The sequence below is a fragment of the Deltaproteobacteria bacterium genome, from assembly GCA_016874735.1.
Classification (GTDB): domain Bacteria; phylum Bdellovibrionota_B; class Oligoflexia; order Oligoflexales; family CAIYRB01; genus CAIYRB01.
Genome location: VGTI01000015.1, coordinates 1 through 57,671, shown reverse-complemented (window position 1 = coordinate 57,671; position 57,671 = coordinate 1). Strand labels below are relative to the sequence as shown.

49 protein-coding genes (1 of these 49 running past the window's edge) are annotated in these 57,671 nt (G+C 55.0%); 34 read left to right on the top strand and 15 right to left on the bottom strand.

Annotated features, from left to right (window positions below):
* The 3 genes from FJ146_08990 to FJ146_08980 all read left to right on the top strand — a co-directional run.
* Positions 1 to 635, top strand: partial view of a hypothetical protein gene (locus FJ146_08990; GenBank protein ID MBM4252093.1) — the 3' portion only. It extends 616 nt beyond the left edge of the window; 635 of the gene's 1,251 nt are visible here — the last part of the coding sequence; its start codon lies beyond the left edge, outside the window; it ends in the stop codon at positions 633 to 635.
* Positions 636 to 649: 14 nt separating this feature from the next.
* On the top strand, positions 650 to 2,680 hold the full coding sequence (locus tag FJ146_08985) for a hypothetical protein (GenBank protein MBM4252092.1): 2,031 nt from the start codon (positions 650 to 652) through the stop codon (positions 2,678 to 2,680).
* A gap of 78 nt (positions 2,681 to 2,758) precedes the next feature.
* On the top strand, positions 2,759 to 3,076 hold the full coding sequence (locus FJ146_08980; protein ID MBM4252091.1) for a winged helix-turn-helix transcriptional regulator: 318 nt from the start codon (positions 2,759 to 2,761) through the stop codon (positions 3,074 to 3,076).
* Between the two features lie 7 nt (positions 3,077 to 3,083).
* On the opposite strand, the gene FJ146_08975 is transcribed toward FJ146_08980, so the two are convergent.
* Positions 3,084 to 4,520, bottom strand: a complete 1,437-nt coding sequence (locus tag FJ146_08975; protein MBM4252090.1) for a Si-specific NAD(P)(+) transhydrogenase — start codon at positions 4,518 to 4,520, stop codon at positions 3,084 to 3,086.
* A 263-nt stretch (positions 4,521 to 4,783) separates the two neighbouring features.
* On the opposite strand from FJ146_08975, the gene FJ146_08970 reads away from it, so the two are divergent.
* The 7 genes from FJ146_08970 to FJ146_08940 all read left to right on the top strand — a co-directional run bounded on the left by FJ146_08970 (position 4,784) and on the right by FJ146_08940 (position 12,973).
* A complete protein-coding gene (locus FJ146_08970) occupies positions 4,784 to 5,878 on the top strand; it encodes a MinD/ParA family protein (GenBank protein MBM4252089.1) in 1,095 nt (364 codons plus the stop codon).
* 15 nt (positions 5,879 to 5,893) lie between these two features.
* A complete protein-coding gene (locus FJ146_08965; GenBank protein ID MBM4252088.1) occupies positions 5,894 to 6,721 on the top strand; it encodes a helix-turn-helix domain-containing protein in 828 nt (275 codons plus the stop codon).
* Positions 6,697 to 7,740 carry an RluA family pseudouridine synthase gene (locus tag FJ146_08960; protein ID MBM4252087.1) on the top strand — a complete coding sequence of 348 codons (1,044 nt, stop codon included), beginning with the start codon at positions 6,697 to 6,699 and terminating at the stop codon, positions 7,738 to 7,740. Before FJ146_08965 ends, FJ146_08960 begins: the two co-directional genes overlap by 25 nt.
* 66 nt (positions 7,741 to 7,806) lie before the next feature.
* Positions 7,807 to 8,853: a hypothetical protein gene (locus tag FJ146_08955; protein ID MBM4252086.1), complete on the top strand. Its 1,047-nt coding sequence runs from the start codon at positions 7,807 to 7,809 to the stop codon at positions 8,851 to 8,853.
* Positions 8,854 to 8,870: 17 nt separating this feature from the next.
* Positions 8,871 to 9,890 (top strand): hypothetical protein, encoded by a 1,020-nt coding sequence (locus FJ146_08950; GenBank protein MBM4252085.1) that lies wholly within the window; start codon positions 8,871 to 8,873, stop codon positions 9,888 to 9,890.
* Between the two features lie 75 nt (positions 9,891 to 9,965).
* Positions 9,966 to 12,470, top strand: a complete 2,505-nt coding sequence (locus FJ146_08945) for a hypothetical protein (protein ID MBM4252084.1) — start codon at positions 9,966 to 9,968, stop codon at positions 12,468 to 12,470.
* On the top strand, positions 12,467 to 12,973 hold the full coding sequence (locus FJ146_08940) for a cyclic nucleotide-binding domain-containing protein (protein ID MBM4252083.1): 507 nt from the start codon (positions 12,467 to 12,469) through the stop codon (positions 12,971 to 12,973). The genes FJ146_08945 and FJ146_08940 overlap by 4 nt, the downstream gene beginning before the upstream one ends.
* 7 nt (positions 12,974 to 12,980) lie before the next feature.
* Here the strand turns inward: FJ146_08940 and FJ146_08935 are convergent, their stop codons facing one another.
* On the bottom strand, positions 12,981 to 14,336 hold the full coding sequence (locus tag FJ146_08935; protein MBM4252082.1) for a cystathionine beta-synthase: 1,356 nt from the start codon (positions 14,334 to 14,336) through the stop codon (positions 12,981 to 12,983).
* 218 nt (positions 14,337 to 14,554) lie between these two features.
* Here FJ146_08935 and FJ146_08930 point away from each other — a divergent pair, with 218 nt between their 5' ends.
* From FJ146_08930 to FJ146_08890, 9 genes are all read left to right on the top strand, one after another.
* The gene (locus tag FJ146_08930; GenBank protein MBM4252081.1) at positions 14,555 to 14,863 is read left to right on the top strand and encodes a hypothetical protein; all 309 of its coding nucleotides are present in this window, start codon (positions 14,555 to 14,557) and stop codon (positions 14,861 to 14,863) included.
* A gap of 204 nt (positions 14,864 to 15,067) precedes the next feature.
* Positions 15,068 to 16,123, top strand: coding sequence for a type IV pilus assembly protein PilM (gene pilM, locus FJ146_08925; protein MBM4252080.1), 1,056 nt, complete (start codon positions 15,068 to 15,070; stop codon positions 16,121 to 16,123).
* A gap of 1 nt (position 16,124) precedes the next feature.
* Positions 16,125 to 16,922, top strand: coding sequence for a hypothetical protein (locus FJ146_08920; GenBank protein ID MBM4252079.1), 798 nt, complete (start codon positions 16,125 to 16,127; stop codon positions 16,920 to 16,922).
* 12 nt (positions 16,923 to 16,934) lie between these two features.
* Positions 16,935 to 17,789, top strand: a complete 855-nt coding sequence (locus FJ146_08915; GenBank protein MBM4252078.1) for a hypothetical protein — start codon at positions 16,935 to 16,937, stop codon at positions 17,787 to 17,789.
* 21 nt (positions 17,790 to 17,810) lie between these two features.
* Positions 17,811 to 18,764 (top strand): pilus assembly protein PilP, encoded by a 954-nt coding sequence (locus tag FJ146_08910; protein MBM4252077.1) that lies wholly within the window; start codon positions 17,811 to 17,813, stop codon positions 18,762 to 18,764.
* Positions 18,761 to 22,294, top strand: a complete 3,534-nt coding sequence (locus FJ146_08905; protein MBM4252076.1) for a hypothetical protein — start codon at positions 18,761 to 18,763, stop codon at positions 22,292 to 22,294. The genes FJ146_08910 and FJ146_08905 overlap by 4 nt, the downstream gene beginning before the upstream one ends.
* Positions 22,287 to 22,910 carry a hypothetical protein gene (locus FJ146_08900; GenBank protein MBM4252075.1) on the top strand — a complete coding sequence of 208 codons (624 nt, stop codon included), beginning with the start codon at positions 22,287 to 22,289 and terminating at the stop codon, positions 22,908 to 22,910. The genes FJ146_08905 and FJ146_08900 overlap by 8 nt, the downstream gene beginning before the upstream one ends.
* A 26-nt stretch (positions 22,911 to 22,936) precedes the next feature.
* The gene (locus tag FJ146_08895) at positions 22,937 to 23,917 is read left to right on the top strand and encodes a hypothetical protein (protein ID MBM4252074.1); all 981 of its coding nucleotides are present in this window, start codon (positions 22,937 to 22,939) and stop codon (positions 23,915 to 23,917) included.
* Positions 23,914 to 24,399, top strand: coding sequence for a 3-dehydroquinate dehydratase (locus tag FJ146_08890; protein MBM4252073.1), 486 nt, complete (start codon positions 23,914 to 23,916; stop codon positions 24,397 to 24,399). Before FJ146_08895 ends, FJ146_08890 begins: the two co-directional genes overlap by 4 nt.
* A gap of 4 nt (positions 24,400 to 24,403) precedes the next feature.
* On the opposite strand, the gene FJ146_08885 is transcribed toward FJ146_08890, so the two are convergent.
* Complete coding sequence (locus tag FJ146_08885; GenBank protein MBM4252072.1) at positions 24,404 to 25,111, bottom strand: polyphenol oxidase family protein; 708 nt, start codon at positions 25,109 to 25,111, stop codon at positions 24,404 to 24,406.
* 173 nt (positions 25,112 to 25,284) lie between these two features.
* Here FJ146_08885 and FJ146_08880 point away from each other — a divergent pair, with 173 nt between their 5' ends.
* Positions 25,285 to 25,659, top strand: coding sequence for a hypothetical protein (locus FJ146_08880; protein MBM4252071.1), 375 nt, complete (start codon positions 25,285 to 25,287; stop codon positions 25,657 to 25,659).
* Between the two features lie 21 nt (positions 25,660 to 25,680).
* Here FJ146_08880 and FJ146_08875 read toward each other — a convergent pair whose 3' ends face one another.
* Positions 25,681 to 26,955 (bottom strand): argininosuccinate synthase, encoded by a 1,275-nt coding sequence (locus FJ146_08875; protein ID MBM4252070.1) that lies wholly within the window; start codon positions 26,953 to 26,955, stop codon positions 25,681 to 25,683.
* A complete protein-coding gene (argH, locus tag FJ146_08870; protein ID MBM4252069.1) occupies positions 26,952 to 28,373 on the bottom strand; it encodes an argininosuccinate lyase in 1,422 nt (473 codons plus the stop codon). The genes FJ146_08875 and argH overlap by 4 nt, the downstream gene beginning before the upstream one ends.
* A 198-nt stretch (positions 28,374 to 28,571) precedes the next feature.
* Between argH and FJ146_08865 the strand changes: the two genes are divergently transcribed.
* The 6 genes from FJ146_08865 to argB are packed head-to-tail and all read left to right on the top strand — an operon-like array spanning position 28,572 to position 34,218.
* Positions 28,572 to 28,994, top strand: a complete 423-nt coding sequence (locus FJ146_08865; GenBank protein MBM4252068.1) for an ArgR family transcriptional regulator — start codon at positions 28,572 to 28,574, stop codon at positions 28,992 to 28,994.
* A 9-nt stretch (positions 28,995 to 29,003) separates the two neighbouring features.
* The gene (locus tag FJ146_08860; protein MBM4252067.1) at positions 29,004 to 30,122 is read left to right on the top strand and encodes a hypothetical protein; all 1,119 of its coding nucleotides are present in this window, start codon (positions 29,004 to 29,006) and stop codon (positions 30,120 to 30,122) included.
* The gene (gene argC / locus FJ146_08855; GenBank protein MBM4252066.1) at positions 30,119 to 31,159 is read left to right on the top strand and encodes an N-acetyl-gamma-glutamyl-phosphate reductase; all 1,041 of its coding nucleotides are present in this window, start codon (positions 30,119 to 30,121) and stop codon (positions 31,157 to 31,159) included. Before FJ146_08860 ends, argC begins: the two co-directional genes overlap by 4 nt.
* Positions 31,156 to 32,325 carry an aspartate aminotransferase family protein gene (locus tag FJ146_08850; GenBank protein MBM4252065.1) on the top strand — a complete coding sequence of 390 codons (1,170 nt, stop codon included), beginning with the start codon at positions 31,156 to 31,158 and terminating at the stop codon, positions 32,323 to 32,325. The genes argC and FJ146_08850 overlap by 4 nt, the downstream gene beginning before the upstream one ends.
* Positions 32,255 to 33,367, top strand: coding sequence for an N-acetylornithine carbamoyltransferase (locus tag FJ146_08845; GenBank protein ID MBM4252064.1), 1,113 nt, complete (start codon positions 32,255 to 32,257; stop codon positions 33,365 to 33,367). Before FJ146_08850 ends, FJ146_08845 begins: the two co-directional genes overlap by 71 nt.
* Positions 33,364 to 34,218 (top strand): acetylglutamate kinase, encoded by an 855-nt coding sequence (gene argB, locus FJ146_08840; GenBank protein ID MBM4252063.1) that lies wholly within the window; start codon positions 33,364 to 33,366, stop codon positions 34,216 to 34,218. The genes FJ146_08845 and argB overlap by 4 nt, the downstream gene beginning before the upstream one ends.
* 12 nt (positions 34,219 to 34,230) lie before the next feature.
* On the opposite strand, the gene FJ146_08835 is transcribed toward argB, so the two are convergent.
* From FJ146_08835 to FJ146_08820, 4 genes are all read right to left on the bottom strand, one after another.
* Positions 34,231 to 36,027, bottom strand: coding sequence for a hypothetical protein (locus tag FJ146_08835; protein MBM4252062.1), 1,797 nt, complete (start codon positions 36,025 to 36,027; stop codon positions 34,231 to 34,233).
* A 173-nt stretch (positions 36,028 to 36,200) separates the two neighbouring features.
* Complete coding sequence (locus tag FJ146_08830; GenBank protein MBM4252061.1) at positions 36,201 to 37,574, bottom strand: MATE family efflux transporter; 1,374 nt, start codon at positions 37,572 to 37,574, stop codon at positions 36,201 to 36,203.
* A gap of 97 nt (positions 37,575 to 37,671) precedes the next feature.
* Positions 37,672 to 38,160, bottom strand: a complete 489-nt coding sequence (locus tag FJ146_08825; GenBank protein MBM4252060.1) for a hypothetical protein — start codon at positions 38,158 to 38,160, stop codon at positions 37,672 to 37,674.
* Between the two features lie 26 nt (positions 38,161 to 38,186).
* Positions 38,187 to 41,435, bottom strand: coding sequence for a hypothetical protein (locus FJ146_08820; GenBank protein MBM4252059.1), 3,249 nt, complete (start codon positions 41,433 to 41,435; stop codon positions 38,187 to 38,189).
* Positions 41,436 to 41,579: 144 nt separating this feature from the next.
* On the opposite strand from FJ146_08820, the gene FJ146_08815 reads away from it, so the two are divergent.
* The gene (locus FJ146_08815; GenBank protein ID MBM4252058.1) at positions 41,580 to 42,131 is read left to right on the top strand and encodes a DJ-1/PfpI family protein; all 552 of its coding nucleotides are present in this window, start codon (positions 41,580 to 41,582) and stop codon (positions 42,129 to 42,131) included.
* A 15-nt stretch (positions 42,132 to 42,146) separates the two neighbouring features.
* Here FJ146_08815 and FJ146_08810 read toward each other — a convergent pair whose 3' ends face one another.
* Positions 42,147 to 43,214, bottom strand: coding sequence for an alpha/beta hydrolase (locus tag FJ146_08810; GenBank protein ID MBM4252057.1), 1,068 nt, complete (start codon positions 43,212 to 43,214; stop codon positions 42,147 to 42,149).
* Between the two features lie 116 nt (positions 43,215 to 43,330).
* On the opposite strand from FJ146_08810, the gene crtY reads away from it, so the two are divergent.
* Genes crtY through FJ146_08785 form a run of 5 tightly spaced genes read left to right on the top strand, consistent with a single transcriptional unit; the run spans position 43,331 to position 48,668 of the window.
* A complete protein-coding gene (gene crtY / locus FJ146_08805; protein MBM4252056.1) occupies positions 43,331 to 44,512 on the top strand; it encodes a lycopene beta-cyclase CrtY in 1,182 nt (393 codons plus the stop codon).
* Positions 44,513 to 45,517: a hypothetical protein gene (locus FJ146_08800; protein ID MBM4252055.1), complete on the top strand. Its 1,005-nt coding sequence runs from the start codon at positions 44,513 to 44,515 to the stop codon at positions 45,515 to 45,517.
* Complete coding sequence (locus tag FJ146_08795; protein ID MBM4252054.1) at positions 45,507 to 47,066, top strand: phytoene desaturase; 1,560 nt, start codon at positions 45,507 to 45,509, stop codon at positions 47,064 to 47,066. Before FJ146_08800 ends, FJ146_08795 begins: the two co-directional genes overlap by 11 nt.
* Position 47,067: 1 nt before the next feature.
* Positions 47,068 to 48,042, top strand: a complete 975-nt coding sequence (locus FJ146_08790; GenBank protein ID MBM4252053.1) for a phytoene/squalene synthase family protein — start codon at positions 47,068 to 47,070, stop codon at positions 48,040 to 48,042.
* Entirely contained in the window at positions 48,039 to 48,668 is a 630-nt protein-coding gene (locus tag FJ146_08785) for a hypothetical protein (GenBank protein ID MBM4252052.1), read from the top strand. Before FJ146_08790 ends, FJ146_08785 begins: the two co-directional genes overlap by 4 nt.
* A 357-nt stretch (positions 48,669 to 49,025) precedes the next feature.
* Here FJ146_08785 and FJ146_08780 read toward each other — a convergent pair whose 3' ends face one another.
* Both FJ146_08780 and FJ146_08775 read right to left on the bottom strand, forming a co-directional pair.
* The gene (locus FJ146_08780; GenBank protein ID MBM4252051.1) at positions 49,026 to 49,886 is read right to left on the bottom strand and encodes a nucleotidyl transferase AbiEii/AbiGii toxin family protein; all 861 of its coding nucleotides are present in this window, start codon (positions 49,884 to 49,886) and stop codon (positions 49,026 to 49,028) included.
* A 1-nt stretch (position 49,887) separates the two neighbouring features.
* Entirely contained in the window at positions 49,888 to 50,511 is a 624-nt protein-coding gene (locus FJ146_08775; protein MBM4252050.1) for a hypothetical protein, read from the bottom strand.
* Between the two features lie 292 nt (positions 50,512 to 50,803).
* On the opposite strand from FJ146_08775, the gene FJ146_08770 reads away from it, so the two are divergent.
* Positions 50,804 to 53,950 carry a hypothetical protein gene (locus FJ146_08770; GenBank protein MBM4252049.1) on the top strand — a complete coding sequence of 1,049 codons (3,147 nt, stop codon included), beginning with the start codon at positions 50,804 to 50,806 and terminating at the stop codon, positions 53,948 to 53,950.
* A gap of 16 nt (positions 53,951 to 53,966) precedes the next feature.
* Positions 53,967 to 54,923, top strand: coding sequence for a hypothetical protein (locus FJ146_08765; protein ID MBM4252048.1), 957 nt, complete (start codon positions 53,967 to 53,969; stop codon positions 54,921 to 54,923).
* A gap of 40 nt (positions 54,924 to 54,963) precedes the next feature.
* Here FJ146_08765 and FJ146_08760 read toward each other — a convergent pair whose 3' ends face one another.
* The 3 genes from FJ146_08760 to FJ146_08750 form a co-directional block, all read right to left on the bottom strand.
* Complete coding sequence (locus tag FJ146_08760) at positions 54,964 to 55,221, bottom strand: hypothetical protein (GenBank protein ID MBM4252047.1); 258 nt, start codon at positions 55,219 to 55,221, stop codon at positions 54,964 to 54,966.
* 90 nt (positions 55,222 to 55,311) lie between these two features.
* Positions 55,312 to 56,886, bottom strand: a complete 1,575-nt coding sequence (locus tag FJ146_08755; protein ID MBM4252046.1) for a hypothetical protein — start codon at positions 56,884 to 56,886, stop codon at positions 55,312 to 55,314.
* A 396-nt stretch (positions 56,887 to 57,282) separates the two neighbouring features.
* A partial coding sequence (locus tag FJ146_08750; GenBank protein ID MBM4252045.1) for a transposase occupies positions 57,283 to 57,671 on the bottom strand: 389 nt, incomplete at its 5' end.

Here is a 57,671-nt window from a genome sequence, read left to right as displayed (position 1 = left end):
GCTTTGGTGATACGACCATCGCTCTCAAATATCGTGGGATCGACAATAGCCGCATGGGCCTTGCCACTACCACTGGTGTTGTCGCGCCAACTGGACGTAAAAAAGATCCGAACATTTTAAATGACGTGCCGTTTGGCGAAGGCGTCTGGGCGCCCTTTGCCCAGGTTGCCGTCGATCAAAAGTTACCCCAGCAGTTCTATACCAACCAATACGTGAAATACACCGAGTCTTTGCCGACGCAGCGGACGGTGCGAGCCATCACGAATGAGGAGCGTGTCGAGGTGCCGCTGGTGACAGTTGACTACAACATGGGTAACAGGTTTGACGTAGGCACCTCGCTCCGATACACGCCTAACTATGGTCTACTCGCTGGTGTGGGCTATACGTATCTGCGCAAATTCGGCGATGTTTACAGTGGCAATCTGAATGCGGCAAACATAGGCGCGATGCAGCAGTGGACCGATCAGCAGGCTCACAATGCCGAGTTTTTGATTGGCTACAGCACGGTCCCTCTGTACCAAGCTGGTCGTGCTGCCATTCCGTTTTCCATCAATGTCGCTTACACGAAGCAACTCGCCAGTCGCAATTTACCAATCTCCGACTTAGCGCAGTTCAATGTTGATCTGTTTTTTTAAAGGAGCGCTGACGCATGCAAGTTAGTACCTTAAAACGTTTAGTTTCTCCTGGAATCAGCCTTGTAGCGGCATCGATACTCTGGTCCTGCGGTAGTGCCAAACCGGCTACACCACAACCACGAGGTGTCCTGCCAGTGCCGACGTTTCCGTCCGATCCGGCACATCCATTTTTGCTCACCGATGGCGAGAACACAGTCAACTTTAATGCCTCGCTGATTTTTTGGGATAAGACGCCATCACCCGAGCAGGTTAAGGCTATCCTCGAGCATACGCATGGCGCGCGCGTCATAAAGTCACAGGCTTTGGTCGAGCTGAGCGACCAAGTTATTGCCGACAAAGAGTCGGTTGTCCAGTCGCGTTCTAACTACGATGCCTTCAATCCTAGGATTCGCGAGGCATCCGGCGATGTCGATAAGGCTGCGGTTCGCGATTTTGTTGGTAAGGTCGCCGATGGGCTTTTCGCCACGCGTCTTGGTGAGCTGGCCACGCAGGGGCTTGTTGACTCCAACGACATCGCCCGGGCGGAGGCTTTGTGGCCCGCATATTGCGAGGCTAAACTCTGGGAACTCGCTGTGAATACTCAGCTGGGGCGTGATTTTTTGGCGCGCCCTACGCCACTGCAAATGTGTGAACCTTACTATGCTGCGCGTCAATACTTCAGTAATGCGGAACTCTGCGGTCCCAGTACGGACGGCGCTGGCAAAAACTACTTCATGTGTATTTGGAGTGACGGCCTCCTAAAGTCTGCGCTATTTGCTGAGAATTACAAGACTGCGAAATGCACCCCGGCGACTTCGCCCATGGCCAGCCGTTATGCGGCGCTCGAGTCGTGGTTGGGTAGTGACGGCGGAATTCTCAGAGCGACTCTGACTGGTAGCGATCCTGTCGCAGCTGCTGGACTAGAACGGACGATTTTGCTCGGTGACCTGATCGATCGCAAAGCGACGGCATTTAAGGATTGCCGTGGCGCGTTCACCCGCAAGGAACCGACGATCGCAAGTCTGGCGGAAATTCCGGACTGGACTCAATTTAAACCCGAGACCCTGCTACAGATTGGCGAGATGGGCGAGACGAGTTCGGCTGAGGTTTGGCGTCTCATCCCGCTGTCCTCAAGTGACGAGCGCAACAAACAGGTGTACAGCCAGCTGGTCAGGGTCATCAAAGCGTTCGCTGAGCGTCCCAGTACCAGCGCTGACCTCAGAGGGCAGAATACCAATGGCCCCATGGATACAAGTGCAGAGACTGGCATCGAGCCTAAAACTGCTGACGTGGCCTCGATGCATCCAGTCCCCAGTTACAGCGACGCCGTGTTCAACCAAGTCGTTGGTCAGTCACTAGCGGCCAAACCGGCGGACGTAAATGTCGTGGAGTCTGATGCTGCATTTGCCGGACTGGTCGCCTTTGAGTCACCGGCAGTGAAAAAGCTAAAGCTGGAGCAGGCACAGGCCTATGACGTGTGGTCAGCTGCTGTGGTGAAATATCAGACAGCCAAGACGCACTACGACGGTGTGAGTAAACCAGCGATTGATAATAACCGCCTGTCCACCGTCGATGTCGTCAAGGATCCTGGGGCTGCGGTGTTTCTCAATAACTACTTTCTCAACGTTACCAAAATGGGCGGTGAGCTGCGCGTTCAGTTGGGCTTTGATCTTGCTAGTAAAAATCTGTTTGGCTGCGTCAACAGTGCTGATGGTTCTCAGTGTGCCGTTGCAACTGAGCAGCTTGGAACTAGCGGCGAGCAGTTGCAGGTTGCCTTTGACAGTGCGGCCAACTTGATCACAGTAAAGTTCTCATTAGCTGATGCGGCGGCCCTTGGTTTTGCCGATTTACCGCGCACACCGGGAGGTGTTCAGTTTAATGAGATGCTGGAGCTTAGAGACCGTTTCGTGCAAATCGAAAACTACGGTAATCAGTTACCCGGCGAGCTAAGGATCATCACCGGCAACGCCTACGTCCTTGATGCCGCGGGTAACAAGCTCTATACGGGGTCTATAACGGGAGACAACTTTGCGCAACGGGAGCAGGCGCTGTCGTCCAACTTCTAAACTAAAATCCATGCTATCGTAGTGAGAGGTCCCAGCGCCGCGCGGCGGTCGGGGCCTCTTATGCCATAGGAGCCCCGCATGGATGCTACGCGCTTTCGTGGAGCAGTGACGCAAATACCGGTGACTGTCGATCTGGAGGATGACCTTAGCGGTCTATGTAAGGCCCTCGGCCACCCAGTGCGGATCCGTCTGATCGGGATCTTGCTCGAGGTGGGTGGCTCCGGTTCTGGGGAGCTTGCTGAGGAGTTTGCACTCGCTCATTCCACCGTATCGGAACATTTGCGTATTTTGCGTGAGGTCGGTTTACTTGACGTAACGGCTACCGCCAGCCGGAGACAATACAAGGTAAATCAAAATCGCTTGACTTACCTTAAGTCTCTGATAGCAGTGCTGTGAGCGGCGCTTAGTTACTTTCTGGTGGGTCGCAGATTTCACCGTCTGGGAATAGCTTATTGAGCGCATTGAAAGCAGCGATCCCGTAAGCTTCTGCCAATGTCGGATAATTAAACACCATATTGACGAGATCCTGCGCGTGGCCGCCCTTTTGCATGATGATCAGACCTATGTGGACTAGGTTGCATGCGTCGGGCATTAGGATATGGATGCCGAGGATTTTATGGGTCTTAGCGCAGACAAGTAGCTTGAGTAGGCCGTGATCGTCGCCGCGAATATACCCGCGAGCCACTTCGTAACAGTGGGCTCGTCCTACGACGTAGTCGACACCGTTTTCCTTCAAGTCCTGCTCGGTGCGACCCACACTCGACAACTCCGGAATGGTATAGACCCCGATGGGATATACCTTAGGGTAGGCGACAGATTTCTTGCCAAACATATGGCGCGCCGCGTAGCGGCCCTGCACCGCTGAGGTCGCAGCAAGGGCAGGCGAACCGATATTGTCTCCGGCTGCATAAACGTTGGGGACTGAGGTTTGGAAGTTCTGATTGACGACGATTTCGCCTTTTTCCGATAACTTGATGCCGAGTTTATCGAGACCCAGTTTGTCGGTGTTGGGTACGCGACCGGCTGCATAGAACAGCACTTCAGCCTCTAGCGTATGGCCATTTTCGAGAGTCAGTTGTACGCCGGGACCGCCAACTTTGGCGCTCGCCATTTTTGAGCCGAGTACGAATTTGACGCCGGACTCGTCCTCCAGCGTTTTCTTTAACGCCGCGGCAATCTCGTGATCAGCGTATTGCATGATGGTGTTGCGGCCATCGATAATCGTCGTCTCAGTGCCCAACGCAGCGAATATCGACGCATACTCGCAACCAATGACGCCGGCCCCGTAAATGAGCACACTCTTTGGCACGCATTCGAGTCGGAGTACTTCGTCACCGTCGACGATACGCCAACCATCGAATGGCACCTCGGCCGGACGGCGGGGGCGAGAGCCTGTGGCAACGAGAAAAAAACGCCCGCGGACCGTAAAGGTCTCGCCTGCCTCGTTGCGCACGTTGACGCTGTTTTGATCGGCAAAGCTCGCAAAACCCTCGATGATCTCAACACCGTAGCGGTCGCAGTAGCGCCGGACGATGCTCTCTTCGTACTGCGACACCTTGTGGGCGCGACCCATGAGCTTGGCGGCAGGAAGATCGCGAATGATGCGTTCAACCCATTTGCCACCCGCATGAAAGCTGATGTTGTGGATGGCGTCCATCGATTCGCGTAGCGCCTTAGATGGCACTGTTCCCGTATGGATCCATGTGCCACCTAGGCGCCCCGGTGTGGCTTCAACGATGGCAACGCTCCGTTTCATCTTAGCTGCTTGCATGGCAGCTCGGTAGCCTGCTGGGCCACTGCCGATGACCACAAGGTCGTATATCTTGTTGGGCTCTGCCATTTATCCACTCCTTGGACGCATACTAAGTGAGGCTTTCATCGGCAGGAATCATCGTGGTCATTAGTCGGATGCACTGCAGAGGGTGGCTAAGCAATATTCCATTGCTTAAGCTTAGTCATCTGTTAAGCTATATCAAAATATGTCAGGATTCTCTTGTTGTTCTCAGCTTAACCCAGGGCCAAATTGGCATAGCCCGCTTCCTCTAGCAACTAGTTGTAGAGGGATAACGAGCTCTGCGCTCCGTAGTTATCAGGAGCAATTGCATGATGACCAATCCAACTGATCGCGTGAGCGAGCCCTCTAGTGGCACGGGGGTGGTCGGCCTTCGGGGCTCTAAACCCGATCCTACTATAATTTCGCGGCGGATGGCAGCGCGGCAGCGTGGGTGGGAACTCGGCCTGCCAGCTTATGCCGACGTCGCTGGGCGACGTCCGCCACCGATCATCGCTGTTGGTGGTGGTAAGGGCGGTGTGGGCAAGAGTTTGGTCAGCGCCAACCTGGCGGTTAAGTTAGCATCGATGGGCTGGCGTGTTTTGACGATCGATCTCGACATCGGCGGCGCCAATTTGCACACCTACTTCGGGCTCAACACCCCCGGACGCGGGGTGGCTGACCTCCTGGTGTACGGGCGCGACTCGATAGCCGACGTTATAGTCCCAACGGCTGCGACCGGCGTCAGTATCATCGCTGGGGGTAACGAGGAGACCTGGGGGGGCGCGGCAGCGATGGACCAGGCCGCCATGGCCCGGATGTTTGAGTCTCTTGTCGAAGTCGAAGAAAAGCGCCTCGCGGATATCGTGATCCTTGACCTCGGCGCCGGTACCCATGGCCTCACCTTGGATTTTTATCTGGCAGCTCACCTCGGTATTCTGACCGTGTTGCCGGAGCCGACTTCCATCGAAAATGCTTACTTGTTTCTCAAGACAGCCTTATTTCGCTTAGTGCGTAATGTTGGTGATCAACTGAAACAGGAAGAGAGCGCCAGCATGGTGCGGGATTTCCTGATCCAGCCTGAGCCAGGGCGCAAAGGTGGCTACGCTGATCATCTGCGTTATTTGTCGGGGCGCGCTCCAGAGCTAGTTGCGGGGTTGCGCAGTGCGTTACAGGCGCGTACCTTAGGGATTGCTGTCAATCAGGTACGCAGTCAAAAAGACATCGACGTTGGTAAGTCTATGGAGCTTATTGCCGAGCGTTATTTTGGTTTCAACTGTCGCAGTTGCGGCTACCTGAACTACGACGAAGCCGCGTGGAAGTCGCTTCGCAATCGCCGCCTGTTGGTGGTAGATTTTCCGCACTCAGTGTTGTCAAAGCGCTTTGCTGAATTAGCTAAGCAAGTCCTAGGTAATTTGGGATTCTGACGAAGGGGAGAGATTGTGCAGTACACCGAACCGAATGCCTTTGGCAGCCAGTCGTCGGCCTCACATGAGCAAGGCGACGGGGCGGACGTCAATTACTACCGCGTGCTGGATGTCGATCCTAATGCCTCACGCATGACAATCCGCGAGGCCTATTTACGCCTCAAGAATGCCTACGGTTCGGGCAGTGCGGCGCTTTATTCACTGTTGTCTGAAGACGAGGCCACCGCTCAGCTCGCCCAAATTGAGGCTGCCTTCCGCGTTTTGAGTGATGATGTGGCGCGTCGCGCTTATGACAAAGAGTACGGGATCAAACGCACACCGCAAGCCCGTCAGGGGGCTGTGAATCAGGTGCCTACTGGGTTTTCGCAGGATGACCTTGTGGCAGCAACTCTGGGTGGTTCGGTGGGCGGTGATTTAGCCGCATCGGTTCCCTTTGGGACGCCGACGGATGACGAGAGTGACACGAGGATCGAGGCCGTCATTCGGACCACACGTTCTATGCTTCCGATCGTCAAGCTCAAGGCGCCGGGTACTGATTCTCCCCAGTTGAAGGAGAAACTATTCGAGATCTTGCAGTCGGGCGATCCCGGTGACGGCGATGTGCTTAGGCGGTTGCGGGAAGCTTGTGGTGTCAGCGAGGAGGAGATTTCCGAGCGTACCAAGGTGAGTATAGGCTACATCCAGGCCATGGAAGCCAACCGCTTTGACCGTCTGCCGCAGGCCGTATTTGTCAAAGGCTTCCTCCGTAGTTATTGTCGCTTTCTCGACCTCCCAGAGACGGATAAATTGGTGGCAGCGTTTTCGACGAGGCTGATTGATTGGCAAGCGAACCGCAAGGGATAGCCCAAGTTGTCGTTGGGGCGGAGGATGCGGGGCAGCGCCTCGATATTTTTCTGACCAAGTTAGCCGCATCTACGACCGCTATGAGCCGGTCGAAAGTGCAGCAGCTCATCGCTACGGGTGCCGTCACCGTTGACGGGGAGATTGCTCGCGCGCGGGACCTGACCGTTGCAGGTAGTGAGATCCAGGTGCAGTGGGGACAGTCAGCAGCACCGTCTCCCCTTGAACCAGTGGCGATGACTCTGGACATTTTGTACGAAGACGAGCACATGCTAGTCCTCAACAAGCCGGCAGGATTGACCGTGCATCCAGGTGCTGGTGACACCGGTCCGACCCTCGTGCAGGGCTTACTCCATCACTGCCGTGAGCTGAGTTCTGGTGGCGGCACCGATGCCATGCGTCCAGGTATAGTCCATCGCCTGGATAAAGATACGACGGGTGTCATGGTATGTGCCAAGACCGACCGAGCCCACGCAGCCTTAGCCCAGCAGTTTCAGGACAAAGACACTTTGGTGCGCGAGTATGTTGCTCTGCTCGATGGCATGATGGGTGACGCGCAGATTAATTACGCGAGTTACCTGTACCGGGACCCGACGCATCGGCTGCGGATGGCCTCGATGACTGAGGCTGAATATCATCTCACCCCCGAACGTAAGCGTCCCTCGCGCCCACGATTGGCCAAGTCGCAGTTTAGCCGCGAGGCTGTCTTCGGTCAGCGTCTGACTCTGGCACGGGTGCGTCTCTACACAGGGCGCACCCATCAGATCAGGGTCCACGCCAAAGCCCTAGGGATGGCGGTGGTTGGCGACCCCCTCTACCATTGGCCCCTACAGCTGCCGCTTGTGTTCCCTGCCCAAATTCGATCACAAGTAGCTAATATTTCACGTCAAATGTTACACGCGGCGCGTCTTGACTTAAAACATCCGGTGAGTGGGATCCAACTTAGCTTTAAGGCTGACGTTCCTGCCGATTTTTTTGCATTATTAGAGGCTCTCGCGCCTTTTCGCTGGGACTTGAGATGAAGTTAGTATTAAGTAAGAATATGAAATGAACTACTTTACCCAGATTCTGTTGGAGTCATTCGAGCCATGACAGTTAGCTCGCACTTGGCAATGCGTCTGGTTATCGCCAGCGGTGCCTTTTTAATGACAGAACTTATGTCCCCTGCGGCGGCAAATGCCGAGCCGCCTCAGCCGCCGCAAACGACTCAAGTCGCGGCTAGCCCGACGGTGGGGCGCCACACTGACATGATCATTTTGACTGTCGACAAAAAGGCGCTGCAGGCAGAGCTCAAGACTTGGCCTCAAGATCCCCAGTCGTCGTCGTTGCTCAAGAGGTTTCGCATTGCCATAGGTAAGGCCGAGGGTGACAAGCAGCAAGAGGGTGATAACCGTACTCCTGAGGGTATCTACTTTGCTCAAAGTCACATCGTAGACGAAAAACTACCGATCAAATATGGGCGTAAGGCTATCCCCATAGATTTTCCAAATCCGATCGATCGTGCCTCGGGTAAGACAGGCCACGGCATCTGGTTGCATGGCGTCGAGCACGACGGGCGCGTTGATGAGGCCAAAGTGACAGAGGGTTGCGTTGCTTTCTACAATGCTGACATCTCTAGTCTGGCTAATTGGCTCAAGGGCTATCAGGGCGTGGTGGTGATCGCCAAGGACGTTAACGATGTCAACAAGTCCGAAGACCTCCAGACCGTTGAGAAACTGACGCGGGGGTGGATGCAGGCTTGGGCAGACCGCAAGATTGACGACTACGTCAAATTTTACCGGACAGACTTCCGTTTCGGTAAGATGGATCTCGCCGGTTATGCCGACTTTAAGCGTCGCGTTTTCGATAGCTACCGGAATATGAAAGTCTCCTTTGACAACCTACGCGTGGTCACCCACCCCAAATATGCAGTGGCCTTTTTCAACCAAGACTTTCATGGGGACCAGCGCTTCACGTCGATTGGCCGTAAGGCTCTCTACTGGGAGCGTAACGACAACGGTGGCTGGGCGATCCGTCGCGAAGTTTTTGAGAACCGTCGCTTCGAATTCATGACGTTCACGGATGCCGAGCTTGCCCTCCTGTCGGCAGCTGTACCCGGTACGGTGCACCAAGAAAAAAAGACACCTAGCCTCTAAATTAGTCGGAGTCGTGCATGAGCGGTCGGATAAATCATCAGATGATTACGAGATTTGGCCTACTCACTGTCCTAGTTACTGCTGGTGCGGCAGTAAGGCCCGTTGCGGCCCAGGCACAAGTTTTTAAATACGGTGCCAAAGTATACAAGGCGAGCGATCTTGCGACGGCAGATCAGCAGAGCCTGTTTGATATCGAGACAGAGGAGTATGCGAAGCGAGCAGCATTGCTACAGCAGGCAGCACTCAATGTGTATTTGACGGAAGAGGCCAAAAAAGCAGGCAAAACTAAAGCCGAGCTGGAAGCCACCTTGCTTGCCGTACCAGAGCCTACCGACAAACAGGCGACCGAGTGGTTTGAACAAAACAAGAGCCGCATCCCGCCTGGCTACACCTTCGATAAAGTTGCCGGTGAGATTAAAGGTCTACTTCGTGAGCAGGGACTGCGGGAAAAGCGCGAGGCGCTGCTAACCAAACTTAAAACTGATGGCAAGCTTGTACTATTGATCAAAGAACCAGACGCTCCCTTAGTCCAGGTGGATACGAAGGATCTGCCTGTTCGAGGCAGTGCCAAAGCAAAAGTGACGGTCGTAGAGTTTGCTGACTACCAGTGCCCCCACTGTAAGATGGTCGCGCCAACGCTCGACGAGTTGGTTAAAAAGCATCCCGATAAAGTTAAGCTGGTTTTTATGGACTATCCCATTAAAGGAGCGTCGTCGGAGCTCATAGCCCAAGGCGCTTATTGCGCTGGGGAGCAGGGGAAGTTTTGGGAATTCCATGATCTGGCGTTTGAGAAACAACAAGATCTTGCCAGCAGCGAGGCTGCTACCAACCTAGCTAAGACCCTGAAGCTAGACGAGTCTAAGTTCGCTAGCTGCTTGCAGAGTCCGGCAGCTCGTGCACGAGTGGCCAAGTCTAAAGCAGAGGGTGACAGATTGGGTGTCACTGGTACTCCAGCCATCTATATCGGTGGTCGTCGCGTAAAAAGTCACGACCTAGCTGATTTTGAGAAGGTCGTTCAGAAAGCTGTCGCCAAGTAGGCAAATTTTTCCCGTTAAGTTCCAGATTTAGATGCCGATGTCTCAGATGAGGGTAAAGCCTTTCAGGAGACATCCGTGTACTATAACGGGCGGCAAAAATTAGGACAGCAAGCGTGCATCAAAGCGGCGCTGGTCCTTGTTTTTAGCCTCGCGAGTTCCGTGCTTTTTGCTCAGGCAGCAAGCATCGATCGTGTCAAACAAGAGATGGTGCAGAACGTAAAAAATCGTTTAGCCCCACTGCTGTCTCAATACTGCAAAGAGGCCTGTGCAATCGTCGACGTTAATGTGATCATCGACGAGGACATGATCGAATCTGATGATATAGGATTCGAAGGAGTCGAAGGTACACCTCCCGCTCGTATCATCAACGTTAGCCGCGTTACGGCCGGAGTGCAGGTCGATGACCGCGTCAGTAGTGTGAACCGCGATCGGCTCATGAAAATCTTGCATACTAATGTGCAGGATCTTGGTGTGCCGGTAGATATCGTTTGGCGCCCTGTTACTATCCCGCAGTTTGGTCAATCCGCAGCTAAAGAGGAACAGCTCCGGAGCGATCTTGAACGTCGTATGACCGAGGCTGTCAGTAAGGTTCTTGACCTCTATTGCCCGGAGGACTGTGTACTGTCGCATGTGACCGTAGACGGCAAACTGGTCACCCCAGACGAAGCATCGGTCCATCAAGTCGAGGAGTTGGTACGTGATCGCAGCAGTGATGCCATCCTGCTCGTCTCTAGTATCGACATTGAAGTGGCCATGAATGAAAGCTTGCCCGCAAAGCATCGTGCGCGTATCACCAACCTGATCGAAGCCAAAACCAAATTTGCTAAGCCCGTGCACCTGAATATCGACGTGGCACCCTTCCCGGACTCCTACGCACGCCAGCAAGAACGTGACAAGAAAGACGGTGGCGATCCCTATGGTTTGGAAAAACTGCGCCAAACCTTAAAAATCTTCCGAGAGCTTGCTGGAACCAAAGAGATCGTCACGACGCTCACCAATAGCTCGACGTCGCAATCCTCTAACTCTAGCTCCAGCAGTAACACCAACAGCACGCACACAAGCTCGCGGAACGATAGTGCCACAACGCAGCAAAACACCAATAACTCGACGATGCGTGAGATTTCTAAAGAAGAGTCCAGCGCCAAATTCCAGTCACAATCGGATCAAAAGTTGCTCAGCAAAGACTCGTCGTCCTCAAAGTCCGAGATCGACAAACAAACTAGCGACCGGCTTGCGACTTTAAATGCGGAGGATAAATTCCGCGCGGTTCCCGTCTGGCAATGGATGTCCTACCTGGCCGGGTTTATGCTGCTCGTTGGGATGATCCTATTTGTCCTCATGCGTTATGCACGTGCTAACCGTGATGCGAATCTCATGATGTATGAGGCGCAGGGCAAATCACTGCGAGCCGTGGGGCAGGCGGAAAAGCCTGCCAACGATTCGCTCCAGGTGAGCCATGCCACCGAGGATACGGATGATGCTGGTCGCAAAGACATTGCTCTGCGTCTTAAGAATGAGGATCTGCGTGCTGAATTAAACAAAATTTTTGTCGAGCACCCGCGCCTTGCAAAAGAGACTTTTTCGCGACTGTTAAGTGAGGACGGCATCGAGGCTACTGCCAAATATGTGCATCTGTTTGGACAGTTGGTCGTATTCGAGCTCTTGGCTGACCCGAACTTACAGCGGGAGCTCTACGAGCTTAGCGAGTTTTATCACAAGTCGACTTTTGAATTCACACCTGAGCAGGAATTCCGCCTGCTCACAGCTTTGAAGACGCGGGTTACAGCCAATGAAATCCGGGTGCTTACCCGTAAGGCTGTCGAGCGGTTTGAGTTCTTGCAGCAGCTCGATGCCGTACAGATTTACAATTTGATCATCGATGAGAAACCCAAAGTGCAAGCCATCGTCATGACGCAGCTTGATCCCAAGCGTCGACGTGCGGTTTTTGAGATGTATACCGGCCAGCCTAAGATTGATCTGATGCAGGAGCTTTGCCGCGGTGAGCCAATTCCCAAGGAATTCTTGGCCAATATCGCCGTGGCCCTACAACGTAAAGTCAGCGCGCGCCCTGAATTCGATGTGGAAAACCTGAGGTCTTCGGAGATTCTCTTTGACCTGATGGACAAAGCCTCGCTCGATGAGCAGAGATCACTCATGCAGAATCTGATGCGCACCAATACCGAGGCTGCTCGTGCCATCAAGCTCAAGTTGGTTACTGTTGAACTGATGCCATACCTTAAAGACGGCCACTTGCTCGAGATTGTGCTTGGGCTGGAGCGTGAAGACTTACTTACGTTCCTATCAAGTGCTCCTGAGCATATACGCGAGCTGCTCCTCAGCAAGGCTCCGACGGAACTGGCGTCAAGCTGGACTGAGGATCTGGAGAACTTTACTGGCGCCGAGCAGAATTACCGTTTTGTCGAGATGAAACTGACAGGCCGTATCCGTGCCCTGGCTAAGAGTGGCGCGATCAACCTCCTCACACTCAATGACCTGGTATTTGGTACCGAGGCCGATATCGATCACGCTGAGACAGTTGAGCATCATCAGCTCGATAACATGACGGGAGTAGCGGCATGAGTACGCTACCACCGGTTAATCTCTCGGTGATTCGTATATTTGCCCGCTTTACCAACGACGATTTGACGGCCATATCAAGCATTGGTGAAATCATTCAGGTCAAGCCTCACGCTCACGTCATTATCGAAGGCGAGCCGACGCGAGGCCTCTACGTGATTATTTCAGGACGGGTGTCGATTTACCGCAACGAATCTGGCTCAACCACGATGAGTCGGCTCGCTATGCTCGAAGAGGGAGCCAATTTTGGCGAGCTTAGTCTGATAGATAATGCACCAAGGTCGGCTACTGTCATTGCCGAGACGGCCTGTGATCTGTTCTCTCTGGATGCGACGCGATTTCATGTCTGGTTGGAAAGTGCGGCGCCCGAGGTTTCGGTGCGCTTTTACCGTGCCTGCGCCGAGGAGTTAGCCGTCCGGATGCGCCGCATCAATCAAGACTACATTACCGCCCAGCAACAGCTGTGGCGGCATGCCCTGCGACGCGTCGAGGCTAAAGCTACCTGAGCACTAGCTAGTTATTGGCACCAGGATGCTTAACTAGCCAATCTACCAAATCAATCTTGGTCAAAATGTGCAGTGGGTGGCGCTTGTCGTCGATCACCACAGCACAAGGTGCGTACATGAGAATCTCTTGCAGCGCGCTGACCGGAGTAGACTCCTCAACCGTCGGTACGTTGCGGTCCATCACATCGCCGAGGATGGTGTCGGAGCCGATTTCACCGCTGGCCAGATAGCTTAGTAGGTCGCCCTCTTTCACCATCCCAATAATGCTACCGGCGTGGGTTACAGGTATTTGTGAAATACCACGCTCCTTCATCAATCCAATCGCCTCGCGCACCGTGTCGGTATGGACCATGCTGATGACGTTCGGCTTGGATTTGAGTAGCAGTCCCACCTGCCCCTCGATGGCGCTGACACCAGTGAAGCGGTTGTCCCGCATCCACTTGTCGTCGATGAATTTGGTCATATAATTGCGCACGCCATCAGGTAGTATGACGACGCAGTTTTGCCCCTTGGCGAGTGACTTAGCCTCTTTGAGTGCAGCGTACATCACGGCGCCGCATGATCCACCGCAGAGGAGTCCCTCCTCGGCAATGAGGCGTCGCGCCATCTGGAACGACTCCCGATCTGCAGTCTTGACCCAGGTGTCGACTAGGCTCCGATCAAGTACATCGGGTATGAAGTCATATCCTATCCCCTCGACCTTATAGGAACAGATAGGACCCGGACCTGCCAGGATCGAGCCCACAGGGTCAACACCCACCACTTTACAGTTGGGTAACCGCTCCTTGATCCTCTTGGCCACGCCAGTGATGGTGCCACCGGTGCCCGCACTCATGACGATCATGTCGATCTTGTCGTTCATGTCAGCCAAAATTTCGACGCCGGTGCCGTAATAGTGAGCGTTAGGGTTGGACGGGTTTGAGTATTGATCGAGGATGTGGGCGTTCGGTAGTTCCTTCTGCAGACGCTTAGCCACCCCAATGTGACTGAGGGGGGAGTCCCAAGCCGCGTCGGTCGGGGTACGGATGATTTCCGCGCCGAGCGCTTCGAGAATCACTTGCTTCTCGCGGCTCATCTTTTCCGGCATGGTGATGATGATACGGTAGCCCCTGATAGCGCCGGCAATGGCTATGCCGATCCCCGTGTTGCCGCTCGTGGGTTCGATCAGGGTGTCGCCTGGTTTGATGCGGCCGGTGCGTTCAGCGTCCGCAACCATTTGGTAGCCGATCCGATCTTTGATCGAACCACCTGGGTTAAAAAACTCGCACTTGGCGTACAGGTTACATTGCAAACTAGCCCCGACACGGTTGAGCTTGACGAGTGGGGTCCGGCCAATGGTCTCAAGAATCGAGTTGTAGATCACGGCGGTGTCCCTCCAAATGTCCAAGTGTCTCGGGGGGGCAATGTGCGCCTTGCACCGGGCCCCCGTGTCTGCTAACTATACGCCAAATGAGCATGACTATTGGAGCTTTTTTTAGCCTGATTCTTGTGCCGTTGCCAAGTGAAATTGCTGGGGTTTTAAGTCGGGTGTTGGTCCTGCGATGTCATCACTGTCAGCACAGCTGGGAGCTCTCCCCCCCGGTGGCGCGTAGTTCCGAGTGTCCGGGCTGCCGGCGCGATGCCAGGGTATGCCTGAACTGTAAGTTTTACGATCCGGGTGCCTCCCGCGCCTGTCGTGAGGAGCAGGCCGAGTGGGTCAAGGAGAAAGATCGCTCCAACTTTTGCAGCTACTTTAGCCCCGGTGCCTCAGTGGGCAAGGCCGCGACTGACACGGCCCGCTCCAAGCTTGATGCCCTCTTTGCTAAGGGCGCGGAACCTGCAGCTCCAAGTACGCCTACCGGCGGTGGATTTGCCGCAGACTTGGCTAAGTTTCTAAAGGACAAACGCTAGTCGTCTTGACGCAGATCGTCAAATTCCCGCCACCAAAACTGTACGAACGTTGACGCCAGTCTGGTGGCAATGAAACAATGGTAGTGGGAGACTACTTCCCACTGCCTCGCTGTCAGTTGTGCCTACACGATACTTTCCGATTTTCAAGCAGAAGTACTGCGCCTCCGCCCTTAAATCAGCAAACAAAAATTTGTCGGTAGCAGCATGTTCAAGCGCCCTCTCATCGCCATTGACGTTGGATCGTCTGCCATTAAGGTAGCCGAGCTAGCCGGTGGTAAACAAAAAAAACTCACGACTCTTGGGCTTGAAACCTTGCCCCTCGGCGCCGTAGTTGACGGCGTGGTACAAGACAATTTGATCGTCGAGCAAAAGCTCAAAGAATTACTGCGTAAATTGAAAATTAGACCGCGGGGCCGGCGGGCGTCGTTCTGTGTCAGTGGTAGTGCAGTGCTGATCAAACGCCTGGAGATCGAAGCCAAAGAGGGCAGCGAACTCGCCGAGCAAGTTTATTTCGAGGCTGAGCAGCAGTTCCAGGCGGATATGTCTGATATCTATCTAGACTTCTTTGTCCTCGGCAAGGCTAAAGACGGTAACGCCCAGTCGGTGCTCGTGGTTGGTGCAAGGCGTGAGACGGTAGAACAGTACATCACCATCTTGCATAGAATTGGCATGCGCGCTGGCGTGGTCGAATGTGATGCGTTCAGTATCGCTAATATGTTTGAACACAACTACGGTAAGATCGACGGACTGTCCGCCATTTTGAAGATTGGTGCATCGGCCTCGCAGGTCTTGCTGATGCAAGGGGGAGAGTACGTATATACAGGCGACGTACCTATGGGCGGCGAAGAGTATACGCGTCGCATCGCCGAGGCTCTCGGTGTTGACCGCGAAAACGCTGAGGCGCTCAAAATTGCGGCATCTTCAGGGAGTGGCAATCTACCGCCCGAAGCAGGCAAGGCGATCGCTGAGCTTAACGATCACCTGGTGGCAGACGTGCAAGTTGCCATTGATTACTTCGTCCAAGGGGCAGGGGGTGGTGCTGTAGTTTCCAGCGTATTTTTGACCGGTGGCGGATCGCGCATTCTAGGATTGGATGCGGCGATTGCAGCGGCTATGCATGTACCTGTTCAGATTATTAATCCATTTCAGCAAATCAATATCGATGCCAAAAAGTTTAAGATGGAGCAACTGCTCAATCAGGGAGCTGTTTACGGAGTAACTATAGGACTTGGACTCCGCTCTATGGGGGACCAAGCCTAATATGATTAAGGTCAACCTTTGTCCGGTCGATGAACTTGATAACGAATATTGGTACATACCCGATATCTTGGTGCTGATTGCCGTGGGCATTGGCGCCTTTATCGCCGTTAATAACTACCACGATACAATCCGCGAAAAGATCGACGCGCTGACGACAGAGCATCAGAGTAAGGTTGAGGCGACTAATAAGCTTACTCCTGACCTAGAGCGATTCAAAAATCTAGGCTCCGACATAGCCCAACTCGAGTCCAAAATTCGAGCGCTGCAAACTATTACAGTCTCTAAACTTGGTAAATATAAGCTAGTCATAGCTCTGGAGCATCTCCAAAACTTTAAACCCTCAGGCCTGTGGCTCACACATATCTCCCTCGGGAGTGCGGGTAAGACCGACTTAGACCTGCGCGGGCAGGTCGAAAAATCCAGCGATAGCGATAACGACAATAGCAGCTATGCAGTTGAAGGTCAGGCCTTTGATAATATTCTTACTGCTGAATATATGTCTGGAATGAGATCAACACAGAATCAAGACGAAAAGTCGGTCGACCCGCGGACTAAAATCAGTTTTGAAAATATCGTTCTCAAAAGCGCTAAAACACCTATTGCGGCTGACTCCGACTTTGATGAGCTTAGTATCTACCCGGAATTCAAAATCCTCGGTCGGATAGTTGAGCGGGCCGAGAATTTCGCTCCAGAAAAGGCTAATCCTCTCCAGTCCTTTTTTGAAATACCCCCTCCTATGGAAGATGTCGTCATTAGAAATACGGATACCGGCTTAAGTCGCAAAAAGAGGTCCTTTTAAAGAGAGCTATCGATGTCAGCCCTTAACGAACTACGCGAGCGCTACAAAATCTTGCCCCTATGGGGTCGCCTTCTGGCCGTGACTGTAATTGGAATTTTGCCGGCGGCTTATATCTACTTTGATGAGGGTGCGATTTTAGAGGAGTCCGTGTCTGAGTTAGAGCAGAAGGTAGATGAGGCACGCAATAAATTTCGTGAGGCGAGTAATAAACATGCCAACCTGCCAAAGCTTGAGAAAGATTTTCAGACCACTCAGGAGCAGCTGGCAAAGGCTAAGAGAAAGCTACCGGATCAGTATAAAATAGAGGATATTCTTGAGAAAATCGCCACTATAGCCAATGGTGCTGATGTCGTGATTCGGGAGTTTTTGCCGCAGGATGAGGTGAGAAAGCAGGATCCCTATCCCTACGTGGAGTTACCTATAAGTGTAGTGGTCGACGGAGTATTTGCTAAGGTCACGGATTTTTTAAACGGTCTGATCCATTTAGATGGAACCGTCTTCGTCAAGGGTATCGACATCAGAAGAATGAGTACGCGGGACGCTATGAAGATAGCGGAGACCCTGAATGGTGCCACACCCACTGACGCGGCTGAACAACAAAATCTCTCCAAATACAAAAAAGCGATTCAGGCACGCGAGAATCTCATGGTCAGGGCTAAGGTGACTATGGCCGTTTATCGGTCTATGGGCGGTGATGAAGTAGTGAACCAGCCAACTACTGGGGATGGCGCTGCCCCTAATGAGAGCAGAACGGAAGGTAATAAACGCAATAGAAAGAACTCACAAAATAACGAAGATGCAGCCATCCAGGTGCCGTACCGTGCAGTAGACAAAGTAGCGTTGGGCGCTTTTAGGTCTGTTAATTGATGGCGGGGGAGACGTAAGTTCTTGTCTGGTATGAATACAAAATTTGTCATCAGGTTAGTGGCGGTCATCATGATTTTTGCCGCGCTAAATCACTCTCATCCCATACTCGCTGAGAGTACAAAATCTGCTAAAAAGACGTTCAAATCCCCGCCGAAAAAATCCTCTGATGCAGCAAAAGTTAGTAGTGCAAAATCAGTCGTAGGAGTTGATATCACTAAAGATCTTAATATTGAGGAGATCACGGAGCCCTCGATAGATTTTCAATACGTCTCGTACGGCAAAGATGACCCATTTGTACCACCTATGACCCTCAATGAGGACGGTAGTTCTAAGTCACTCCATGCGTTAGGTACCGGAAAGAAAACCAGAAGAGATATCGATTCCCTTGAAATAGCAATCGTCAATAATTTGCAAAAGCATGAGCTGACAAAGCTCAAGGTTGTCGGGATTTGGCAGGGATCCTCAGGGGTGCGTAAGGCTCTCGTGATGGCTCCGTCAGCTAAGGAAGGCGCTAATGGCATTGCTGAAGAGGGTGTCGTAGTCACTAAGGGCACACAAATGGGTAACCGGGGGGGCAAAGTCGTTAGCATTGGCCCAGATAGAGTAATCGTTGAAGAGTTTGTGTTGTTGCACGACGGTAAAAAACATTACAAACCCACCAGCATATATCTGGGTGGTAAGCCACCTAAAAAAGTGGAGAAACAAGTCTTCGATCCAGGGCAGAAGGAAACCAAGATTATCGACAAGAATGCCGAAGAAACTTTTGATCAGGTCTTGGAAAGAGATCGTAAGGCTAAAGAGGAAAAAGAAAAGCGCGAGGCCGAGGAAGCGGCAAATCCCAACAAGTTCAAGGAAGCCGCAGAGAAGGAAATGAAGGAACGATCTCAAGAGGTCGGTAAAAACTTAGGTCCGAAAATAATACAGCAAAATAAGATGCCAGAACCTGAAGATGCAGAAGTCGGAGGTGATCAATGAGCAAACGCTACGCTTTAGTGTGGCCGCCGCTTCTCGCAGCAGTGTCATTTTATTCGTGCGCTTCGGATTCTGAGACGCCGGATGAAGATGGCGGCGACGAAATAATGGCATCCGAGAATCAGCTGAACGCCAACAGTACTGGCAATGAGGAAGCTGATTTTGACGATGTCGCCGATACGACTGATACAGGCGCACCACCGGCTGACGGTAATCTAGGTCAAAGTGGGAATTTGATTCCTGCTAATCCCATACCAAACGCTGTTAATACCCCTGGCAACATTGTCGGAGAAGTGCAGGGATTAGAAACGAATCAAACCCTCGGCTCGCAGAATACGGCCACAACGCTTGCAAACGCTAATACAACGTCCGTGGGCTTGGTGCCCGATCAACCAAACAACGAACTGCCCGGGTCTCAGTCAACTACTACCCCGACCGTACAGCCAATTAGTGCAGTTGTTGCTGCCGATAAGCCGCGTTTGCATTGGGTCGGCTACGACTACCTAGAGAAAGATGCTGTTGTCCGGGTTGAGATGGTAACCATGGGTAAGCCTCCATTTAAATTCTTTCAAGAGGTCAACAAAGCCGGTCAGCCGGAACTCGTCGTCCGCTTTCTCGGCGCTCAAATGCGCCATAAAATTCGTCGTGATATCGATGCTCGCGAATTCAAATCCCCGGTCGCTTTTATTCGTCTCCGCCAAACTGACGACCACGTTGACGTCGTTTTAACGATGCGGGATGCGGTAAAACCAAGATTGTTTACTAAGTCCGGTAATGTCATGCTGACATTCGCCCTGCCTGATCGCTATTTTGGCAATAACGCTATTGGTGAGGCGCCGGTTGGCGAAGCGCAGCTACTTGCAGCAGCTAATCTTATGCCAGACCTTGTGCGCGGTAGTGATCAATTGCCGTCCTTTGGTGTACCAAAGCCTTTCATTAATGATCCCGGTGCTGCCGTTTTTAATGACACACCACCCAGCGCTGGTACCGAGGTGATACCTGCAAGCGCTCCGCTTCCCGCGGCCCCCGCGCTAGCTACACCGACGCTGGCCACCCCCGTCATTGCAAGTCCGGTAGTGCCGTCAACGACACAGCCCGTTGCCCAACCAGTCATGAACCGCCCATCTGTTGCACCCGCGATCCAGCCCCAGGGTGTGCCCTTCACTCCTATGATGATGCCCCAGTCGATGCCAATGCCAATGGCAGTGCCACCGGGATTATCACCGGCGTTACCACCATCAGGCATGGTCGTACCCCCGGCTCAGCCCATGATGATGCCTGCCGGTCGTGCGCCAGTGCCAATGACGACGCCGCCGTCTCAAGTAGTTCCGTCGCCTGCGGCTCCACCGGCTAATGGCAGCGGTACGGAGAACGACGACAGCAAATTAGAGGATTTTGACGACGGTAAAGGTAATAGCTCTGAGATGATCGATAAGTTTGATGTGCGCCTTCCTGCCACCGAACCCGATGATGGGCTAGTCGTATTAGACAGCATGACTTTAGTCGGCGTTGCTCAGGATGATGTAGGCGGGGCTAATGCAGCAGCAGCTGCTGCTGGTCCGGCAAACAATGTCGGTCCCAATGCTAATATCAATGCTAACGCTGCAGCCAAGGCCGCATTACAAAACGGCGCCGCTAACAATGCCGCGGCAGCCAATGCTGCTACCCAAAATATTACTAATGCCAACGCTGCAAATATTGAGGGCAATTTAGCTAATCCAGCCGCCGCCAATGCGCCAGCTAATGGAGCAAATGCTCCCGTAAATGTTCCAGCCAATGCCGCCACTGGCAATTTGACCCAAGGTGCGCCTCCCGTAAACCTCGGAGGCAACGCTGCGGCTCCCAACGGTGCCGCCGACGAACTACTGGGTAACCCAGCGGCCCCAGCGGCCGCTGCTCCTGTAGCTCCGGCGCCGCAGATTCAAACGCCGGTCGCTCCAGAGCCACCGCTGCAAGGCGCACCCGATTTAGCAGGCGAAGAGACTGAGGGCAGGAGCGCCCAGGCGCTGCCAGAGGGCGTGAGCCTCGGCGGCGTGGCCAGGAGTTTTGATTTCGACGGCGCGCCGCTTCACTCGGTGATCGGGCAATTAGGTAGAGAGAGTAAGGTCAACTTCGTCATAAGTCCCACTGTCGAAAACAAGATCATAACATTGCACGTAAAAAATGTTCCGTTTAACGATATTCTCAATGCGGTACTTTCGGCTAATCAACTCACTGTGGTTTCCCTGGGTCCGAATCTCTACCGCATCGATAACATAAAGAGTATTGCGGATGAGAGAGAGCAAGAAGATGTCAGGCGTAAGAAGGAACTTAAATTAGTCCCGACGCGCATACTCGTGCACCGCTTGTCGTTCGCAGAGGCCGAAAACGTCGTAAAGGTGTTGGGAGAGATTTTGAAGGCGTCGGGTGAAGGTGATGGAAGGATAAAGGTGCAAGCAGACAAGCGTACCAACTCCGTGATCGTCAATGCTCCGGCTGGAGACCTCTCGACGGTGAAGGCCCTACTCGAGCGGCTTGATCTTGAGACGCCACAAGTCCGCATTGCAACCCGCATCGTTGAACTGAAAAAGGGTAGCGCCAGGAGCTTTGGTATAAGTTGGGGCATGCCGCTGAATTTTGATCAGGGGCGTGGGCTTGGCTTTGGTAACTTGGTATTCCCGCAGTCCATGCTCTCTAAATTCAGTATCGATGCCGGCGGTAATGCGCAAAAAACCGGGACCTCCAATTTCTTTTTCGGCAGCGCCAACAATTCCACAGCGCTCGATTTAGCGCTCAGTGCGCAAGAAACGCAAAATACGGCCGAGGTACTCCAGTCAAGTAGCCTTATTGTCGGCGACAATGAAAAAGCGACTATCGTCGCAGGTACCACGGATTATTTTATCCCTCAGGGGGGCGGCATTGGTGCACCTCCGCCCAATCCCGAAGACAGCAAAGTTGAGTACAACCTCACAGTTAAAGTGACACCGCATATCACAGCTGATGGCGCCGTACAGATGGATCTAGATATCAGGAGCGACACGCCGACCTTGCCTAAGGTTCCGGAAAATAGCCGTGGTGCCAAATTAAATCGGCAGGTAACAACAAAGATGATGCGCCGCAGTGGAGAAACAGCGGTGATCGGCGGCATCTACAATAACGAACGGACCAAGAATAATACCGGCATACCGATACTATCTAAACTACCAATCATAGGTGCCCTATTTAGAAGTTCGGACTCTAATGAAGAGCGGCGCGAGCTGATGGTCATGGTGACACCTACGGTTATCACCACCGCCAAGAGTTTTGAGTCACCTCCATCACTGGATGCCACTGTAAACACACCTGCTTCCCAAGAATTTGCAGCCCCGGCACCGGCCAACAACGCACCGGTCAACAATGCGCCAGCCAACAACGCACCTGCTAACAACGCACCTGCTAACAACGCACCTGCTAACAACGCACCTGCTAACAACGCACCTGCTAACAACGGTGGTGGCAATTTTGCGGGCAATGCAAACGGTAATGCTAACCTGGGAGCGAACACCAATGAGTAGCCTTCGACGGCATGGCCTGCTCTTTGTGAGCTTGGTGAATCTTGTTGCGTGCTCGGCCAAGCCAGAAAATGCGCCGTCTGGGAGTTGTAGTCTCAGTTGTAGTGGAGCGCGTGTAGCGGCAGCCGAATTCCAGCTGGAAGCTCTGACACCGCCTGCGTTTACTTTGGCCTGTAAAAATCCAGGCGATCCATTGACGGCGCCTCTCACAATTCGGTACCGGGTTTCGCAGCGCCCAACCACGAACTTCAACCAAAAGCGCGGCGAGAATGCAGATGCAGCCGCTGGCGGAGCGGGTGGTGCGGCTACCATACCCACGGAGCCGCAGGTCAATGCTGTGCCGACAGTGCCCGTTGGAGCTGTGGGTTTTGACCCAATAGTATATGGAGACATGGCATTCAGTAAGACCGCCGGCGAGTTTAAAAATGCCAACAATGAGGTTAACCCTGTGCGCTACGCGGGCGTTGTAACCCCTCCTTCAGAGTGGTGTTCGGACTCCTGCGGCATCATGACCTACGAGATATGGCCCAACTGCGCGGAGGGTTCCGTGACAACTGGTGTGCAAGCAGGTGCCGTGAAGAGTGGTGGATTTGTTACAATCTCAATAACAGTGCCTTAACATCGTATCTAGGGACACGATCCTCGATGACCGATATCTGGACCCCACTTCTAAACTCACTGCCTCTGTCGCGTACCGAGCGAGAGACCATCAGGCGTTTTCGTGATGATCCGACTGGGCGGGGATTTTTGCCCGTCGCCGACATCTTGCGCGCTCATCGACTTATTGACGAGAGCTTGGAGTTATTGACACAGGGGGTCAATCAGCATCCGCGGTTCACCGTGGCACGCGTGATTCTGGTGCGTGAGCTTCTTGGTAAGGGCATGGTCACGGAGGCGTGGCAGACGCTCGAAGCCTCGCCGGAGCCGCTACGCGACAACGTCTTGGCGCAGAAGTTACGGCTTAAGTTGGCGGTATTGATGGGTGAGGATGCCGTCGTCAAGGCCACGATTCAGCATCTGAAGCTGCACCAGATGCACGATAGTGACAGTAAGCGCTTAGCGGAGCAGGTGGAGCTAAATGGACTGGCTGCCGCTCAGACAGCACTACTCAAAGACTTTAGTGAACGCGGCATCGACATCACGCTGCCGACATCGGGTAAAGCTGTGTTTCAAGAGATCGACACAGCACCCTCGTTGCCGTCACTTAGCGATGAACCCGTGGTCACCCGGGCGACGTCGGCCTTTTTTGATCCGAGCGAAGTTACTGAGGATCCAGCTATTGCGGGATTCCATGTCGTGCCGCTCAGCGAGATATTTCGCCCGGGTGATTCTGCAGGATCTCGTGAGACTGGCGGCGGTATTGAGCTCGATTCGACAACACTGGCCGAGATTTATGTGCGCCAGCATCATTACAGTAAAGCTCTTGAGATTTACCGACGTCTACTGCGTCAGACTCCCGGCAATGATGCCTTGCGTACCAAAGTATCCGAGCTAATAAAACTTGATAAAGAGCAGAAAGATGCGGATCTGACTCTAGATCCAGGATTAGTCGATGTGATTGAGACCGTCGAAATCATCAATAAGCAGATGCGTTACTTCAATGATCTACTGAGTCGGCTGCAATGAGAAAAACCAAGTCTAAATCCAGGGCCAACCCGAACTCCGTAGATCTTCGGCCGCGTATATTAGTGGCCAGTGGCGTCAATCTAGACTTACTCGGTCGTCGCGAGCCCGGTATTTATGGACACGCCACGTTGCAGGACCTAGAGGCCATTGCCAGTCGTGAATTTGCGGCAAGGGCTGAGCTGGTCTTTGCGCAAACCAATGTCGAATCCGAATACCTAGCATTATTAGACGGCGCCTGGGCCGGAGCCGTGATTAATCCTGGGGCATGGACGCATACGTCTTTAGCCCTGGCTGATCGCTTGGCCGGCTTGCAGCTGCCTTTCGTCGAAGTCCACCTATCGAACACGGCGGCTCGCGAGACTTTTAGACATCACTCTTACACTGCGCGACTGGCAGTCGGCGTCGTGCAAGGCTTCGGCATCAATTCCTACTTGCTCGGCATCGAGGGGCTGCTCAGGTATCTAATGACCAACGCGTCTTGAGCGTTTAGCCGAGTTTTATCCAGCTCCAATTGACCCCAGCGCCCTTAGCGTCGCGGCGGAAACTATGCCAGTCGGTGCGGGCATAAGTGCAGGCTTGGATCACGCCGATATTTCCGGCGGGGATCCCGGCATTGCTGAGTGCGAGAGCGGCCGCCACCTGCAAGTCCAAGTGCCACCTATCGGTACTGCCCTTGGACAGCGTAAACGCGGCCTGTTCCATACTGAGCCCGGAGGCCGGGGTTAGGAGGGCATCTACCACCTCCGCACCTACCTCAAAGCGTTCCCGCGAAATAGTCGGTCCCACAACCGCGATCATGCGGCTCACGTCCTGACCGGATTCCACCAACTTATCGACCGCGTTCATGATGATGCCGCGCGTCAGACCGCGCCATCCAGCGTGGATCCCAGCGACCATTTGCCCAGGAATGGCAAGGAGAACGGGGATGCAGTCAGCCGTCTTGACGGCGATAAAGCTGTCACGCTCAAAGGTGTACAGGGCGTCCGCTTCAATTCTGTGAGGTGCTTTGGCGCTCGTGCTGTCTGGTGCAGTCGGTACAATTTTGGTGCCGTGGACCTGGCGCACGTGGTGACACTCTGGCGCTGTGTCACTGGTCCCGTAGAAGCCATGGTCAAAACCTGCTCGCGTGAGAAGTAGCGAGGTCTTAGCGGGAGCTTCCCAGGTGAATTGGGACAGGAGTTCTCTCGTGCGCATAGTGGTCGGTTCCTTCGTGCGGCAGTCTGATGCCTGGACTCGCTTACCACAATAGCAGATTTAGGCTCAAGGCCCTTGACGCAAGACCTTGGAGGTGAGAAGGAGAAGCCCCCCGCTTGGACCAAACCCGGTCCAACCCGAGCTGCGGCCTAGGTCGCAAGAAGGAGTCAATCATGCTTAAAACTCTACAAATTGGTGCTTTGCTGGTGCTGGCACAGGCCTGCGGTCAAGCCACATCCCAAGGCGCGATGTTGACCGGCGCTCCCCACGAATTTGATGCGATTTGCGGTATTGACGCAGATATCATGTCGTTCCGGATATACGAAGGCAAGGGCCTCCTGCAGGGCGCCTCGTTCCCAGGCAAAGGCTTCGCCTGCCGGCGTGGTGACTATCCCGATCCGAGCTCGCAGCTTGCATGGATCTGCGACGAAGTGGGTGGTGGCAATGCGCATGTTGAGATTCAGCGCATTAGCAGCGGCGCCAAGCAAGCAACGGTAACGCTGGACGGCCCCAGCGGCGGCGCCGTCCATAAACTGAACTGCTACTAACACAGCGTCGCTAAGTTTAGCTTAGCGACCTTGAACTTGGCGTCTCACGCGGAGTGGCAAGCCATGTAGGCGGATAAAGCCAGTGGCGTCCTCCTGCCGGTAATTGCCCTCGCCGTCCATCGTGGCGATGGCAGCGTCATAGAGGGCTAGGGGAGAGCGACGCCCCTCGATGATCACGTTACCTTTATAGAGAGCGACCCGCGTTTCGCCCGTCACTGTGGACTGTGTGGCCTGTAGATAAGTCCGATGCGCTTCGGTGGCAGCGTCGTACCAGTAGCCGTTGTATACCGAAGTCGCAAAATCAGTGGCGCGGCGTTCTTTATCCAAAATGAGGCTGCCGGGGAGACAAAGTGCCTCGATATCCCGGTGCGCGGCTAAGAGTACGGAGTGACCGGGAGCGTGATATTCACCGCGTGATTTCATACCGACGTAGCGCGACTCGACCAAACCTAACGATCCCACTCCGTTGCGCGCCGCGGCTAAGTCAACATAATCAAACACAGCGGCGAACCCTTCGCTTAGGATGGCCCCTGGTTCGTAGCTGAGTACGCCAAGATCTCCAGCGGGGGCATCAGGTACGGCGCTGGCCACGGCCACTGGGACACCGTTTTGCCATTTGATGATGAAGCGTTCAACATGATCAGGGGCCTTAGTTGGATGGACCATGCGTTCAAAAAGTGCGGTTGGCGCCCCTAGCCATGGGTCCTCGAGAATCCCAGCCTCGTAGGAAATGTGCAGCAGATTGTCATCAGATGACCAAGGTTTGGCTGCACTGGCTTTGACCTCCAAACGGTGGTCGGCGGCATAGGCGAGCATGCTTTTCCTGCCCTCGCCAAAAGCCTTGATAAACGCAGGATCGCGCCACACCGGCAGGATACTTAGCTCGGGTGCTAAAGCCTGATAGGTTAACTCAAAGCGCACCTGGTCGTTGCCCTTACCAGTGGCACCGTGGGCGAGCAGCTGCGCACCGCAGGCGCGCGCCGTCTCAACCTGCGCCTTGGCAATGAGTGGCCGGGCAATCGACGTGCCGAGGAGATAGCGCCCCTCGTACTGGGCGTGTCCGTGCAGGCATGGCAGGAAAAAATCATGCAAGAATTCATCGCGCATATTCTTACTAATAAATCGCGCGGCGCCGCCCTTTTGGGCGCGCGCTGCGATCAAATCCAAATCCTCCGTCCGTTGACCGACATCAGCGAGGAAGGCCGTAACTTCAAAGCCACGCGCGGCTAGCCAATGGAGAATGACGGTGGTGTCAAGGCCGCCCGAGTAGGCGAGGACTACATGTGGTTTTGTCATGATTTGGACTCCGTTAAAGACGAATGTAACTGATTCCCTGCTTGCTCAAGGTGATTTATCCAGCGCTTGATCTCACTGGCGACCATCTGTGGTGCCGTGGATCCGACGCTACGAAATGAAGCTAGAGTATTTTTAATGCCAAGTTTTCTAGCAGCTATCGCGATAAGCTGCGGATGGGCCGCCTTGAGGGTATCCTCTGGTAGCGTGGCTAACGTTAAGCCTTGCTCCTCCGCGGTACGGACCAGTTGGCCGACCATGGCGTGCGCTGAACGCATGGGACAGCCAATTTCAATCAGCGCCTCCATCAGCGTCGTCGCATCGAGAAACCCATGGTCCAGTCCGGCCTCAATCGCGGCGCGGCGCAACGTTGATCCTTCTGTCATGAGCGTCATGAGTTCGGTGCTTGCCAGAACGGTGTCGTAGGCATCAAATAGGGCAGCCTTGTCCTCTTGTAGGTCACGATTGTAAGCAAGCGGCAGTCCCTTTAGGAGCACAAGTAAATTTTGTAGCGAACCGATGACGCGGCCAGTGCGGCCGCGGATCAATTCGAGCACGTCTGGATTCTTCTTGTGGGGCATGATGGAAGAGCCGGTGCAAAGTTCATCAGGCAGGTTCAAAAACGCATATTCCTGGCTGCTCCATAAGATCCACTCCTCGGCGATACCGCTGAGGTGCGTGGAGACTAGGCTCATTGCAAAGAGCGATTCGGCCACAAAATCGCGATCCGATACGGCATCTAGCGAATTACGGCAGATGGCGTCAAAGCCGAGCGCCCTGCAAACTTCATGTCTATCGATGGGGAGGGAGGTGCCAGCCAATGCTGCGGCACCGAGAGGCAGCTGATTGACGCGCTGCCTGGCGTCTCTTAGTCTCTGAATATCGCGCTCAAAGCGTTCCACGTGGGCTAGGTAGTAATGGGCTGCCAGCACCGGCTGTGCTCGTTGCAAATGGGTGTACCCGGGTATCACGGTATCACCGGCGCGCTGTGCGGCATCCACGAGGGAGCGTTGCAAGTTTAGTAGTCCCGTCACCAAAGTGTCGATGGCGTCACGGGTCCACAGACGTAGACTGGTGGCAACCTGATCGTTGCGGCTGCGCGCCGTATGTAATTTGCGACCGGTGTCGCCGAGGCGCTCGATGAGTGCTGACTCGATATGCATGTGGATATCTTCAAGTGTGTCGCTCAGTGTGACCTTACCCGCAGCAAAATCCTCGCCGATAGCGTCAAGGCCACTGATGATGGCCGTTGCCTCATCCCGACTGATGATGCCCACTGATCCGAGCATGTGCGCATGAGCTTTGGACGCTTCGATATCGTGGCGCCACAGGCGGATGTCAGTTTTAATCGACGCTGTGAACGCTTCGACGGCGCTGTGTGTCGATGTTTTAAAGCGTCCGCTCCATGCTTTTTGTTCCACAAAAAAATCCTTTGTTTCAGATGGACGCTGCAATTTATCTCAGCGATAGGGTTTACACCAATCCGAAATGAACGTATATATGTGAATAGTAATCATATTTATGCGTCAATGATGCATAAAATGTAAAGGCAATGTGTAGATTGTGTTTAGGTTGTGTAAGGACTGCCCAAGAATTGAGCATGCGGGGTATGGTCTAGGATGGACAAAGCAACACGACAGCGAAAAATTACCGAGATTATTCGGCGTAGTCCGGTACGCAATCAGTCTGAGCTCGTTGCTCTCCTGACTAAGGCCGGGATTGAATCCACACAGGCCAGCGTGTCTCGTGACCTCAGCGATATGGGTGTGGTCAAAGTGGACGGTGTTTACCGGGCACCACAGCTAGAGCCAGGTCAGTCGCAGCTAGTCGACCATCTGGCGGCGGAAAAGATTGGCGATCATCTGATTGTCGTGCGCACAGGTCCCGGCCACGCCCAAGCTGTGGCGTTGCATCTTGATCGCGCTAAGTTGACGGGCGTTGCTGGCACCATTGCTGGTGACGACACCATTTTCATTGCCTTGCGTAGCCGTGACGATCAGTCGAAGGTCATGCGTAAGATTTTCTCCATCTTCAAGAAATAGGGGAGTGAGATGCTGCAGCGAGTAACAGATCTGCCGGTGGTGGCGTTGGGACCCCAGGGGAACACAACTGCGGGGCGTGCCAAGCGTCTCATTAGGGCAGATAAGATCGCCTCGGTTGCTGGTGCTGCCAACCTACCGGCAGACTTGCGTATTGCCATGGTGACCCTGAGGCCACGGTCGGGCGATGTGGTGGCGGTCAAAGTGCTCAGCGAAAATCCCGGCTACGACCGACTCGAATTGACGTCGGGACGTCTCGCTCGTCTAAGTGTGGGAGATATTTTTATCGGTGTCATGGGAGCGCGGCGTGCACTCAAGGGTTACGTCGGTGACGTACCGAGTGAGCTTGCCGTTGGCGACGAGCTTCACATCCTCAATATGGGTGGCGTGCTCGGGCGCTGCACGGGCTTCAATCAAACGATGGGGCAGCCGGTGCGCACGGAGTATTTGGGTGCCGTGCTACAAGACGGGAGTCTCATAAATATTGCAGACTATGCTCTGCCTCTCGTGAAGCCGACCGGACCTGTGACGCCCGTCATTGCCGTGGCGGGTAGTTGTATGCACGCTGGCAAGACTAGGGTAGCGGTGGAGCTGGTGCGTCGGTTTACCAGTGCCGGTTATAAAGTCGCTGCGGGTAAAGTCTCAGGTATTGCCTGCCTCAAAGACACACTGGAAATGCGCGACAATGGTGCGGTCAAGACGCTCAGCTTTCTCGATTTGGGTTTGGCGTCCACAGTCGGTGTGAATGATCTCGCAGCCGTGGCGCAGTCGATCATCGGGCATTTAACCGCAGCATCACCGGACGTCATTGTTCTTGAGTTGGGCGATGGTTTGCTTGGTGGCTATAACGTGAGCTCCATACTCGACGATCAGATCGTTCGCGATAGCCTCGCGGCTCTGGTCTTCTGTGCTGGCGACTTTGTGAGTGCTTGGGGCGGCATTGAGCTACTTAAACAGCACGGACTCGTGCCCGATGTGATCTCCGGAGCGTCGACAGATAGCCGGATGGGTGTCGACTACATTAGGCAGGAGTTAGGTATCCCAGCTGCCAACGCCATTGTCGGTGGTGCGGCATTGTTTGCTTTAGTCGAGGCGCGTCTTTTGGCTACCGCTGATGAGGGTGTCCAATGAGCGCGGCAGTCAGGACAGCGATCATTGGTGGTACTGGTTACTCTGGGGTCGAATTGACGCGCTTGATCCTGCAGCATCCCCACACGGAGCTGGTCCTTGTTACCTCGCCCAGCGGGGAGGGTAGGCCGCTCGCCGATCACCAGCCGATTTTGCGCGGATTGACGCAGCTGCCACTTAGTCCGGTGCCGCAGGCCGCGTCTGAGTGGCCGGCGGTGGATCTCATATTTCTGTGCCTTCCCCACGGTGTCAGTCGCGACCTAGTGCCGTCACTGCCGCCCACGGCCCGCGTCATCGATCTGAGTGGTGACTTCCGCATCAGGGACGGAGAAACCTTTGCCAAGTACTACGGCATCTCTCCCCCCGCACCAGAGTGGCAGCGACGTTTTGTCTATGGTCTCCCTGAAGTCGTTGACAGGGCAGAGATCGCACATGCGCATTACGTGGCCAATCCCGGCTGTTTTGCAACGGCCGTGACCTTAGGGCTGGCGCCGCTTGTGCGTCTTGGTCTCATCGAGTCTCGCGTCATTGTTGATGCCAAGACTGGGTCGACGGGCGCCGGGGCTAAGCCCTCAGTGACGACGCAGCATGCGACGCGCGCCAATAGTTTCTACGGTTACAAGAGTTTTGCGCATCAGCATGTTCCGGAGATTAAGCAGACGCTGGCGACGCTTAGTCGCGGCTGGGGTGATGGTCTCGTTTTTCAGGCGCATAGCACACCGCTGGTGCGCGGGATTTTTGCTTCCATTTACTGCCGCGTGCAGCCAGGTGTCAGCGCGGCATCGATAGACAAAGCATTCCGCGATTACTATGAGGGCTGCGCCTTCATGCGCCTATGTGAAGGGTCGCCCAATGTAAACTGGACGCGTGGCAGCAATTTTGTTGATTTGGGCTGGAGCCAAGAGGACCGTGAGCTCATCGTTTTTTGCGCGCTAGATAATCTCGGCAAAGGGGCTGCCGGTCAGGCTGTGCAGAATATGAATCTTATGTACGGATATGCAGAAATGACCGGTCTTTGGCAAGCAGGAGGCGTGCCGTGATGCAGGAGACAACAAGTAATCTTATAAATGTTTACAAGAGACTGCCCGTCAAGATTGTCAGAGGGCAAGGCGCTTGGGTGTACGACGAATCAGGCACAAACTTTCTCGACATGTATGCGGGCCATGCAGTGACATCAACTGGCCATTGTCATCCGCATCTAGTGAGCCGTCTGACGGAGCAGATGAGTAAGCTGCTTTTTTATTCTAATGCGGTTCACGTCGAGCATCAGGAAGAAGCTGCTGCACTGATCGCCGCCGAGCTGCCGCCGCAGCTGAACCGCGTATTCTTCTGTAATTCCGGTGCCGAGGCCGTGGAGAATTGCCTTAAAGCAGCGCGCCTGGCGACAGGTAGGCAGAAGATCGTCGCCTTTGACGGTGGATTTCACGGCCGCACACTAGGTGCTCAGGCGGTCACTGGGCTAGCCAAGTACCGTCAGGGCTTAGCGGCAGATATTGCTGGTCACACTTTTGTACCCTTTAATGATGCTAAGGCTGCGGCTCTGGCTGTTGCTGGCGGTGATGTGGCTGCCATCATTGTGGAGCCCATACAGGGTCTAGCTGGATGTCGCACTGCGGAGCCTGAATTTTTCGTCGCACTCAGACAGATCTGTGATCGTCATGGAGTGCTGCTCATCTTCGATGAAATGCAAACGGGTTTTGGCCGTACCGGTAGTTTCGCCTTTGCCCCGCGCTACGGTGTGGTGCCTGATCTCATCAGCTTCGGCAAGGGTATCGCGTCAGGTCTGCCAGTCGGCGCGTTGGTGACTACGGATAAGGTGGCGTCGCGTCTGCGCCCCGGCGATTTAGGCACCACCTTTGGCGGCGGACCGCTTGCCTGTCTTGCGGTCTGTGCGACCATCGAAATTTTGCGGCGCGAGCAAATTTATGAACAGGTCCAGAGTCGTGCGCCACGTCTGCGTGCGGCGCTGGCCTCGCTGCCAAGTGTAACCGAGGTGCGTGGTGAGGGATATCTGATAGGTGTCAAGGTCGATGGCTTGGCAGCAAATTTGCAAAAGCAGCTATTTAATCGCGGGGTACTCGCAGGCACTTCCGATGACCCGTCAATTCTGCGGCTTATGCCGCCACTGATTCTTAATGATGCGCACATTGACTACTTTGTCGAGCGTATGGCTACAGCAGAAAAGGCATTCCGTGACCGCTCTTGAAAACCCGCAAGCTTTGACTCCAGTGACTTCTTTACGTGGCAGGTCTTTCCTGTCGACGGCCGATCTGACGGGTGCAGAATTACATCAACTGATCGACTTAACGATCACGGGTAAAGCCCAGGGGCGCCTCGCCTTTGGTCAACCTCTAGCCGGACGCGGCGTCGGTCTGGTCTTTTTCAATCCCTCGCTGCGCACGCGCGCGTCAATGGTGATGGCCGTGGCTGGTCTAGGTGGGCAGCCCGTGCCGCTCGATATCAGTGCTGGGGCCTGGGACCTGGAACATGAGACCGGTGTGGTCATGTACGGCTCTAAGAGTGAACATGTGCGCGAGGCTGTGCCCGTCCTGTCGCAGTATGTAGATGCAATTGGGGTGCGCTGTTTTCCCAGCTTCAAGTCTCTGAGTTACGATCGGGGAGAACCAGTGCTGGGCGCCTTTGCTGAGTATGCCCGCGTACCTGTGATTAATCTCGAATCGGCGACAGCTCATCCTTGTCAGGCCTTAGCTGACATGGTGACTATTCGGGAAAAATTAGGTGGCTTGGCTGGTCGTAAACTGACTCTGGTTTGGGCAAATCATCCGAAGGTCCTGCCCCATGCCGTTCCTAACTCATTTGCGACGGCAGCCCTGCAGTGTGGCGCTGACCTGACGATCGTCGCTCCGCCAGAATATTTGCCTGACCCAGCGTGGGCACAGAATTTGGACAAAGCCGCCAAGCTGAGCGGAGCGACACTCAGGCAAACATCCGACCTACGCCGTGGCTACGACGGCGCTCAGATTGTCTACGCCAAAAGCTGGGCGTCCACCGCTCACTATGGTGATGTCCAGCGCGATCTCGAGGTGCGTCGACGCTACCAGCAATGGCAGGTGACTTCCGACCTGATGGCACACACCAATAACGGCCTATTTATGCACTGTTTGCCCGTGCGCCGGAATGTCGTCGTCGCTGATGATGTGATCGATGGGCCCCGTTCGATAGTAGTAGAGCAGGCAGCGAATAGGCTGGCAGCACAAAAGGCTCTGCTAGCCTCAATACTGGCATGATTTCGGGAGATAAGATGACGGCACCCTCGAGAGAAACCTACGTCGTGAAGATTGGTGGTGCCGCGGTTGACCGCGGTGACGTTGCTGATGAACTCATGCAACAGGTCAAAACATGTCGCGATGCTGGAGTACGCCTCGTCTTGGTGCACGGCGGCGGTGATCGCTTGACGCAGGTTGCGAGCAGTCTCGGAGTGGAGGCTCCTTTTATAAATGGGCGACGCGTTACCAGTGATGCCCTGATCGATGTCGCCAAGATGGTGTTCGCTGGCGGTGTCGGCACCGATCTGGCTGCAGCCGCTTACCGGGCTGATTTATCTGCTATTGCGATATCTGGGGTGTCCGCTGGTCTCGTCGAGGTCGTGCGTCGCGGCCCTGTTCAAGGTGTCGACTATGGTTGGGTGGGTGATGTCACTCAAGTGAATACCAGCCTACTGTGGGCCTTGTTAAATGCAGGGCTGACTCCACTGGTAGCAAGTCTTGGTATCGATAATCAAGGTTTTATTTATAATGTTAACGCCGACACGATCGCCTGTCGCTTGGCCGTCGCACTCAAGGCGGACAAATTGATCATTCTCACCGGTCCAGACGGAGTCTTGCGGTGCATCGATGACCCCTTGAGTCGTGTGGACGCGATCGATGCCACCGCAATTTTAGAAAATAAACTGGATTTCCCCGTCTCCGGTGGCATGCTGCCGAAGCTGGCTAATTTGGCAGCTGCCACTGTGGAAGGTGTCGGGGCAGTTCATGTCGCCTCGTGGCGCCGTCCTGAGGTGTTGGCTGCCTGTTTGGGCGATCATACGCCCCCTATGGGGACGCGCATTAACGCTCCGAGACAAACGGCAGCTTACTGAATCTTAGGCGGCTTACGGACATTTACCTAAGCCAAGCGTACCGGTCTCCTTCAATGTTGGTCCACCAGGAATCACCAATGATGGGTGATCAAAAGGTGCTCGTTCTCTTTCGACGCGGCAATCAGTGAGGCCATTGGTGAGAAAATCGACGAGCTCGGCCTTTTCCGCCCGGGTCAGATAAAACGGTTCGAGCTCACTCGTCTTCTCCGCATTTGGGAAATCACCGCCACGCGCATAAAAGTCGACAAGTTCGCCGAGACTCGCAATCCCACCGTTGTGGAAATACGGTGCCGTTAGCTTGATATTGCGTAACATAGGTGTCTTAAATGCCCCCCTGTTAAAGCGCGAGTTACTACGAGCGAATGTGGCGCCACCTGGACCTACACTGGCGCGGCCCAAATCTTCCTCCGTCGGACGTACGCCCAGATTGTGATATCCCTGGTCAGCTCCGTCGTCATTTAGGGGGCCTTCGCGGAAGAGGTAGGTGTAACTCGCGTCAGATAACTCTGGCCCAGAATGACACTCGTAGCACCTCGCTTTGCCGTTGAATAACTTTAGACCCCGCTGCTGCGCAACGGTCAGGGCCTTGGTCTGACCACGCAGGTAACGATCCATCGGCGTGTCGTTAGGGACTAAGGTCGCTTCGTAGGCCATGACGGCCTGGCCCCAGATACGGCTAAAATGGCTTAAGGCATCGCGCGCTATTTCCGGTCTAAATGCGGCAGTGATTAAGTCCTGGTAGGTACACGCTTTGCGACCACAGCGTAATCCTTTGGCTGGCGAAGCACTCATGCTACCGAGGGCACTGTCGCTCCGTGACACAACCTGAAACTGAAGGACGGGGCGCACGAGCATTTTTGCCGCGACACTTTGTGGTCCATTAAATTGGCGGCCGGCACAAGCCATCTCGACAGCATTATTGACTGGACCGACGGCCTGCGATGCCAGGCTAGCATTGGTGGCTAGGACTAGCTTTTCTCCAGCGTTGGCACTTTGGCCAAAGGGATCGAATCCGTTAAAGTCCGTACTGGCGCGGCCGTCCCAGAAGTTTTCCACATTGAATATAGCTCCTATGACCGTTGGTGTGTTGCGTCCTGTAACGGCACGGTGACTGCCGAATGGGTGTTCAGCGACTAATTGGCAATCGTCCTTGGCATCCGTAATTTTCGTTGGTAGACGTCGAAACAAGGCGTTCTCGACTCCCTGTGATCCGATCCGGTCATCATTTGTGATCGAGCTTTTTCTAAATTGCTGACCTGGTCCGTTGACGCCGCCGCTGGCAAAGACACCATCAGGGCCAGGATGTAGGGCGTTCAGGGTGCGAGCATCAGCACCGGCTTGAAAGTGGCACGAGGCACAAGCGGTTTTGCCGTCACTGCCTACTTGCATGTCCCAGAATAAAGCTTTCCCAAGTCTGACCGCTGCTGCCATGTTAGTGATGTCGGTGGCGGTGGGGCGCGGCAGTATCGCGCAGTCGAGAGGTTGTGCTTCCTCACCATCGTGGCAATAAGGTTGTGTGCGCGATGCTGCTGTGGGTGCCAGTTCGTTTTTCTCTAATGCTGGTTTAAGTGGCCCCATTGCTTTTGCTGATTTTTCTCCAGCAGTATGGCGTAGATACCAATCGGCAAAATTCTTGGCGCCCCTCAAGGCACTTTGGGAATCTACCAGGCTCAGCGCCGCTCCGGGACTTGTGGAGACTCCAGGAGGTGATTCCCTCACTGTTTCAAGGCTTGATTGATGGACCGATGCTTTACATCCAGTCGCCGCGGCCAAGGTTAGGGCCAGACCGATGACACTAATTTTTGACATACCGATTCCCCGTGAAAGTCATGTTGCGAGCCAGTCTCGCGTCGTGATTATTCGGGGCTTATCGGCATTAGTTGTCAGAAACTTGAACTCTTAATTTCTTACAATGTGAAGCAATCGATGCAAGCATCAATAAACAATGTTAATTTACTGATAACTGGCGCGATATTCGCAACTTAATGAATCACACTCATGGTGATCCATTTGCCAGATTGGAATCGTCGGAGAAAGATCATCGCCTGCACCATGGCATAGATGCTCGCAGTTCCCCAGGCCCAGTAAAGTGCACCGTCCCACTCACGGGCAATCCATGTTGGTAGGACCATAAGCGGCCAGGGCAAGGCCAGGGCGACGGCGGAAACAAAACGCGTATCTCCAGCACCCTTAAGCGTGAACGAGCAAACTAGATTCAGGCTGTCGAAGCAAGTGAAGACAGCCACAAACATCAGGAGCACGGGCACGATCCTTGCCACGTCGTTCCACAGCGCAAGGTTGCTTGGATTTTGAAACCAACCCAAGTAAAAATGCGGCACCAAGACAAAGCTGAGGCCCATCGACATCATGTAAGCGAGAGCCAAGTGGATGCCACACCAAGTGACGGCCTTGGCCTCTTCGCCCTTGCGTTCGCCAAGCAGTTGACCGACCTGGATAGCTACCGCTTGGGCGACTCCCATGGCGGGTAGTACCGACAGCATCATCACGGTAACCACGATGCCGCTGCCGGCAAGAGCGGCCTGGCCATCCTTCATCCGGCCGACAATGATTAGAAATACCGAAAAAGCCAGGCCTTCGAGAGCCCACTGCATACCACTGGGTAAACCGTAGCGGAGAAACCTTTTAATCAGTGCGAAGTCTGGCCTCCAGCCTGAAATCATCCTGAACTCGCGTTCAAATTGCTGACGAAATAGTAAACTCACCGCAAACGCCGCCGCCACGTAGCCGGCTAGCGCCGTCGCATAACCGGCACCAGCCACACCTAGTGCTGGAAAACCCCATTTGCCGAATATGAGCACGTAGGCAAAGAACGCGTTGGCCGCCATACCAATGAAGTTGATCCAGAGGATGACGCGCGTGCGTCCCAAACCTGAGAAAAAGCTACTCACGGCCGCCACTACCGCCGTCGGCAAGGCCGAATAGCATAGGGCATCGAAATACGCGATTTCCATGGTGCGCAGCTCAGGTGAGTGGCCAACCACCGCAAAAATTAATTGCGATAGAGGAATCAGGCCGAGAAAGAGTAGCCCACCGATCACGCTCACGTGGAGCGCCTGCCACGTAGCAGGTCCGATCATCTGATGCTCTTTAGCGCCAAAATACTGCGCGACGAAAGTCATGAGATATGACGCCGTTTGTTGTAGTAGCGCCATAGGAGCCCAAAAAATACCGGAAACGGCGATAGCGGCCGCTAAGGCCTCGGTCGAGAAGTTACCGAGAAAAACGCGGTCGACCGTAAGCTGGACATTCCAGAAACTGTTGGAAACGATCAGAGGCCAGGCAACTTGGAGTATGGTTCGGTAACGGTTGCGTGCTTTGGCGCTAAATGGTGTCATTGGGGATCCGGGCTAGGGTGAGCATGCTGTGCTTCGCCAGTATTCTAGCTCCTGATGATCCCCGAGATGAATGCTTATTTGTCAAAAGTCTGTGCGGTTAGGGGCTCAAAGCTAGGCAGGCCTTCTCCAAATCTTTACAGGCGTCGTAGCAGTCTTGACACGTTTTCATATGTTGGCGGTGTTTGTCGCAGGCTTTAGCGCAATCGGCAGCTACGGCCGCCGCAAGTTTAGCGCTCTGGGCCAGATGCTGACTGTGATTAGCCGCAAGTTTACCCACGACTTCGGCGACTGCGACGAGGTCGGTGACGTGCTCGAGGCATTCGGCCATGTCCTTCTCTCCGTGTGCTAGCATCTCGACGCAGTGATCGGCACAAGCTAGGCCTTTGGTGACTGCATTGGCAGCAGCACTAGCAATGAGTGAGGTCTTGTCATCAGCGGATGTATGGTGCTCCCGGTGATGATTATTGTGATCATGTTTTGACGGCTTTTTGGCTGCATCGGGACTGCTGCCAGTTGCCGCTGCTTTGAGTGCTAGTAGACTCACGGTGGCGCCTATACCACTGAGGCAGAGATCGCGACGATTCATGGGATTCTCCTTAAAAAATTGCTTGTTTAGTTAATGACGGCGACTGCATCAACGTCGATGCGGTTGCCGGTTGAGGCGACGTTTCTAGTTCCTGTCGCTGTGATCACCAGGGTGTGAACTGCGCGCGGTAATCCGGTGCGGACAAATTTTAAAACGGCACCGGTATTAGTGCGTGAGTAAAGATCCACATTGCCTTGTGGGACGCCGTCCAAGGTGACGGTAGCGATACCCATCGTGGGTCCGACGGCAGTGATCCAAGCCACTTGCGAGCCGGTGAAGCGGATGGTAGCGGAGGCGTTACGAGTGGTAGTACTACGCGCCGTACCACCAAAAAAGTTCGTTGCGACAGTTCGTAGCCATGTGCGGCGGTAGGTGATAGCTCCGGCAGCCTCCTGGAGTGCCGTGAGATTGAAGGGACCACCGCGGGTGGCTGCGGCATTGAGACCTCCGCTGTCCGTGGCACCCACGCGGTACTCGTAACTACGTCCAGCGGTGAGTAGGAGTCTTTGATTGGTCGTGGTGGGCGTCGTTAATGCCACTTGGGTGAACGCACCGCCATTAATACTCCTTTCGAGTCTGTAACTGGAGATGGTCCTGCCGCCGAAAGTTTGGGCGCTCCAACTGGTAACTGTCGGTATGTTTCCTCCGCTCACGGCAACGTTGGCTGCCAAAATCGTCGCAGGTGAGCTCACCACTGGCACCGTCATAGCGAAGCTATAACTATCCGTGCGCATGTCAGACGCCATGCCTGTTTGATCGATAGCGACAGATTTTAAGGTACGCGGCGTTGGTCCTGTGAGCGTTAGTGGCGTTGTGTAGAGGCTGCGGCTCAGAGAGTCGAGAGGCGACGTGGCATCAAGTGTGTAGTATATCCGCCCAGCCCGGCTCGCGCTAAGAGCCACGGTCACGCGGTCCGCATAGTTGCCGCCCGGTGGTTGAACCGTGATAGCTGGTGCGGTTGTGTCAATCGTGTAGCTAGCGGTCTTTACGGCTGTGCTGACGCCACGCGGCAGGGCCGCAACAAACTTGACGGTTGTCGACTGGGTGATGGCTACTGGTCCGGTGTAGAGTGTCCCGTGGGTTCCGATCACCGGCACAGTGCCATCAATCGTGTACCAAATCTGAGCGCTGGCCTCAGATGCCGTGAGGGTGAGCTGTTGCGGTGCCGTATAAAAAGCTCCCATGGGACTAGCATCGACGTCTAGGTCTGGTGCCAATTTGCCGCTGATGTTGAATAGGTCCGTGTACATGACAGTTTCATAACGCGTCCCTTGCAAGCGCTCGAGGCGTATGAAGTTAGTGCCGAATGGACTACCGACTACCGTATGGGGAACGTTGGGATCACCGATGTATCCAGTTGGTGCTCCGTTCGACCACTGGAGAAACGGTCCCACATGAGCAAAGCGGCAGGCGTCAAAGTTGCCTGCAATCGGGTCGATGTCGTCGGTGTGGTTGATAGCGTTTTTGCCGGTTGCACCGGACTCCACTTGAAAATATTTGACACCGTAGGGATGCGTCAACCGGTAGTGACCAGCGATGGTAAGGTCAGCTCTGATGCGCAGGCGGGCAAAGAGGACCCGCTCGCCCCATGCGGGTCCGGCACCTGCGAATGCCCCCTCGATCGCCAGCGTGACATCGACAGCATTACCGGCTGTGCCCGTGGTGCGGGCGCCGGCGTACCATAAGAAACTCTCGCCTGCATAATTGCGCGGATAAACGATCGGTGCAGTCGCATCGATGCCATCAGGCCCCCCTACGGGTGTAGGTAAGCACATGGGGTCATTAGGGTCGACACAAGGGGTCAAGCTCATGCCTGCCGTGTCCTTGATCCAAAACGGCAGTTCGATGGCTGGATTGATCGGCGACCGTGTCAGTTTTTCTGTGGCGACGGTGTAGTAGGCTTTCCTTTCCTTTGATTGCGCCTCGATAGCGCCCGTCGGTCCGCGGCGCAGAGCCCGGTACCGGATCATGTGGGTGTCGTTGTTGGCAAATGTAACTGGGGTACCGCTAAATACCAGCGCGGTGACACTGTTCATCGGATCCGTGCCGTCTGTCGTGTACCGAATCTCGTTGGCTGAGCCCTCGGGCGCAAGACTCACGGCCACTGCCTGGCTGTAAACACCAGGAGTCGGGCTTGCCATGCCAGCGACCGTATTTGGATCAATCGTGTAGGCGTAGCGGGAAACCTTACCGTAGACGCCGTTAGCCTCGCTGACTGTGCTAACAATGAGGCTACCGCTCGCTTGGACTGGCTTGATGGTGATTGGTCCAGCAACAACGTCTGCTGCCAGAGGGAAGCGCGTCGAGCTGGTCGTTGGATCCGAGCCGTCGAGCGTGTAATAGACGGTAGCGCCCGGCTCTGTCGGCGCCAGAGTCAGAGCTGGTGGCGCGGGAAAAGTGTTAGGCATGAGCGATGGGACCACGACAGGCTCCACGAGACGCCCTGCGATCGATGCCACTTGGGCGCTGCCAACTGACGTCAGCACGCCCGCTTGCAGCGTATCGATGCGGAAAAAGTTGGTCCCGAGCGGGCTTCCCGTAAACGAGTGCGGCACGGCAGCGTCCCCGAGATAGCCCGCAGGTGCATCTTGGTCCCACCGGAGCAAAGTGCCGAACGGGCCGGTCAGGAGTCCGTCAAAACGTTCCTTAGCCAAGCCCACATCGCTCACATCGCGCACCCGACCGCCAACCACCGTAACATCATTGAGGCCGTAGGGGTGCGTCACACGGTAGACGGCATCGCGAACGCCACTGGCGACGAATAACGTGCGGGCGAAGGTCACGCGCTGACCTGGGGCCGGGACCTCGGCTGCAAAGGCGGCTTCCAGTGCAAATAGGACGCGAAATTCACCACCAGTGGTCAGTGGTATGCGAGCCTCGGCTAGCCAGTAAAAAGATTCGCCTGGAAAGTTTTCCGGAAACTCAACGGGCTGCGTAGGATCGAAATCAGCAGGAGGTGCCACGCACTTTGTATCTGCGTTGATGCAAAGGTCGACACGCGTCCCCGTCGCGTCGGCGTACCACATGGGGAAGCCGTGCATCGGATGGGCCGGGCCTACCGCTTGCAACGGCGGACCTACGAGAGCAAAGCCGGGGTCCTCCCCAGTCGGCGGCGTCGCGGCCTCGGCGGCGTCGCCGCTGCCTGACGCGACTGGAGGGATGGACGCTGGTCCTCCCAAACTGCTGGAGTGGCGATTCATCAGGCGGCAGCCGCTAGCGAGTGACGTCGCAGCGACCAGGATCAAGACGGGCGGTAGCATGGCAGCCTGCGGCATGGCAGCCTCCAAGTTGGGATTAGATTGCGGTGGGTTGAACTTATAGGTTCGCGAACTGATGTGTTCCAATTCCAGCTTACACGAGTTTGGCCTGAAGACAAAAAGCGGTGGTCCGTTTATGATCCGGCCAAAGGAGGATTGGCAATGACGACACAAACAGTTTTGGTCCCCTTGGCTGAGGGGTTTGAAGAGATCGAAGCCGTTACTATCATCGACGTCTTGCGTCGCGCCGACCTGGCAGTAAAGACCTGCTATCTCCGGGATCCCGATGTGACCGGGGCTCACCGTCTGACGGTGAAGGCCGACCAGAGTCTGGACTCTGTCGATGCGTCCAGGTGCGCCATGGTGGTGCTCCCCGGAGGCATGCCGGGCAGTAGTAACTTGGCTGAGGACCGTCGCGTGCTTGACCTCGTGCGGTCGGTCGATCGCTCGGGGGGGTACGTGGCTGCCATCTGCGCTGCACCGATGGTGCTCGCCGCAGCTGGTGTACTCGGTGGCAAGCGCGCGACCTGTTATCCTGGATTTGAGACCAAGCTCGAAGGGGCTAGCGTCAGCAAGGACAAAGTTGTGGTCGATGGTAAGTTGGTAACCGGTAATGGTCCCGGTAGTGCCGTCCCATTCGCGCTGAAGCTCGTCGAACTGCTGCGCGGCAAGGTCGTCGCGGACGAGTTAGCCAAGGGCTTGCTGTGGACCTGAGCCGACAGCTTCCGCTTAATTGACGAGCGGTTGTGGTTGGAAAAAGTTGAGGATCTCACCGATCACGGGTGTCCGCATGGAGTCGCTTTCTTGTAAGATTTCATGGCGGGCGCCTGCAACGATGCGTAGTTCGCAGTGGGGTGCGGCCGCGCAAAATTCCTGCTGGCCCTCGGCCGTCACGATAGCGTCTTCCTCAGCTTGGAATATCCTGATGGGGACGCTGATCTTGCGCGCTAGCCGGGTGGCGCGGCTCGTGGCAGCTATGGCTTCAGCCATCCATTTGTTGCTCTGACCGCCAATGGTCAGATCTGGTCTCTTCTTGTAGAGGGCGAGGGTCGCGTTGGCGCGCGCAGCACTATGGGTAACGGAACTTTTGCTGCCGTCCTCCTTGCTCGGATCCATCAAGCCACCGCCAGGCCGAAACGCACTGCCCTTGCCGCGCCAGACGTTGAAACCAATCACCGTGCTCACCAGCCACGGCGGGAACCCGCGAGTCCTGATGCCAAACATCGGTGCACTGTAGGCTACGGCTGTAAAAGGGCTGGTACCGTCGGCTAGCATGTCCGTGCTGACCATGCCGCCGAGAGAATGCGCAAGCAGAAAGAGCGGACGTCCAGAGGCCGGGACGACGACGTTGGTGACAAACTGCTTGAGGTCCGTCACGTAGTCGCTGAACTTTTCGACATGGCCGATCTGGCGCTCGTCAAGTAGACGTTGCGATTCCCCCATGCCGCGCAGATCAAGGGCATAGAGGTTGTAGCCAGCTTGGGTCAGGTCGTAAATGATCTCGGCATGCTTAAGCATGGATTCACTGTAGCCATGTACGAACACCACGGTTCCGCGAGCCGGCGTGCCGTCAGTGGCGGGAAAACTGCGATAGGCGATCTTGGTGCCGTCGGCGGCGCGAAAAAACTGCAGCCGCGTGCGTTCAACCAGCGGCAACGCCTGCGTTTCAAATCCAGTTTGAAATTCTGCCTCCGGCAAGGCGGCAGCCTGGCGATTGGGCAGAGCGGTGATCGCAATAGGGACTAGTAACGATGTCAGGACGATGCGTCCAAACACGCGCAGATCGGGGAGGGGCACAAAACCTCCTATGTAGCGGATACCTAAATTTTACGGCTCGCGCGGCTGATCTGTAAAGTCGCCGTTGAGGCTTGGGCGTCGATCGTTTAGGGTAGGCCTACTAGGAGGCTCCCCACGTGCAAGTTGAGGCTAAATCCGTCGTATTTGTTGGTGGCGGTTTGGCGAATGGTCTAGCGGCCTTGCGTCTTACCATGCGGCGTCCAGATTTACCGATCGTCGTGCTGGAGGCTGGGCCGACTCTAGGTGGGGAGCATACATGGTGCTGGCACGATAGTGATGTAACCGCGGCCAGTGACTGGGTGACGGCGCTGGCAACGGCCAGTTGGCAGGGCTATGACGTGCGGTTTCCGGACTATAGCCGCACGCTTACGGGGCGTTATCACGCGCTGCGATCAGCAGACTTTCACGCCAAATTGACGCACCTCCTGCGCCGTCGCGTTAGGACCTCCACTCCAGTAGCGGAGGTTCACGGTGACCACGTGATCTTGGCGAGTGGTGAACGCATTAACGCGGGGTGTGTCGTCGATGGCCGCGGCTTTGCCGCGGTGGATAGTTCCCATTGCGCACCTTGTGCCTACCAAAAATTTTTTGGTTTGTTTCTCCGTACCGACAAGCGCCACGGCATCAAGCGTCCGATGCTGATGGATGCGACCGTGGATCAGCGTGACGGTTATCGGTTCTTTTATATCCTGCCGTGGAGCGAGCACGAGCTACTGATCGAAGATACTTGCTACAGTGATACGGCTGCCGTTGATGACGCTGGCGCGCGTGCTGACATCTTAAGTTACGCGGAGGCTCTTGGTCTCGGTGCATTCACCGTAATCGGTGAGGAGCGTGGCTCATTGCCGCTGCCGCTATATGGTGCCGCAGCACCAACACTCACACGCACCAATCTTCATTCAGGCGTACGGGCCGGGCTCTTTCATCCGACGACCGGTTACTCGATGCCCGAGGCCGTGCGATTTGCGGAATGGCTCAGCGGGCCCGACGGGGTAGGGCGCCGCACCGGTAAGGCCTTGGCGCAAGCGGCTGCGCGACGCGCCCGTCAAGTGTGGCGTCAGGGTGATTTTTGCCGCCGTCTCAATAGTATGTTTTTCAAGGCAGCCGCACCGTCAGGGCGGCGCCATGTCATGGCGAAATTTTACCGCCGCGATCCTGAGTTAATCGCGCGCTTTTATAGCGGTCAGCTCAGTGCCATCGATTGCTTGCGTCTGCTTTCTGGACCTCCCCCCGTGCCGGTAGCAGAGGGGGCGCGAGCCTTTTTTCTGAAGTCTGTGTCTGCAGAAAGGGGCTTGTAAATGGATAATTGTTTACCAAGTGTTGCAGAACTCGACGAGCTACTGGGTGGCGCTGGCAGTCCGGTGGCCGACCAACTCGAGCGTCGTCTCGTGGAGCCCGCGCGCATGCTCATGGCGCGACCCAGCAAGCATATGCGGGCCCGTCTCGTAGGCCTGGCTTATGACCTTGCTGGTGGTGACAATGCTGGACGCCCCTTGATCGAACGTGCCGCAGCCGCACTCGAGCAATTACATACCGGTTCGCTGATTGTCGATGATGTCCAGGACGGTAGCAAGCAGCGGCGCGGTGGTCCAAGCCTGCACACTATCTATGGATTGCCCACCGCTTTGTGTGCGGGTAATTGGCTTTATTTTCGACCTATGCGCATCTTAGATACGCTACCGCTGCCAGTAGATGCGCGTCACCGCTTGCTGTCTGCTTATTACCAGGCAGTGGAAGCCGCACACTACGGCCAAGCTCTCGACATCACGGTCAAGGTCGACACGCTGGGACGTCAGGAAGTACCTGCCTTCTGCGACGCCGTCATTGAATGGAAGACGGGCACGATTACGGCCCTGGCCATGCGCGTGGGAGCTATCGTGGCTGGTGCCGATAGCGCGCGCGAGGAGGCCCTCGCTACGTTTGGTATGGCCTTTGGTAAGACACTGCAGTACTGCGATGATATCGGCAATGTTGTCGGGCGGCGCGACCCCAGTAAGCGCTTCGAAGATCTGCGCCTTCGTAAACCGACAGCAGTTTGGGCCATGGCGGCGGCACGCAGTACGGATGATGATTATGCCGTGTTCCGCGCGGCGGCGCTGCGTGTAGAGGACGATGCAGCCCCACTGATTACCTGGCTGGAAGAGCGCGGCTTTGTCGCCGACGCCACCGTGCGTCTCAATAAAGCCATGCGACTTGCTATTGATACCCTGGCGCAGGCACTTGCGCCTTATGCAATAGAGCAGAGCGAAGCAGCACTCACGCGGCTTCGCGATCTTACTGAGGAGCTGATCGATGCCTACTAACCTGACTCCCCCCAGAGCCTCACACACCATTAAAAAAGCAGCTGTCGTTGGCAGCGGCTTCGGCGGTCTGGCGGTCGCGATTCGGTTGGCAGCAGCCGGGGTGAAGACTGTCATTTACGAGGCCCTACCGGAACTCGGTGGGCGCGCCGGCGTTTTCACCCAAGATGGCCACGTGTTCGACCGCGGTCCGACCGTCGTGACAGCTCCCGACACCATTACCGAGTTATTCGAACTCGCCGGTAAATCGATGAGTAACTACGTCGAGCTCATGCCGGTGAGCCCGATGTACCGGCTTTTCTGGGAGGACGGCACGACCTTTGACTATAGCGCTGGCGAAGAAGATCTGATGCGCGAGATCCGCCGCCTATCGCCCGAGGACGTGAACGGTTATCAGCGTTACTTCCGCTACGCGCAGGAAGTGTTTGACGAAGGCTACACGAAGCTCTGTCACGTGCCCTTTCTAAACTTTTGGGACATGGTCAAGGTGGCACCGCAGCTGATTAGGCTGAATGCGCATGTTCCTGTTTACTCAACGGTGAGTAAATTCTTCAAAAGTGATTATTTGCGTCAGGCATTTTCGTTCAACAGTCTACTCATCGGTGGCAACCCACTGCGGGCGTCGTCGATTTATACGCTCATCCACCCGCTTGAGCGCAAATGGGGCGTCTACTTCCCTCGCGGTGGGACGCACGCACTGGTGCGCGGACTGGCCAAGCTGTTCACCGATATTGGTGGGGAGATTCGCTTGGGCACGCCGGTGAAGCAAATCCTGACCAAAAATGGCCGCATCAGCGGTGTGATGGACGCCAGCGGTAACAAAGAAGACTTTGACACCGTCGTCAGTAATGCCGACGTCGTTCACACCTACGATAAACTGCTTGGGCACGAAGCGGCAGCAGCTAAAAAAGCGCGCCGCCTGAAGTCTAAGCGCCATAGTATGTCGCTATTTCTGATTTACTTTGGCACCAACAATGCCTACCCGAATCTGATCCATCACAACGTGATGTTTGGACGCCGTTATCAAGAGCTGCTCAAAGACATCTTTGACCGCGGTGTGGTCAGTGACGACTTTTCGCTCTACCTGCATGCGCCTAGCTTGACGGATGACTCGCTGGCGCCTCCTGGTAAACACACGTACTACGTGTTGGCGCCGGTGCCACACCTAGGGCACGGGGCCTTCGACTGGAAGCGCAACGGCGAGAGCTTCGCCGATAACATCATGGCGTATCTCGACGAGCATTATATGCCAGGACTGCGCGATGATCTGACCGTGCGCAAAATCTTCACGCCGCTGGATTTTCAGTCGCGGCTCTCTGCTCACGAGGGGTCAGCCTTCTCGCTCGAACCCACGCTGACGCAGAGCGCTTATTTCCGCGTACACAACGCGGATCCGCAGCTGCCGGGGCTTTATTTTGTCGGAGCAGGGACGCACCCAGGAGCTGGCATCCCAGGCGTCATTGGCTCGGCAAAGGCTACGGCTGGCGTCATACTTGGTGCGGAAGCACCGGCGGCGGCAGGGGCGCTGCAACCACAACCCGCTGGAGTTTGAGTTGGCTGAGCCTACTTTAAATAACCCACCAACCTTGCATGAGACTCTGCGTGCCGCGTGTCGCTCAAGCATGCGCAAGGGGTCGCTGAGTTTTTTCCTAGCCTCACGACTTGCCGGCGCACGACTCCGGCAAGGTCTGATGGTGCTTTATTCTTGGTGTCGCTACTGTGATGATGCCGTCGATGCCGGTGATCAAACGGAACTCGTCGAGCGCCGTAGCCTCGCGGTCGATGAGCTGCGTCGTGAGACCTGGGCAGCGATGCACGGCAATCTTGTGACGACGCCTGCGGCTGGTGCACCTTTTGCCATGGTAGCCTTCCACTGGCTGGCGCAGTGCTACCGCATACCTGACCACTACCCGCAGGAGCTACTGGCGGGTATGGATATGGATGTCGCAGGTCAGTTGTACCGGACCTACGATGATCTACGGCTCTACTGCTACCGCGTGGCGGGAGTGGTGGGACTAATGTTTAGTCATCTAGCTGGTGTGAGTGACGAAGCGGCGCTTAAGCATGCCGCCGACCTTGGTGCGGCGATGCAGCTGACTAATATCGCGCGCGATGTGTTGACGGATGTTGCGCTGGGGCGCGTCTATCTGCCCCACGATTGGCTGGCAGCCGAGGGTCTCAGTCCCGAGGATGTCGGTGACCCCACTAAACGCGATGCAGTGGCGCGCGTGGTCGCAAGGCTGCTCGCAGCGGCGGACGACTACTATGCATCGGGCGAGGCGGGACTCCGGTATCTGCCCTTGCGCGCAGCATTGGCAGCCGGTGCTGCTAGGTTTATTTATGCTGAGATCGGCCAGTTGGTGCGTGACCGCGGTGCTGCCGCCTGGGAAAGCCGGGCCGTGGTGCCTCTTGGGCGGAAGTTAGTGCTGGTGGCCAAGGCCGTTAGGGTCGTGATTGCGCAGCGCTGGTCCCAGATCGGAAGGACCTGGCAGCCTGCGCCAATTCGCACAGTTTGGAGGTTTTCATGACAACGCGGGTCTTAACTGAGAGCGATACGACTCATCGTGGCGCCGGTGTCTTGCGTGAGATTTGGCAGTATCTCGCCAACATAGGCTCGTTTAAGCCCACCGATTGGCTGCGATATCTGAGCTGGATGTCGACCATCTTTGGCTTACTCATTGCGACCGTGTCGTTCACCGTCTTTGGGTACGTGAACGGTGTCGACTGGCCAGGCTATGTGTGGTGGGTGCCCGTCGGTAACTTTCTCTTCGCCGCCTCATTAGCGGTCGATGACATCGGCCATCGCACCATCTACAAGTCGCAGCTCAGGCGGGGCGAGGCCTACGTGCATCAAATGATCGTGGCAACGGCTGTGCCTAGCATCGTCTTTCTCTGCCTCTGCTATCAGCACCCCCAGGTGTTTTCCATGGTGGCCTTGGGTTTCACGATCCTCTCATTTTTTTACAGCGCGCTCGATGAAGCCATGCACTGGCATCGCTACCTGACCCAGAAACTGGACCGCGTCGAGATGTGGGCGCACTTTGTCGCCATCGTCGGGCACGTCGTTATGGTGTCGGCATGGTGGCAATGGTTTAACGCGGGATACCCCGGCGTCACCGAGACCATCGATAAGATCATCGCACTCGCCGCTTGAGCCTGGCTGAGTGAGGTTGCTCCCGGGGGGGCTACCCCCGGGCTACCCAACTTGGCGATGTGAAGAGAGGTCAAGGATGCGGATCAGATGCAGGACTCACTGGAGCTAGACTCCAGAGGGTCTTTGGTAAGACGTCTCGCGGTGATTTGGGACATCGCCCGGCTCTGAAGATGGTCTTAGCAATCATCGTGCCAACGACTGGGTCAAGGATTGGGACGCGTGCATTGCCGTGAAAGTGCCTGTTATCACTGCATCCCGGGAATATGCATGTAATTGGTGGAGGGAGCGGCGGGCCCGTTGTGGTAACAGTTTGCGCGGCTAGGTTAGTTTGTTGGTTTAGATTTGTTACCAATGCCTTTAACGAGGTAAGCCTTCAAGGCGATTTACCGCAGTGGTAAACAAGCTTTTTTGCCAGGCCTCCACTGATTGTCGATCGCGGACAAACGGCAAAACATCATCCTTGGCTCGATCAAGGTCAAGGTTTTCTAGGCGCTTGTGCAATAACGCAGCGACATCATTCATCGTCAAATCTTGATCCTCCGGCCACTTAGCTAATTGCAGGAGGCACGCCTTTAAATGAGGTACATCCACGAGGACGCCACGACTGACGTACCAAAGGAAGTCGTAAAAATCCCGTCCCTTGGTATTAAATTTGTAAGGCCTAAACAGCATGGCGACGATTTTGCCTGCGAACAGGGTTGGCAGTGGCAGTGTCTTAATGGAGTAGGGGATCGGACTATAATGCTCAATCACGGTGGTCGGCATGGAACCGGGAGGTGTCGTGTCTACTTCGATCTTGATTTTGAGCGTGTGATCCTTGTGGGTCACGAGGCTGGTCTTGATCTTTAGTAGATGAATGAGCGTGTTGGCCTTGATGAAGGCTGATTCAACACTCGTTCCTGCTGCTTTCCATTTCTTCTCAACCGAAGTCTCAAAGCCGAAAGCTTCGAGCTCGCGTTTAAGAAAATTCTCATACTGAGATATGTCGAAAGTCACGTCAGGCCGTAGCAGCGTAAAATCAAGGTCCTCAGAGAAACGGTCAAGTCCGTGTAGTACGCGTAGAGCTGTACCACCGTAAAACGCGCCTCTCTCAAAGAACTTGCCGCGCCACATGCCGAGCAAGGCGATCTCCTGGATAATCTCCTTCAGCGCATTTTCGTAATCTGGTAGGGATCTGCAGTCATAGCGACTCAGCATCTGTTTGATCACTTGGTGCATGTTAGCGGATGTCCTTAATGTGGCTTAGATGCGCGAATGCCGGGAAGTCGAAGAGTTTGGCGAGTCGCCTGATCTCGCTCTTACGCAGCTCTTTGAGATCTCTGATATCAATACGCATCGCATCAAGCCAGTCCCGCACGTCTCCCATAGTCGCTATGTCCGCCTCTTGAAGCATAGTCTCAAGTATGGCTTTTTCGCGGGACGCGAGGAGAAAGGCGCGATTAGTACCAAGTCCTTGTAGCGTCACTGAGGTGCGGTAAAGGTGCATAGGTAAATAATTGTAGATGAATGTGCCGATTGGGGTGCGGAACTCTTTCCGCCTATTAGGCGTTGTGGAGGACAAAGTCTCAACACGTTCCGGAATGAGACCATAGTAGGCCAAGGCAGCGTGCCCACTGACGTACGAAGGTCCGTAAATCAGGTTGGCAAGCACATGGGGCGAGAATGGACGCTCGTAAATGGGGCCGAGCACGTAAATGCCCTTTTTCACACGGATTACGGCCTGCTGCCGCAGCAAGCGTGTGATCGCGTCCCTCGGGGCTTTATAGCGCCCGACTATCGACAATAAAAAATTATAGTCAAATTCGGGTGTTGAAATCTCTCTGCCGAGTTCTATCAGGTTCATTTAAAACTCCAGTAAGTCGATTTTAACACGACATACTGGTTGACAACAACGTTGAGTACTGGCGCATAGTAGGTCCAGCGACTTGTCGATTGGCTGTTTTGACTCCCGACACCAACCCAAACACAACCTCAAAACAGCGTCCAAAGATGCGAGTAATCCGCAATGCTTTTATTGGCTTAGCAACACTGCAAAAATAAACCTAAAGCCCTGTTTCATTCGCGCCGAACTTCGCCTTGAGGGGTTTAAGCACCCTCAGGACTTGCCCATTCCGGGCACACTGGCGAGGACGACCATGCCCTACACTGGGCTAAACACAATACCAAGACTGGCTACCGCGTTGCGCAATGTCGCAGCCGGCGTGCTATTTTGGGCGGCAATGGTCGCACGGGAGGCCTCGGGCTATCCTTACGAGCTGACCTACGGCAATCGCATCACGGATGCCGACGGGAAACCCGTCCAAGGACCGATCACGGTGTCCGTAGATTTTTACTGGGATATCGCTGACAGCGCACCGCGCGTCGATGTACCTTCGCTGGTCATCCCTGATGTGCAGGTGATCGACGGCGTTTTTCAACTAAGTCTCGAGTTAGCGCCGGGAGACTTTCACAAAGTATTCTCCGAGAGCGTCACGACCGTTTACATACAGGTGACGGACAAAACGCATAATCGGGTTTATGGCAAACAACAGTTTAGTGTCACCCCTTATGCCCTAAAAGTTCCGGTAGACCCAACAGTGTTTAGCTACAATAGCGACGGCCTACTCACGCTTGCTGCCACGCGGCCCACTGGGGCTGGCTTGCACGTCCTATCCTCGGATACGAGTGGAGTGGTGAGCTGGGTAGCTGCGGCAAATTCCGGAGGTAGTGGCGGTACGAGTGCCATGAGCGGTGCAGCTGGTGGAGATCTCTCGGGATCGTATCCAAATCCGGTACTGACTAACACTGGCCTGACTGCTGGTACTTACACGAAGTTGTTTGTCGATGCGAAGGGTCGCGCCCAGTTTGGTATGAGTCTTAGTGCATCCGATTTGCCGCTTATGGACGTGAGCAAAGGTGGTACCGGTGCAACGAATTTCAGCGTCAACGGTGTTCTATTAGGTAACGGTTCGTCTAATGTACTTTCGACGGCATCTGGAAGTAGTGGGCAAGTCCTGCGAGTGCCGAGTGGAAGTGCTGTTCCCTCGTTTGGTCCTTTGGACTTAGGAGCGGTATCTGCTGTCACAGGCACCCTGTCGCCGGTCTTTGGCGGTACCGGGGTTAACTCAGCGGCGACCTTCCCGATGTCAGGAACGATCGTGACGCAAACGGCGACTGAGACACTGAGTAATAAGACACTGAGCGCACCAGTTTTGAATAGTGCGACGCTTGCGGGAGCAACAGCGGTCACCGGCGACATCAGGATAGCTGATTCGAAAACCTTGGGTTTAGGTGCCCATACTGCCGATCCCGCTGGTTTGACTGCGGGAGACAAAGGCAAGACGTGGTTTAATACGACGTCGAATCAGGTCAAGTACTGGGACGGGTCTAACGCTGTGGCGCTGGGCGCGGCTGCAGCTGACTTGGCAACGAAAGAAGGCGTTATAGCAGCGGGTACCACCGCTCAGTACTGGCGCGGTGATAAGTCGTGGCAGACCCTTAGCACTGCAGTAGTACCTGAATCAGGTACCAATTTGTACTACACAGAGGCCAGAGCACGAGCAGCTTTGAGTGTTACGGCTCCGATCAACTATAGTGCCGTGAGTGGTTTGCTCAGCATGAACTCCGCAAACAGCTCTAGCCATGGTTACCTGACGTCGGCAGATTGGAGCACATTTAACGGAAAACAGAATAGCCTCGGGTTTACACCTCTGAATAAAGCAGGCGATTCGATGACTGGCGACCTTCGGATGAGTGGTCAGCGCGTCATGGAAGTGGGGAGCCCGAGTGTTGGCACAGATGCTGCGAACAAGAGTTATAGTGACTCTTATCTCGGAGGCAAGTCCTTTGATCAAACAGGTGCGGTAGACGGTTCGGTGATCAAATGGGATCAGACTAATCAAAAATTTTCGTTAGCAGTTATCACTGCCGGTGTAGCCAGTGTATCGGGTGGTACCGGTGGTACCATCGCAGATAACACCATCACCGACGCAGATATTGCCACAAATGCTGGAATTTCTGACACCAAGTTGGCAACGATCAGCACGGCTGGCAAAGTTTCCGGTGCGGCCATCATTTCAGGGACCATAAGTGGATCGACAGCATTTGATACCACGGGGAACATCAGAACGTCGGGTAACATCACAGCGAGTGGCAGCGTCGGTATTGGTACAACGGCGCCATCTGCACTGCTCAGTGTAGGGAACGGTTCCCAGTTTCAGGTGACTTCCTCCGGCGACTTAACCAGGATAAACAACATCCCGTATAACTGGCCATCCTCCCAGGGCGGTGCAAATCAAGTTCTGACCAATAACGGAAGCGGAACATTATCGTGGACCACGGCTGCAGGAGGGAGCTCTCAGTGGACATCCTCAGGGGGCAGCATTTACTACAATAGCGGTAATGTCGGGATCGGTAATGTCGGGATCGCAACAACGTCGCCTGGATCCAAACTTCAGGTGAACGGTAATGCTGCCATTGGCTATTCAGCCGCGACCGCAGGTCCAGCTAATGGCCTCGCCGTGAGTGGCAACGTCGGCATAGGTACGACGAGTCCTTCGGCTACCCTGAGCTTGGGTGGGACGACAGCGCGCACTATTCAAGTGGATCGTAACACCGCGACTAACTCTGCGGGCAATAGCTTGACTCTGCAAGCTGGTGGCGCGACCTCGGCGGTGACAGATAAAAACGGTGGCACGCTCTTCATCGCCAGCGGCACGGCGACCGGTACCGGGACCTCGACTCTGGAATTCCAGACAGCTAGCCCTGGGAATACGGGTACTAACGATAGGATTCCTACGACTAAAATGACGATCAATGGCGGAGGCAACGTGGGGATCGCTACCACGTCACCAGGATCCAAGCTCCAAGTAAACGGGGGAGCTGCTATTGGTTACAGCGCTGCTACTTCGGCGCCATCGAATGGGTTAGTTGTGGCTGGCAACGTCGGAATCGGTACAACTAATCCCCGAGCCAAACTCGATGTCAACGGCGCGATTTTGGTCCCTGCAGCAACAGCGAATAGCGGCACGACTATCGACTTTTCTGCAGGTAACTTGCAGTACACAAGCCAAAGTTGTGGTGCTTTCACCTTAAATAACATGGCAGATGGTGGTACTTACACGCTAGCTGTCAAGGGTACTAGCGAAGCTCTTTGCAGTTTTTCAGCCACTAACACCGCAAACAATACTCTGACTGTTCGCTATCCTCCCGATCATCAAGCGACCATTGCAAATAAACATACAATCTATACTTTCATGGTAATTGGCTCCGATGTGTATACGTCTTGGATCCCTGGTTACTGATGTTGAGGAGACTCTAATGAGATCTCGTAGTCAGCACATTTCAGGTTTTGCGGCTAATTCTGTAGTCGAGAAATTGGCGTTCTTTTGGTCTATTTTTGTACCTATGATTTCCTTGTCTGTAGTCCCGATCTTTTTCCCAGAAACAGCTCTTGCACAAGTGGGACACGGCGCTTTCCTAAAACCGCGGTTGCAACTGGTGACGGTGATACTTTCTACCACTGGTTCTGGCACATGGACCGTTCCTAACGGAGTGATCAAGTTGGAGTCTGTGGAGTGTTGGGGGGGCGGTGGTGGTGCTGGTGGATACTCGGGCGTAATGTCCCCAGCGGGCGCTGGAGGAGGAGCCTACGCTGCAAAGAATGACATAGTTGTGACTCCTGGTACACAGATGAACTTCAATATCGGGACCGGTGGTGCTTCAGGTACGATTTCTGCCGGTGCCGCTGGTGGTGACACCTGGTTTGTCAACGATACGACTGTATTGGCAAAGGGTGGCACTGGTTCGACAGATACGCTAGCCGGTGTCGGTGGGTTGGCGGCCTCATCAGTCGGGGATGTTATCTATCCCGGAGGCACTGGTGGAAACTCACCAAATAGTGGCGGCGCTGGTGGTGGTGCCGCGGGCTCGCCATCTGGCGCTGGTAATAATGGTATCGACGCGTCTGGTAACGTAGGGAGTGCGGGTGGCGCTTCACCTTCGGCCGGTGCTGGGGGGACGGGAGGAACTTCTAACGGCACCACAGGAAATAGTGGCTCTCCTGGAGTGAGTAACCCTGATGGCGGCGGCGGCGGCGGTGGTGCCGGTTATAGTTCGTCAGGGCCTGGAAACACGGGTGGAGCGGGCGGCGTACCAGGCGGCGGAGCGGGCTCTAGTTCCAAATTGTCAGGAATTAATGCTCCATTAGCCGGCTCAGGGGGTAACGGGCAGATCAGAATTAGATACCGCCGCCACTACTTAGCGCCGACGCCTTAAAGTAGTTCACTTTAAAATACGTGGCGCCGTCTCTGGTGGCTCACTCACAAGCCCCATTCGCCCCACAATACCCCGAGCAACACTCTCCGTCCGTGCTACACGCATCACCGGCGTAGATGCACATGCCTGTGCTCGTATCACTGAGCATACAGGTTTGGTAGGAGCAGTAGCCGCTGCAGCAGTCGTTAGCGAAGTCGCAGCGATCACCGAGAGCGACGCACTGAGGTGCGGTGATTGCCGATGCGGTGTGAGCAAGGCTGATGAGGGCGAGGGCGAAGGTCCAGGGTCTAAGGGTCATAACCACTCCGAGAGGTCATAGGGCGTCAATTGGTTCGGAGGGCCTACCGCGGCCTAACTCGGTTGGTCAAGACCAAAACATAAACTGGATCTAAGTACCCGTTTTAGAGGCAAGCGTATTCTGGATCGCTAGGAGACAAGCTGCCATCTTGTTGCGGGTCTCTTGCCACTCGTGTGCTGGGGTAGAGTCGTAAACAAAGCCGGCAGCAGCCTGGGTCGAGGCCTTGCCGTGGGCCACGTGTATGGTACGGATGAGCAGCGTCGACTTGAGGTTGCCGCGGGAGTCGAACATCCCGAGACTACCGGCATAAAACTCGCGGCTCATGGACTCTAACTCGTAGATGAGCTGGGTGGCTCTGATCTTGGGAGCCCCGCTCACCGTACCGTTGGGGAAGCTCACCCGCATGGCGTCGTAGGCATCGACGGTGTCGGGTAGGGTGCCCACCACTTGGCTAACCATATGAAAGACGTGGCTATATTCCTCCACCGTCATCAGCTCCTCGACCTTGACGCTGCCCGGGGCCGCTATGCGGCCGATATCGTTGCGGGCTAGATCGACGAGCATGACGTGCTCGGCGCGTTCTTTGTCGCTCGCCACGAGTTCTTGACGCATGGCGGTATCCCGCGCCGGATCCCAGGTACGTCGTCTCGTTCCAGCGATAGGTCTATGGGTCATCCGTTGGCCCTGCACGCCGACCATCATCTCGGGGGAGGCGCCCACCAGATGGTGATCCTGCCACTTGTAGTAAAACATGTAGGGCGAGGGATTGAGCATGCGCAGGTGGCGAAAGATATCAAACGGCCTTGCCGCCGTGGCGCGGCCGAGGCGATTACTGATCTGGATCTGAAACACTTCGCCAGCGCGGACGGCGTCCAAGCACTTTACGCCAAGCGATGTAAATTCGCTTTCATTTAGTGCTGCGTCAAAGTGGCCAAAGTCGAGGGGCTCATCGCTCAGGCTGAGCGGCGGTGCTTGGTGCGCGGACGTCAAAGTCTCGATCTGCTCGAGCAGATTCGCCAACTCAGACGCAAACTGACGGCGCAGCTTAGCCTCGTTGCGGTCAGCGATGGGTATGTTGCGAGCGACGAAAAGGCGCCGTGCCAAGTGATCGACGATCAGAAATTGGCGCGGCATAAAAAATGCGGCATCCGGTACGCCTAAGGTCTTAGGGGGAGCTTTGCCGATGGACGGCTCGAGAGCTTGTCCGATATCGAAGCCGAAAAATCCCGTGGCTCCGACCATAGCAGCCGTGTCCGGACCGCCAAGTCGGGTTCCCTTGGGATACACAGTATCAACCTGCCACCGTGCCATAAGATCACGTAGCGCATTAATCGGGTCAGTGATGGGGAGGCTCTGCGACTGTGCTTTACCACCATCGAGATGCAGGGAGTACTCACAAGTTTTTTTGGTGCATGAATCTATCTGCCACGTCCAGACGGGATCGAATCCCAAGAACGAATAACGTGCATTTGGTCCAGCTGCCGCTGATTCGAGGAGGAAAAAGTAAGGCTCATCTACATAGCGATCAGCCAACGTGATTGCCGTCTCGTGATCGAAAGCGATGGGTACACACAGAGCCACCAGTGGATGCTTCGTCGCAGCTGTCAGGAAATCACTAAATTCAGGCAGTTTAGGTGACGTCATCGCTCCCGCCGTCGTGCACATAAGTTTATATCAGAGAGAATACCATGCTAAGCCGCAGGTCAGTGTATCTCATGCTGAATTCTCTCATAATTTCGGCTTTTTTGCACAAAGCTGAAGACTTTAAACTGGTCCACTTAATTGTTGGTCCGCCCCAGTAACACCTCGCTTTTTTTGCATTTACTTGTGAATCAGGCGGTGAATTACACCTGATTCAGGCAACCGCTCTCCGCAATGTACCTAAATCTATTCATTCGGGTACTTACGGCGTAGCCCTAGCTTGAGCTACATTGAATTTCCGCACAGTTGCCGCCAGCGCTGGGCTGCATGCCATGCCCCCGGATGTAGCGTTAGCTACCTCCTAGGCACTGGCACCATGCGGCACAGAACACCGTCCAGTGCTCGCGGAGCGCCTTCGTCTCAGCTCCACGACCTTAGTGGTCGTGCCGCTACGCTAGGTTTAGCCGTGGCGTCGAGCGACGAGCGTTCGATGCCGCAGCCGGTAAACCGGGCTGAGTGTCTCCGCGTCACTGGTGGTATCTGGCCCGAGCAGGGCAAGTCTTTGTGCATCACGAGTTTCAATCCATTGATGGCAGCGTTCTCGTCACGCAGGTGGTGACTGGCGCAGGCAGGGCAGTCCCAGCTGCGTACCTTCGGGGATAGTCCTTCGGCCAGCTTATACCCACATGCGGAGCAGGTGCGTGTCGACCCATGCTCAGGCCACTCGATGTAAATGCGGCCAGACCTGGCTGCCACCCACTGGACGACGAGTTTAAATCTACCGATGAGGGACTGGTTGTTCATGCTGC

Bases quoted from the DNA above. Each gene is read 5' to 3' on its own strand.
- FJ146_08985 (MBM4252092.1), top strand. From the start codon at position 650: ATGCAAGTTAGTACCTTAAAACGTTTAGTTTCTCCTGGAATCAGCCTT.
- FJ146_08980 (MBM4252091.1), top strand. From the start codon at position 2,759: ATGGATGCTACGCGCTTTCGTGGAGCAGTGACGCAAATACCGGTGACT.
- FJ146_08975 (MBM4252090.1), bottom strand. From the start codon at position 4,520: ATGGCAGAGCCCAACAAGATATACGACCTTGTGGTCATCGGCAGTGGC.
- FJ146_08970 (MBM4252089.1), top strand. From the start codon at position 4,784: ATGATGACCAATCCAACTGATCGCGTGAGCGAGCCCTCTAGTGGCACG.
- FJ146_08955 (MBM4252086.1), top strand. From the start codon at position 7,807: ATGACAGTTAGCTCGCACTTGGCAATGCGTCTGGTTATCGCCAGCGGT.
- FJ146_08950 (MBM4252085.1), top strand. From the start codon at position 8,871: ATGAGCGGTCGGATAAATCATCAGATGATTACGAGATTTGGCCTACTC.
- FJ146_08940 (MBM4252083.1), top strand. From the start codon at position 12,467: ATGAGTACGCTACCACCGGTTAATCTCTCGGTGATTCGTATATTTGCC.
- pilM (MBM4252080.1), top strand. From the start codon at position 15,068: ATGTTCAAGCGCCCTCTCATCGCCATTGACGTTGGATCGTCTGCCATT.
- FJ146_08920 (MBM4252079.1), top strand. From the start codon at position 16,125: ATGATTAAGGTCAACCTTTGTCCGGTCGATGAACTTGATAACGAATAT.
- FJ146_08915 (MBM4252078.1), top strand. From the start codon at position 16,935: ATGTCAGCCCTTAACGAACTACGCGAGCGCTACAAAATCTTGCCCCTA.
- FJ146_08905 (MBM4252076.1), top strand. From the start codon at position 18,761: ATGAGCAAACGCTACGCTTTAGTGTGGCCGCCGCTTCTCGCAGCAGTG.
- FJ146_08900 (MBM4252075.1), top strand. From the start codon at position 22,287: ATGAGTAGCCTTCGACGGCATGGCCTGCTCTTTGTGAGCTTGGTGAAT.
- FJ146_08895 (MBM4252074.1), top strand. From the start codon at position 22,937: ATGACCGATATCTGGACCCCACTTCTAAACTCACTGCCTCTGTCGCGT.
- FJ146_08890 (MBM4252073.1), top strand. From the start codon at position 23,914: ATGAGAAAAACCAAGTCTAAATCCAGGGCCAACCCGAACTCCGTAGAT.
- FJ146_08885 (MBM4252072.1), bottom strand. From the start codon at position 25,111: ATGCGCACGAGAGAACTCCTGTCCCAATTCACCTGGGAAGCTCCCGCT.
- FJ146_08880 (MBM4252071.1), top strand. From the start codon at position 25,285: ATGCTTAAAACTCTACAAATTGGTGCTTTGCTGGTGCTGGCACAGGCC.
- FJ146_08875 (MBM4252070.1), bottom strand. From the start codon at position 26,955: ATGACAAAACCACATGTAGTCCTCGCCTACTCGGGCGGCCTTGACACC.
- FJ146_08865 (MBM4252068.1), top strand. From the start codon at position 28,572: ATGGACAAAGCAACACGACAGCGAAAAATTACCGAGATTATTCGGCGT.
- FJ146_08860 (MBM4252067.1), top strand. From the start codon at position 29,004: ATGCTGCAGCGAGTAACAGATCTGCCGGTGGTGGCGTTGGGACCCCAG.
- argC (MBM4252066.1), top strand. From the start codon at position 30,119: ATGAGCGCGGCAGTCAGGACAGCGATCATTGGTGGTACTGGTTACTCT.
- FJ146_08845 (MBM4252064.1), top strand. From the start codon at position 32,255: ATGATGCGCACATTGACTACTTTGTCGAGCGTATGGCTACAGCAGAAA.
- argB (MBM4252063.1), top strand. From the start codon at position 33,364: ATGATTTCGGGAGATAAGATGACGGCACCCTCGAGAGAAACCTACGTC.
- FJ146_08835 (MBM4252062.1), bottom strand. From the start codon at position 36,027: ATGTCAAAAATTAGTGTCATCGGTCTGGCCCTAACCTTGGCCGCGGCG.
- FJ146_08830 (MBM4252061.1), bottom strand. From the start codon at position 37,574: ATGACACCATTTAGCGCCAAAGCACGCAACCGTTACCGAACCATACTC.
- FJ146_08825 (MBM4252060.1), bottom strand. From the start codon at position 38,160: ATGAATCGTCGCGATCTCTGCCTCAGTGGTATAGGCGCCACCGTGAGT.
- FJ146_08820 (MBM4252059.1), bottom strand. From the start codon at position 41,435: ATGCCGCAGGCTGCCATGCTACCGCCCGTCTTGATCCTGGTCGCTGCG.
- FJ146_08815 (MBM4252058.1), top strand. From the start codon at position 41,580: ATGACGACACAAACAGTTTTGGTCCCCTTGGCTGAGGGGTTTGAAGAG.
- FJ146_08800 (MBM4252055.1), top strand. From the start codon at position 44,513: ATGGATAATTGTTTACCAAGTGTTGCAGAACTCGACGAGCTACTGGGT.
- FJ146_08795 (MBM4252054.1), top strand. From the start codon at position 45,507: ATGCCTACTAACCTGACTCCCCCCAGAGCCTCACACACCATTAAAAAA.
- FJ146_08785 (MBM4252052.1), top strand. From the start codon at position 48,039: ATGACAACGCGGGTCTTAACTGAGAGCGATACGACTCATCGTGGCGCC.
- FJ146_08780 (MBM4252051.1), bottom strand. From the start codon at position 49,886: ATGCACCAAGTGATCAAACAGATGCTGAGTCGCTATGACTGCAGATCC.
- FJ146_08775 (MBM4252050.1), bottom strand. From the start codon at position 50,511: ATGAACCTGATAGAACTCGGCAGAGAGATTTCAACACCCGAATTTGAC.
- FJ146_08770 (MBM4252049.1), top strand. From the start codon at position 50,804: ATGCCCTACACTGGGCTAAACACAATACCAAGACTGGCTACCGCGTTG.
- FJ146_08765 (MBM4252048.1), top strand. From the start codon at position 53,967: ATGAGATCTCGTAGTCAGCACATTTCAGGTTTTGCGGCTAATTCTGTA.
- FJ146_08760 (MBM4252047.1), bottom strand. From the start codon at position 55,221: ATGACCCTTAGACCCTGGACCTTCGCCCTCGCCCTCATCAGCCTTGCT.
- FJ146_08755 (MBM4252046.1), bottom strand. From the start codon at position 56,886: ATGTGCACGACGGCGGGAGCGATGACGTCACCTAAACTGCCTGAATTT.